The 49,069-nt window shown below is 68.5% G+C and carries 47 protein-coding genes; 23 read left to right on the top strand and 24 right to left on the bottom strand.

Going from position 1 to position 49,069, the window contains the following annotated elements:
* Positions 1-93: 93 nt before the first annotated feature.
* Genes Q0309_RS00235 through Q0309_RS00220 form a run of 4 tightly spaced genes read right to left on the bottom strand, consistent with a single transcriptional unit; the run spans position 94 to position 3,720 of the window.
* Positions 94-759 carry a membrane integrity-associated transporter subunit PqiC gene (locus tag Q0309_RS00235; RefSeq protein ID WP_299435954.1) on the bottom strand — a complete coding sequence of 222 codons (666 nt, stop codon included), beginning with the start codon at positions 757-759 and terminating at the stop codon, positions 94-96.
* Positions 760-768: 9 nt separating this feature from the next.
* Positions 769-2,484 (bottom strand): MlaD family protein, encoded by a 1,716-nt coding sequence (locus Q0309_RS00230; RefSeq protein WP_299435951.1) that lies wholly within the window; start codon positions 2,482-2,484, stop codon positions 769-771.
* Positions 2,474-3,100: a paraquat-inducible protein A gene (locus tag Q0309_RS00225; protein WP_299435949.1), complete on the bottom strand. Its 627-nt coding sequence runs from the start codon at positions 3,098-3,100 to the stop codon at positions 2,474-2,476. The genes Q0309_RS00230 and Q0309_RS00225 overlap by 11 nt, the downstream gene beginning before the upstream one ends.
* Entirely contained in the window at positions 3,097-3,720 is a 624-nt protein-coding gene (locus tag Q0309_RS00220) for a paraquat-inducible protein A (protein WP_299435947.1), read from the bottom strand. Before Q0309_RS00220 ends, Q0309_RS00225 begins: the two co-directional genes overlap by 4 nt.
* A 510-nt stretch (positions 3,721-4,230) precedes the next feature.
* Between Q0309_RS00220 and Q0309_RS00215 the strand changes: the two genes are divergently transcribed.
* On the top strand, positions 4,231-4,818 hold the full coding sequence (locus Q0309_RS00215; protein ID WP_299435945.1) for an SIS domain-containing protein: 588 nt from the start codon (positions 4,231-4,233) through the stop codon (positions 4,816-4,818).
* Between the two features lie 17 nt (positions 4,819-4,835).
* Positions 4,836-5,477, top strand: a complete 642-nt coding sequence (gene rdgB, locus Q0309_RS00210) for an RdgB/HAM1 family non-canonical purine NTP pyrophosphatase (RefSeq protein ID WP_299435943.1) — start codon at positions 4,836-4,838, stop codon at positions 5,475-5,477.
* A 4-nt stretch (positions 5,478-5,481) separates the two neighbouring features.
* Here the strand turns inward: rdgB and rlmN are convergent, their stop codons facing one another.
* Positions 5,482-6,624: a 23S rRNA (adenine(2503)-C(2))-methyltransferase RlmN gene (rlmN, locus tag Q0309_RS00205; protein ID WP_299435941.1), complete on the bottom strand. Its 1,143-nt coding sequence runs from the start codon at positions 6,622-6,624 to the stop codon at positions 5,482-5,484.
* A 312-nt stretch (positions 6,625-6,936) separates the two neighbouring features.
* Between rlmN and Q0309_RS00200 the strand changes: the two genes are divergently transcribed.
* The 3 genes from Q0309_RS00200 (at position 6,937) to Q0309_RS00190 (ending at position 8,702) form a co-directional block, all read left to right on the top strand.
* Complete coding sequence (locus Q0309_RS00200; protein WP_299435939.1) at positions 6,937-7,752, top strand: OmpA family protein; 816 nt, start codon at positions 6,937-6,939, stop codon at positions 7,750-7,752.
* Between the two features lie 139 nt (positions 7,753-7,891).
* On the top strand, positions 7,892-8,260 hold the full coding sequence (locus Q0309_RS00195) for a histidine triad nucleotide-binding protein (RefSeq protein WP_299435937.1): 369 nt from the start codon (positions 7,892-7,894) through the stop codon (positions 8,258-8,260).
* A 100-nt stretch (positions 8,261-8,360) separates the two neighbouring features.
* The gene (locus tag Q0309_RS00190) at positions 8,361-8,702 is read left to right on the top strand and encodes a cereblon family protein (RefSeq protein WP_299435935.1); all 342 of its coding nucleotides are present in this window, start codon (positions 8,361-8,363) and stop codon (positions 8,700-8,702) included.
* A 438-nt stretch (positions 8,703-9,140) separates the two neighbouring features.
* Here the strand turns inward: Q0309_RS00190 and Q0309_RS00185 are convergent, their stop codons facing one another.
* Positions 9,141-10,166: an adenosine kinase gene (locus tag Q0309_RS00185; protein WP_299435933.1), complete on the bottom strand. Its 1,026-nt coding sequence runs from the start codon at positions 10,164-10,166 to the stop codon at positions 9,141-9,143.
* Positions 10,167-10,375: 209 nt separating this feature from the next.
* Between Q0309_RS00185 and Q0309_RS00180 the strand changes: the two genes are divergently transcribed.
* From Q0309_RS00180 to Q0309_RS00160, 5 genes are all read left to right on the top strand, one after another.
* Entirely contained in the window at positions 10,376-12,208 is a 1,833-nt protein-coding gene (locus Q0309_RS00180) for an extracellular solute-binding protein (protein ID WP_299435931.1), read from the top strand.
* Between the two features lie 7 nt (positions 12,209-12,215).
* Positions 12,216-13,316, top strand: coding sequence for a microcin C ABC transporter permease YejB (locus Q0309_RS00175; RefSeq protein ID WP_299435929.1), 1,101 nt, complete (start codon positions 12,216-12,218; stop codon positions 13,314-13,316).
* A gap of 166 nt (positions 13,317-13,482) precedes the next feature.
* On the top strand, positions 13,483-14,574 hold the full coding sequence (locus Q0309_RS00170) for an ABC transporter permease (protein WP_299435927.1): 1,092 nt from the start codon (positions 13,483-13,485) through the stop codon (positions 14,572-14,574).
* A gap of 1 nt (position 14,575) precedes the next feature.
* A complete protein-coding gene (locus Q0309_RS00165) occupies positions 14,576-16,180 on the top strand; it encodes an ABC transporter ATP-binding protein (RefSeq protein ID WP_299435925.1) in 1,605 nt (534 codons plus the stop codon).
* Positions 16,181-16,320: 140 nt separating this feature from the next.
* The gene (locus tag Q0309_RS00160) at positions 16,321-17,439 is read left to right on the top strand and encodes a PAS domain S-box protein (RefSeq protein ID WP_299435923.1); all 1,119 of its coding nucleotides are present in this window, start codon (positions 16,321-16,323) and stop codon (positions 17,437-17,439) included.
* A gap of 26 nt (positions 17,440-17,465) precedes the next feature.
* Here the strand turns inward: Q0309_RS00160 and Q0309_RS00155 are convergent, their stop codons facing one another.
* The 8 genes from Q0309_RS00155 to phnG are packed head-to-tail and all read right to left on the bottom strand — an operon-like array spanning position 17,466 to position 24,052.
* Positions 17,466-18,170, bottom strand: a complete 705-nt coding sequence (locus Q0309_RS00155) for a DUF1045 domain-containing protein (protein ID WP_299435920.1) — start codon at positions 18,168-18,170, stop codon at positions 17,466-17,468.
* A 14-nt stretch (positions 18,171-18,184) separates the two neighbouring features.
* Positions 18,185-19,333 carry an alpha-D-ribose 1-methylphosphonate 5-triphosphate diphosphatase gene (locus Q0309_RS00150; protein WP_299435917.1) on the bottom strand — a complete coding sequence of 383 codons (1,149 nt, stop codon included), beginning with the start codon at positions 19,331-19,333 and terminating at the stop codon, positions 18,185-18,187.
* A 2-nt stretch (positions 19,334-19,335) separates the two neighbouring features.
* Positions 19,336-20,055: a phosphonate C-P lyase system protein PhnL gene (gene phnL, locus Q0309_RS00145; protein WP_299435914.1), complete on the bottom strand. Its 720-nt coding sequence runs from the start codon at positions 20,053-20,055 to the stop codon at positions 19,336-19,338.
* Positions 20,052-20,864 (bottom strand): phosphonate C-P lyase system protein PhnK, encoded by an 813-nt coding sequence (phnK, locus tag Q0309_RS00140; RefSeq protein ID WP_299435911.1) that lies wholly within the window; start codon positions 20,862-20,864, stop codon positions 20,052-20,054. Before phnK ends, phnL begins: the two co-directional genes overlap by 4 nt.
* Complete coding sequence (locus tag Q0309_RS00135) at positions 20,861-21,793, bottom strand: alpha-D-ribose 1-methylphosphonate 5-phosphate C-P-lyase PhnJ (RefSeq protein WP_299435908.1); 933 nt, start codon at positions 21,791-21,793, stop codon at positions 20,861-20,863. Before Q0309_RS00135 ends, phnK begins: the two co-directional genes overlap by 4 nt.
* Positions 21,790-22,908, bottom strand: a complete 1,119-nt coding sequence (locus Q0309_RS00130) for a carbon-phosphorus lyase complex subunit PhnI (RefSeq protein WP_299435905.1) — start codon at positions 22,906-22,908, stop codon at positions 21,790-21,792. Before Q0309_RS00130 ends, Q0309_RS00135 begins: the two co-directional genes overlap by 4 nt.
* Before the next feature lie 4 nt (positions 22,909-22,912).
* Positions 22,913-23,530: a phosphonate C-P lyase system protein PhnH gene (gene phnH, locus Q0309_RS00125; protein WP_299435902.1), complete on the bottom strand. Its 618-nt coding sequence runs from the start codon at positions 23,528-23,530 to the stop codon at positions 22,913-22,915.
* 3 nt (positions 23,531-23,533) lie between these two features.
* Positions 23,534-24,052, bottom strand: coding sequence for a phosphonate C-P lyase system protein PhnG (gene phnG / locus Q0309_RS00120; RefSeq protein ID WP_299435899.1), 519 nt, complete (start codon positions 24,050-24,052; stop codon positions 23,534-23,536).
* A 225-nt stretch (positions 24,053-24,277) separates the two neighbouring features.
* Here phnG and phnF point away from each other — a divergent pair, with 225 nt between their 5' ends.
* The 6 genes from phnF (at position 24,278) to Q0309_RS00090 (ending at position 30,147) form a co-directional block, all read left to right on the top strand.
* The gene (phnF, locus tag Q0309_RS00115; protein WP_299435896.1) at positions 24,278-25,000 is read left to right on the top strand and encodes a phosphonate metabolism transcriptional regulator PhnF; all 723 of its coding nucleotides are present in this window, start codon (positions 24,278-24,280) and stop codon (positions 24,998-25,000) included.
* Between the two features lie 165 nt (positions 25,001-25,165).
* Entirely contained in the window at positions 25,166-25,843 is a 678-nt protein-coding gene (gene folE, locus Q0309_RS00110) for a GTP cyclohydrolase I FolE (RefSeq protein WP_299435893.1), read from the top strand.
* Between the two features lie 134 nt (positions 25,844-25,977).
* The gene (locus Q0309_RS00105) at positions 25,978-26,400 is read left to right on the top strand and encodes a polymer-forming cytoskeletal protein (RefSeq protein ID WP_299435890.1); all 423 of its coding nucleotides are present in this window, start codon (positions 25,978-25,980) and stop codon (positions 26,398-26,400) included.
* Positions 26,401-26,572: 172 nt separating this feature from the next.
* Entirely contained in the window at positions 26,573-27,529 is a 957-nt protein-coding gene (locus Q0309_RS00100; RefSeq protein WP_299435887.1) for an acetyl-CoA carboxylase carboxyltransferase subunit alpha, read from the top strand.
* A 110-nt stretch (positions 27,530-27,639) separates the two neighbouring features.
* A complete protein-coding gene (locus Q0309_RS00095) occupies positions 27,640-28,824 on the top strand; it encodes a M20 aminoacylase family protein (RefSeq protein WP_299435884.1) in 1,185 nt (394 codons plus the stop codon).
* A 279-nt stretch (positions 28,825-29,103) separates the two neighbouring features.
* Positions 29,104-30,147, top strand: coding sequence for a porin (locus Q0309_RS00090; protein ID WP_299435881.1), 1,044 nt, complete (start codon positions 29,104-29,106; stop codon positions 30,145-30,147).
* Between the two features lie 252 nt (positions 30,148-30,399).
* On the opposite strand, the gene Q0309_RS00085 is transcribed toward Q0309_RS00090, so the two are convergent.
* The 8 genes from Q0309_RS00085 to Q0309_RS00050 form a co-directional block, all read right to left on the bottom strand.
* The gene (locus Q0309_RS00085) at positions 30,400-32,379 is read right to left on the bottom strand and encodes a 5'-nucleotidase C-terminal domain-containing protein (protein WP_299435878.1); all 1,980 of its coding nucleotides are present in this window, start codon (positions 32,377-32,379) and stop codon (positions 30,400-30,402) included.
* A 103-nt stretch (positions 32,380-32,482) separates the two neighbouring features.
* Positions 32,483-33,289 (bottom strand): carbohydrate ABC transporter permease, encoded by an 807-nt coding sequence (locus tag Q0309_RS00080; RefSeq protein WP_299435875.1) that lies wholly within the window; start codon positions 33,287-33,289, stop codon positions 32,483-32,485.
* Entirely contained in the window at positions 33,286-34,149 is an 864-nt protein-coding gene (locus tag Q0309_RS00075; protein ID WP_299435872.1) for a carbohydrate ABC transporter permease, read from the bottom strand. Before Q0309_RS00075 ends, Q0309_RS00080 begins: the two co-directional genes overlap by 4 nt.
* 77 nt (positions 34,150-34,226) lie before the next feature.
* A complete protein-coding gene (locus Q0309_RS00070) occupies positions 34,227-35,516 on the bottom strand; it encodes an ABC transporter substrate-binding protein (RefSeq protein ID WP_299435869.1) in 1,290 nt (429 codons plus the stop codon).
* 106 nt (positions 35,517-35,622) lie between these two features.
* Positions 35,623-36,615 carry an ABC transporter ATP-binding protein gene (locus tag Q0309_RS00065; RefSeq protein WP_299435866.1) on the bottom strand — a complete coding sequence of 331 codons (993 nt, stop codon included), beginning with the start codon at positions 36,613-36,615 and terminating at the stop codon, positions 35,623-35,625.
* Positions 36,612-37,388: a DeoR/GlpR family DNA-binding transcription regulator gene (locus tag Q0309_RS00060; RefSeq protein ID WP_299435863.1), complete on the bottom strand. Its 777-nt coding sequence runs from the start codon at positions 37,386-37,388 to the stop codon at positions 36,612-36,614. Before Q0309_RS00060 ends, Q0309_RS00065 begins: the two co-directional genes overlap by 4 nt.
* 270 nt (positions 37,389-37,658) lie before the next feature.
* Complete coding sequence (locus Q0309_RS00055; RefSeq protein ID WP_299435860.1) at positions 37,659-38,474, bottom strand: carbohydrate ABC transporter permease; 816 nt, start codon at positions 38,472-38,474, stop codon at positions 37,659-37,661.
* Positions 38,461-39,336, bottom strand: a complete 876-nt coding sequence (locus Q0309_RS00050) for a carbohydrate ABC transporter permease (RefSeq protein ID WP_299435857.1) — start codon at positions 39,334-39,336, stop codon at positions 38,461-38,463. Before Q0309_RS00050 ends, Q0309_RS00055 begins: the two co-directional genes overlap by 14 nt.
* Positions 39,337-39,431: 95 nt before the next feature.
* Between Q0309_RS00050 and Q0309_RS00045 the strand changes: the two genes are divergently transcribed.
* A complete protein-coding gene (locus Q0309_RS00045) occupies positions 39,432-39,710 on the top strand; it encodes a BrnA antitoxin family protein (protein WP_299435854.1) in 279 nt (92 codons plus the stop codon).
* Between the two features lie 87 nt (positions 39,711-39,797).
* Here Q0309_RS00045 and Q0309_RS00040 read toward each other — a convergent pair whose 3' ends face one another.
* Positions 39,798-41,021, bottom strand: coding sequence for an extracellular solute-binding protein (locus Q0309_RS00040; protein ID WP_299435851.1), 1,224 nt, complete (start codon positions 41,019-41,021; stop codon positions 39,798-39,800).
* 197 nt (positions 41,022-41,218) lie between these two features.
* Here Q0309_RS00040 and Q0309_RS00035 point away from each other — a divergent pair, with 197 nt between their 5' ends.
* The 3 genes from Q0309_RS00035 to Q0309_RS00025 are packed head-to-tail and all read left to right on the top strand — an operon-like array spanning position 41,219 to position 44,221.
* Entirely contained in the window at positions 41,219-42,271 is a 1,053-nt protein-coding gene (locus Q0309_RS00035) for a LacI family DNA-binding transcriptional regulator (RefSeq protein WP_299435848.1), read from the top strand.
* A gap of 4 nt (positions 42,272-42,275) precedes the next feature.
* Positions 42,276-43,055, top strand: coding sequence for a metallophosphoesterase (locus Q0309_RS00030; protein WP_299435845.1), 780 nt, complete (start codon positions 42,276-42,278; stop codon positions 43,053-43,055).
* A 50-nt stretch (positions 43,056-43,105) separates the two neighbouring features.
* Positions 43,106-44,221 carry an ABC transporter ATP-binding protein gene (locus Q0309_RS00025; RefSeq protein ID WP_299435842.1) on the top strand — a complete coding sequence of 372 codons (1,116 nt, stop codon included), beginning with the start codon at positions 43,106-43,108 and terminating at the stop codon, positions 44,219-44,221.
* Here Q0309_RS00025 and Q0309_RS00020 read toward each other — a convergent pair.
* Positions 44,154-44,714 (bottom strand): class I SAM-dependent methyltransferase, encoded by a 561-nt coding sequence (locus Q0309_RS00020; RefSeq protein WP_299435839.1) that lies wholly within the window; start codon positions 44,712-44,714, stop codon positions 44,154-44,156. The genes Q0309_RS00025 and Q0309_RS00020 overlap by 68 nt on opposite strands.
* 258 nt (positions 44,715-44,972) lie before the next feature.
* Here Q0309_RS00020 and Q0309_RS00015 point away from each other — a divergent pair, with 258 nt between their 5' ends.
* From Q0309_RS00015 to Q0309_RS00005, 3 genes are all read left to right on the top strand, one after another.
* Entirely contained in the window at positions 44,973-45,629 is a 657-nt protein-coding gene (locus Q0309_RS00015) for an ABC transporter ATP-binding protein (protein ID WP_299435836.1), read from the top strand.
* Complete coding sequence (locus tag Q0309_RS00010) at positions 45,626-48,034, top strand: FtsX-like permease family protein (RefSeq protein ID WP_299435833.1); 2,409 nt, start codon at positions 45,626-45,628, stop codon at positions 48,032-48,034. Before Q0309_RS00015 ends, Q0309_RS00010 begins: the two co-directional genes overlap by 4 nt.
* The coding region (locus tag Q0309_RS00005; RefSeq protein ID WP_299435830.1) for a lipocalin-like domain-containing protein at positions 48,024-49,069 on the top strand (1,046 nt) is incomplete at its 3' end. The genes Q0309_RS00010 and Q0309_RS00005, both read left to right, overlap by 11 nt.

The following is a 49,069-nucleotide window of genomic DNA, read 5'->3' as shown; positions in this document are numbered from 1 at the left end:
CAACAGAGCTTAATCTCCCAATCCGACTGTCTCAAAGTCGTTGACACGTTCCGCCCCGTCCGATCCGCCGCCCGCCCATTGGGGGGCCAACAGTCATGCGGGCCCCTCGCTGACCGGCGAGGAACCGACCCCGCTGCACACCTCATCGTCTCCAGCGACGGCCCGGCGGAGGCTGTCGCCGATGCGCTCGGCCAGGCGATGGCTTGCTTCGGCGAGGGCGGCGGCGGCGGCGGCCCCGTCCATGGCGTCGAGCGGCTGTGTGCCGGCCCACCGGCAGATGTGGACCGCGTCATCGGACAGCGAGCGCAGCGTCCACGATCCCTCGACCGTGGCGGCCTGGCCCGAAATGGCGTCGAACCGCTCGATCCGGACCGCCAACCGGTACTGGGGCAGTGACGTCGACTGGGCCGGCACGGGCGCCTGATAGGTATTCGTGGCCCGGGCCGCCCGCCACAGGGCGTCCGCCACGACCTGCTTCATGTCGTCGGCGACCGGGGCCAACCAGCGGTCCGTTTGCAGCACGGTCACCCGGCCGCTGGGGTCCTTCAGCACGATATTGTCCCGCGCCACACCCTCGGGCACCTCGATGGGAAGGATTTGCACCAACACGCGGGCCGCCCCCGACGTGTCCGCCGTGCCGTCGGTGGTCTCTGGGCGCGACAGCGTGTGATACCGCACCGGCGGCGAACTCGCACACGCCACAAGCAGACCCAGGCACAGGATGGACGGGAGCAATCGAGACAGACTGAACATCATCATGACACCATTCTACCCGTCCGCGGGCCGACCTGTCAGTAGGGCCTCGGGATTCCGTTCCAGGCTGTCGGTCAGGGCCTTGATCGAGCGGGCCGCCTCGGAAACGGCGCGCAAGGCGTGGCGGGCTTCCTGCTGCAAGGGCGCGTCGCCGGCCAGGCTGTCCTCGATGGACCGGAGGGTTCGGCTCAACTCGCGGCCCGCCTGGGTGAGTTCCGGCAGCACGCCACTGTTCACCGTCTGCGCCAGCGTATCCAACCGGGCGAGCGTTGAGTCCAGGCCCGTCAACACGGCCCGAACGTCCGGCAGAGCCTCGTTGTTCACGGTTTCCGCCAGCGTATCCAGCCGCTGCAGGGCGGACTCGGTCCCGATCATCACGCGATGAAGGTCCTCCGCCAGCGTGTCGAACGGGACCTGAGAGAGGTTCTGAACAATAGTCTGAACCTGCTGCTGCAATTCCTGCAAGTCCCCGGGGACGGTCGGGAGTTCCGGTGGCTCGCTGTCCGGGTCGAAGCGGACCGGCTCCGCTTTTGGAAAAAAGTCGACGGCCACATAGAGTTGGCCGGTCAGCAGGTTGCCCGACCGCAATTGCGCGCGCAGCCCCCGGTCGATCAGGTCGGCCAACTCGGCCAGGCGTTCCTGTGGCGTGGCAGCCCTCGAAAACGTCTCGATGGTCCCGCCCAGACGTTCGGGATAGACATCCACCAAGACCTGAGTGGTGAATTCGCGCCTCATCGTATCATACCGCACATCCATCGATCGGACCTGTCCGATCTCCACACCGCGAAAATCAACAGGCGCGCCCTCGGACAAGCCCCGGATGCTCTGGCGAAAGTGCATAACCAGCGTCTGGGGCGCGCCGTCCGGCACCTTCAGCGCCTCCGCCCGGTCCGCCGCCAGCAGGAAGTGGCGGCCGTCATCGGCCGGGTCCGCCTGGTTCCCGGTGGCAGGTGTCTCGAATGCCACGCCACCCAGCAGGATGGTGGCGATGGACTGGGTTTGCAGGGTCACACCCGAGGCATCCATGCGGAGATCCACGCCGCTGGCGTGCCAGAACCGGCTTCTGGCCGTGACAAAACGGTCATAGGGCGATTTCACGAAAATGCCGAGGCTGAGCCGATGCCCGTCCGGCTGCAGCGAAAACCGCTCGACCTGACCCACCTGGATACCGTGGTGGTACACGGGCGACCCGACATCGAGCGACCCGAGATCGTCCGTATGCAAGACAAAGCGACGCCCCGGCACGTCCGACGCCACGACCGGCGGGTCCTCTTCGCCGACAAAAGAGGTCACGCGCTCGTCGCCCTGTCCGGGATCGACGGCGATGTACGACCCCGATAACAGGGTTCCAATGCCGGATATGCCAGATCCCGCGAAGCGCGGGCGCACCACCCAGAACTGTGTGCCGTCCACGGCGAATGATTCGGCTTCCTTGGCCAGGTCGATGGTCGCCACGACCCGCGTACGATCCTCGGCCAGCGCGATGCCGGTGACGCTGCCGATGTCGACGTCCCTGTATTTGACCTTGGTCGTCCCCGCGTCGATCCCCTCCGCCGAGGCAAAGGACACCGTGATGGTCGGCCCCCTTTGCCACAGGTCATTCAGCACCAGGGCCAGACCAATCACGGCGGCGACAAGCGGGATGCCCCACACAAGCGACGGCCGGCCACGCCGAGGTTGCACGATATGGGGCTCGGACGGGCGGGGGGCGGAGGCCGTTTCATCGGGCATCGTCGGGGCGTCCGTGATTGTCCCACAGAAGGCGGGGATCAAAACTGTTGGCGGCCAACATGCTGAGCACGACCACGGCGCCAAACGCCGCCGCGCCAGGGCCGGCCTCGACGGTGGCCAGGGACTTGAACTGCACCATGCCGGCCATCAGGGCGACCACGAACACGTCGAGCATCGACCACCGCCCGACCAGTTCGACCCCCGAGTGCAGTCGCCCCAAAGCATGGGCATCCATGCCCGAGGGCCGGCGCGCCCAGGTGGCAAGACAGGCCAGCGCGCCCATTTTGGCCATCGGAATGACCACGCTCACGGTGAAGATAAGGATGGCGAGCCCGGGTGATCCGGAGGCCCAGAAGTAGGCCACCCCGCTGATGATCGTGTCTTCGGAGGTCCCGAACAGGCTCGATGTCCGCATCACCGGCAACAGGTTCGCCGGAATGTACATGATGGCCGCGGCGATGAGGTAGGCCCAGGTGCGCGCGAGGCTGTCGGCCTTGCGCGGATGCACGGCGGCGCCGCAGCGCGGACAGCGCACCGACTCTCGGCCGGCCGCGTCCGCCTGGCACACGGTCCGGCAGGACAGGCACATCCGCAGACCTGCGGCGAGGGCGTTCATGCCTCCGCCGTCCGCTGCTGGTCCGGCTGCCACAAGGCCCTCAAGTCGTAGGACAGGATCACCGCCAGCAAAACGGTCAGTGCGATAAAGGCGTACAAAGCAACCCCCGGCAAGACGTCGGCCATCTTGGACAGCTTGATCAGGGACACCAGGACCCCCAGCATCAGCACTTCGATCATCCCCCACGGCCGCATGGCCTGAAGTGTTCGCAGCAGCGGGGCGAAGAGCGCGGGACGCGACCCCGTCTGGATCGCCAGCAGCAGCAGGAACATGGCCAGCAGGTCGAACACGGGAAACAACCAGGCGGTGACGAACACCATGGCGGCGACCGGTTCCTGTCCCGCGCTCCAAAGGGCGGCCACGCTGCCGAGCAGGGTGGCCTCGTTGACGATCCCCTGGGCCCGCAGAACCAGGATCGGGAATGTATTGGCAAGGACGAAGGCGATCAGGGCCGCCGTCACGATGGCCAGCATCTGGTCCGGCCGGCGCCGGGGACGACGGTACAATGTTGTGCCACAGCGGGCGCACCGGGCGCGTTCCCCCGGGTGCAACACACGACGGATGTGCAGTTCGTCACACTCGGGACAGGCGGCGAGGCCCGCCTCGGCCACACTGGTCATCCGCACCTTGTCTCCAATCTGCGCCGGATGAGACTCGCCCTCATCGACGCGGGGTGCCTTGCGGACACCGCTGTTACGAAAACCGGGCCCACGAAACGGTCCGGGGTCGGCCTAGGCGCCGCTCCGCCGCCCGCCAATGCACGGGTTCTGTCGCCTCCCCCGGACCGGCCGCCAGGTCCCGCTCGCAACAGGGCACCGGCCAAGCCTGGGACGCATCGGAAAACGCCCGTTGCAGATAGGTGATCACGATAGCGGCCGCTGCCAAGCATCGCGTGCTCCCGAAACGCACCGCGAGGGGAGCCGGGTCTTGCTTGCTTTTGGTACCCGTCGGCTCTTGTCCTGACTCGTCCGAACACAGGGCGATCGCCTTTCGAGCAAACAACAAAGGTAGTTTCAGCAGTGTGCAACCTGCTCTGATAGCGACGGCTGGACCCTTGACGACGGCGGGCCGGCGAGAGACAACCGCATCGTCCTGATCGTTTCCCTTACCCTCGCTCCGGAACTTCCCGCATGGACGCCACCACGGCCGCCCGGGCCAGCCTCGCCGACTACCTCACGGACAGCCAGGATGTGCTGCGCCGGACCCGGGAGGCCGGCCTGGACGACGCCGTGGAGCGGGCCGTGGCGGCCATCGTTGCCGCGCTCGGTGCCGGCCGGCCGGTGCTGGTCGCCGGCAACGGTGGCTCCATGGCCGATGCCCTGCACATCGCCGGCGAGTTGACCGCCCGCTTCCTGCTGGAGCGGCGCGGGCTGCCGGTGATCGCGTTGGGGACCAACGCCAGCACCCTGACGGCCTGGAGCAACGATGTCGGCTATGTCAGCCATCTGGCGCGCGAGGTCGAGGCCTATGGGACGTCGGGTGGCGTGCTTCTGGCCCTCAGCACCAGCGGCAACTCGCCCAACATCGTGGCCGCTGCCGAGACCGCGCGCGACCGCGAGATGACGGTGATCGGCCTGACCGGGGACGGCGGTGGACGGCTCGCGCCCCTGTCCGACATCCTCATCGCCGTGCCGTCGCGCTTCACGCCCTTGATCCAGCAGGCGCACCAGGCCCTGTATCACTATCTCTGCCTGCGGGTGGAAGCCGCCCTCGCCTGACCTTCGGGAGACGCCCCATGCACGGCACAGACTCCAGCAGCGCGCCCGTCCGTCCGGCCCATCGCCGGTTCGACGGCGATACTTTGGTGGTGGCCAGCCACAACCCCGGCAAGGTGCGCGAGATCGCCGCCCTGCTGGCGCCGTTCGGGCTGGGCCGCGTGGTGTCGGCGAAAGAGCTTGGCCTGCCCGAACCGGAGGAGACCGGCAAGACGTTCCTGGCCAACGCCGTGCTCAAGGCCCTGGCCGCCACCCAGGCCAGCGGCCAGCCGGCCCTGGCCGATGATTCCGGACTGGAGGTCCATGCGCTGGAAGGAGCCCCCGGCATCCTCTCGGCGCGCTGGGCCGGGCCGGACAAGAACTTCGCCCGGGCCATGGAACGGGTGGCGCACGAACTGGGCGGCGGCCGCGACCGGCGCGCCAATTTCACCTGCGCGCTGGCCCTGGCCTGGCCCGACGGCCACGTCGAGACCTTCGAGGGGCGGGTGTTCGGCGACATCATCTGGCCGCCGCGCGGCGACAGGGGATTCGGCTACGATCCCATCTTTCTGCCGGACGGCCACGACCTCACCTTCGGCGAGATGGAGCCGGACGACAAGCACGCCATCAGCCACCGCGCCGAGGCCTTCCGCAAGCTGGTGGCGGCCTGTTTCGAGGGGTGAGATCTTAGGGCGCCGCCGGAGCGCGGCCGTGCGCGGCCTCTTCGGTGGCGCGCTCCTCCGGGGTCATGGTTGCGAGCCGGGCGCGGTAGTTCCGCAGGCGCTCTCGTTCGGAGGCACTCTTGAGTTGTCCGCACGCCGCCAGGATGTCGCGCCCGCGCGGCATCCGGATGGGCGCCGTCAGGCCGGCCTCGGCCAATTGATCGGCGAAGCGCTCGATGGTCTTCATCGAAGAGCATTCGAACGGCGCGCCCGGCCACGCGTTGAACGGGATCAGGTTGAACTTGCACGGCAGGCCCCGCACCAGCCGGATGAGCGCCCGCGCGTCGGCGGGGGAGTCGTTCACCCCCTTCAGCATCACGTATTCCAGCGTGATGCGGCGCGCGTTCGACACCCCGGGGTAGGCGCGCAGGGCGGCTATGAGCTGGTCCAGTGGGTACTTCTTGTTGATCGGCATGATGGCCGAGCGCACCTCGTCGGTGGCGGCGTGCAGGCTGACGGCGAGATTGACCCCCATGTCGCGGCCGCAGCGCTCGATCATCGGCACCACGCCGGCCGTGGACAGGGTGATGCGCCTGCGCGACACGGCCAGCCCGTCGCCATCCGCCAGGATCGACACCGCCTTCGCCACGGCGTCGAAATTAAACAGCGGCTCGCCCATGCCCATCAGCACAACATTGGACAGCCGCCGAGTCTCATCGGTCGGCGTGGGCCACTCCCCGTAGCTGTCCCGGGCCACCATGAATTGTCCGATGATTTCGCTAGGGTCGAGGTTGCGGACCAGCGTTTGCGTCCCGGTGTGGCAGAAACGACACGTCAGGGTGCAACCGACCTGCGAGGAGACACACACCGCCCCCCGGTCGTCCTCGGGGATGTAGACGGCCTCGGCCTCGCGGCCGTCATGGAACCGCAGCAGCCACTTGCGCGTTGCATCACCAGCGGTCTGTTCGCGGGTCACGGTGGGTCGGTCGAGGCTGTGGGTGGCCTCCAGACGCGCGCGCAAGTCCTTGGACAAGGTGGACATCTCGTCGAACCGGTGGGCGCCCCGATGGTAGATCCAGTGCCAAAGCTGCTTGGCCCGGAAGGGCTTCTCGCCCATGTCGGCGAGCACGGCCGTCAACTCGTCGCGGGTCAGGCCGATCAGGGTCATGGCGGGTGGGATCTCCTCAGGATGCGCGGTCGGGGCGGGACGAGAGGCGGCGCGCCCCCGACATGGCCTCGGCTCCTCGACCCGACAACCGATTTCCGGTACCAAAGGCGTGTGTTTTTCGCTATACCGGAAACACAGGGGTCGTGCCGTCACGTCGGTGCGGCAATATGGTCACGGCGTCACGGCATCCCATGGTCTCGTGGGCTGGCCCGTTGACGGTGTGCGGGGTATGTGTTTGTCATTTTATGGGGATCGGTCGCAACCTTGCAAATGCGGCTGACCATCTGATCAGGTGATGGAGGAGATGCCTAAATGTACAAGAAGGTGATCGTCGCGATTGCTGCGGCCGGCCTCCTGTCCGCTTGCGCCAACAAGTGGGACGTGGAAGGCGCCCAGAGCATGGAAAACATGGGCAGCCCGTTCCAGGCCGCCCTGCAGAGTGAATACGCCGAGCTTGCCGCCAACGAGCGCGGCGAAGGCGATTGGCCCGACACCGCGTACTTCGTCGCCAAGGCGAAGGCCGCCGCCATGGGCGACGCCGTGGCGCCAACCACCATGGACGAGCGGGCCATTCCCGCCAAGTACGCCGACGAGTTGACGGCCGCCCGCGCCGAGCTGATGACGGTGATGAACCAGGGCGCCGCCCAGGCCAACCCGCCGGTCGCCGCCAAGGCCCAGGCGATGTTCGACTGCTGGATGCAGGAAGCGGAAGAGGACCGTCAGCCCGACGACATCGCCGCCTGCAAGCAGAACTTCCAGATCGCCATCAACCAGCTGAAGACACCGCCGATGCCGGCGGAGCCGTACGTGGTTTACTTCGATCTGGATTCCTCGCAGCTGGACGCGGAAGCCATGGCCACCCTGGACACGGTCGCCGCCGAGTACCAGCAGGTCGTGCCGCCGCGCGTGCTGGTCGTCGGCCACACCGACACCAGCGGCCCGAGCGACTACAACGTGGTGCTGTCGCAACGGCGTGCCGAAAGCGTCTCGCGCGCCCTGGCCGCTCGCGGTATCGCCTCCGAGGTCATGCAGCTTGAAGCCTACGGTGAAGAACGCCTGATGGTTCCGACTCCGGACGGTACCGTCGAGCAGATGAACCGTCGCGTGGAGGTCATGTTCCAGAACTAAGACCCCGTCCGGGTCTGGTTCCGGGCTGCCCTGTTGCGGCGCTCAACCTGACGGATTGCGGCGCGTCGGACCCTCCGGCGCGCCGTTTTCCTGTCCGCCTCATCCCCGAACCGTTTCCGTGTGCCGGAGGTCCCCGCCCATGGCCTATGATCCGAACAATATCTTCGCCAAGATCCTGCGCGGCGAAATCCCGTGCGACAAGGTGTACGAGGACGAGCACACCCTGGCCTTCAACGACATCAATCCCCAGACACCGACCCATGTCCTGGTGGTGCCGAAAGGCCCGTACGTGAGTTGGACCGACTTCAGCGAACGCGCCAGCGACGCCGAGATCGCCGCCCTGGTGCGCGCCGTCGGCACCGTCGCCAAGCAGGCCGGGGCGGTCGAGGAGGGCTACCGCGTGCTGTCCAACGCCGGCGCCAACGCGAACCAGGAGGTGCCGCACCTGCACCTGCACGTCTTCGCCGGCCGCCCGCTCGGCCGCATGGTGGCAAAGGCGAAGGAGTAGCGGCCTGACGCTCCACCCGCACCCCGGCACGCACCTGCGCGAGGCACCGACCCCGGCACCTGGTGGCGGAGCCGCGCCGGCATCCGAGGTGGGCGAGCCGATGGCTCGCCGCCGGGTGGTCCTGTGCTGCCGGGCGTGTGGGGCCGAGGTGACCACGCCGGCGCAGGCCATTTCGGTCCGCGACGCCCACGAACACCACGTCTTCAACCCCGCCGGGGTGCTGTTTCGCATCGGCTGTTTCGCCGAAGCGCCCGGCGTGCGGCCGGTCGGACCCCGCAGCGACCAGTTCACGTGGTTTCCGGGCCACACCTGGACGGTGACGGTGTGCGCGGCCTGCGGCCGGCACCTGGGCTGGCTGTTCCGGCCGGTCAGTGGATCAGGCGCGTTCCACGCCCTGATCCTCGACCGTTTGGTGGAAACGGGCGGGGAGGACGAGGGGTGACGGCCCCGCCTCTGGGGTCATAGGGGTCGCACACATCCAACGCCGCTGTCTTCTGCCTGCCCCCCCTCCCGACCTCCCCCATGAATGGGGGAGGAATCCGAGCGGTGTGTGCCGGCCGGACTCCCTCCCCATGAAATGGCTATCCGAGTCACACTTTTTCCCGCCGAAGCGGCGGTTCTTCGCTCGCGCGACGACGTGACTCGTCATTGCGAACCCTCGTCGCAAGACGAGGGTGAAGCAATCCAGGGCACAAAACGCAATTATCCGCCCTGGATTGCTTCGTCACTTCGTTCCTCGCAATGACAAACGGAAACACAGTTGTGTGACTCAAATAGACGTTTACGGGGAGGGTTGGGGTGGGGTCTGATCCCACCCCGTCGGCTCGCGGGAACACGGGCGGAGACGTGGGAATATCATAGGCCTCAGGGAGACGGAGCCCTACGCCGCCCGGCCCATGCGCTCGCTGACCAGGTCGGCCAGGGAAGCGACCTCCGGGCGCGGGCCGAAGTGGCTGATGATCTCGGCCGCGCACACGTGCCCCATGCGGGCGCAATCGGCCAGAGCGTGGCCGCTGGTCAGGCCGCGCAGGAAGCCGGCGGCGTACAGGTCGCCCGCCCCGGTGGTGTCGACCACCTTCTCCACCGGCTCGGCCGGCACGGTGATCACCTCGTCGCCGGCCAGCACCACCGAGCCTTTTTCGCTGCGCGTGATGGCGGCGATGTCGGCGTGGCCCTTGACGCGCGCCAGCGCCTCGTCGAAGTCCTCCGTCTGATACAGCGACAGGATCTCCGCCTCGTTGGCGAACAGCAGGTTGACGAAGCCGCTGGTCAGCTCGATGAACGTCTCCCGATGCCGATCGACGCAGAAGCTGTCCGAGAGGGTCAGGGCCACCTTGCGGCCGGCCTCGCGCGCGGCTGCGGCGGCCTTGACGATGGCGTCCTTGGCGCGCGGCTCGTCCCACAGATAGCCTTCGATGTAGGTGATCAGGCCGCTGGCGAACAGCGCCTCGTCGATGTCGTCCGGCCCCAGCGCGGTGCAGGCGCCGAGGTAGGTGTTCATGGTGCGCTGGCCGTCCGGCGTCACCAGGATCAGACAGCGCGCGGTGCTTTTGTCCAGCGCGTCGTTGCCGGCCTGACCGTTCAGGGGCGCGGTGTCGTAGTGGGCGCCGATCGCCGTGATGTCGTGGCGGAAAATGCGGCCCAACTGATCGTCGGCCACCTTGCCGACAAAGGCCGCCCGGGCGCCCAGCGAGGCCAGGCCGGCCACGGTGTTGGCGGCGGAGCCCCCGGAACTCTCGATGCCCGGCCCCATCGACTCGTACAGCACGGCTGCCCGATCCTTGTCGATCAGCATCATGCCGCCCTTGTGCATGTCGTGGCGCCCCAGAAAGGCGTCGTCGGCATGGGCGATGACGTCGACGATGGCGTTGCCGATGGCGACAACGTCGTAGCGCGGCGCAGTCATGAAGCAGGTCCTTTCGGTGGTGAGTCGGTTCAGCGAAGCGAAACGGGGCCGAGTTCCCCGCCAAAACGGCGGGCATCCTAGAGGCGATCGCGCCGAATTGGAACCGCTGCATCGGCGGGCGTCGGTTTCCATCCCTTGATCGCGCCATGCCATGCCCGCAGTATCTGGGGCAACGATCCTGTTCCGTCGTCCTATCGGAGTCTCTCCCCATGCGCCGTTCCGGTTCCGTCGCCTGCTTCCTGGCCCTGTGCCTCGCGCTGTTCGTGCGGCCGGCGCTGGCCGAGCCCGCCCACGCCATCGCCATGCACGGCGCGCCCAAGTACGGGCCGGAGTTCACGCATTTCGACTACGTCAACCCGAACGCGCCGAAGGGCGGCCTCCTGCGCCTCGCCTGGGTGGGCGGGTTCGACACGCTCAACCCGTTCACCATCAAGGGGCGCTCGGCGATCGGCCTGGGCCTGATGCACGACACCCTGATGACCGCCTCATCCGACGAGCCGTTCACCCACTACGCGCTGGTGGCGGAGAGCCTGGAGACGCCCGACGACCGCTCGTGGGCGATCTTCCACCTGAACCCGGACGCGCGCTTTCATGACGGCCATCCGATCACGGCCGAGGACGTGCTGTTCAGCTTCGACGTGCTGCGCACGGACGGCGCGCCCCTCTACCGGTTCTACTACGCCGACGTGGCCGAGGCGGAGGCGCTGGACGATCACACGGTGAAGTTCACCTTCTCCACCAACATGAACCGGGAACTGCCGCTGATCCTGGGCCAGTTGCCGGTGCTGGCGAAGCACTATTGGGAGGGGCGAGATTTCGCCGATACCACCCTGGAGCCGCCGGTCGGCAGCGGCCCCTACCGCATCGGCGATTTCGAGGCCGGCCGCTTCATCCGCTACGAGCGGGTGAAGGACTACTGGGCCGCCGATCTGCCGACGCGGGCGGGGTTCCACAACTTCGATGCCATCCAGTACGACTACTACCGCGACGCCACCGTGGCCGTGGAGGCCCTGAAGGCCGGCGAGTACGATTTCCGCTCCGAGAACATCGCCAAGGTGTGGGCCACCGCTTACCAGGGCGAGGCGCTGGACGCCGGCCACCTGGTCAAGCGCGACGTGCCGCATGATCGCATCGCGCCGACCCAGGGCTTCGTGATGAACATGCGCCGTCCGCCGTTCGACGATCCGGCGGTGCGCGAGGCGGTGGCCTATGCCTTCGACTTCGCCTGGGCCAACCAGAACCTGTTCTATGGCCAGTACGTCCGCACCCGTGGCAACTTCGACAACAGCGAACTGGCCGCCACCGGCGTGCCGGAGGGTGCCGAACTGGCCCTGCTGGAGCCGTTCCGCGACCAACTGCCGCCGCGCCTGTTCACCGAGGAATACAACCCGCCCTCGGTCGAGGTGCCGGGCGAGATCCGTCCCAACCTGCGCAAGGGGCTGGGCATCCTGCGCGAGGCCGGCTGGGAGATCGTGGACGGCGTCATGACCCACAGTGAGACGGGTCAGACCTTGGATTTCGAAATCCTGTTGAGCAGCCCGTCCCTGGAGCGCCTGGCGCTGCCCTACGTGCAGAACCTGGAACGCCTGGGCGCGAAGGCCAACGTCCGGGTCGTTGACACGGCGCAGTTCACCAACCGAGCCAACACCTTCGACTTCGACATGATCTCGGCCATCTGGGCGCAGTCGGACAGCCCCGGCAACGAACAGCGCGAGTATTGGGGCAGCGAAACGGCGGACGTCGAGGGCAGCCGCAACCTGGCCGGGATCTCGAACCCCGTGGTCGACGCGCTGGTCGGCGAGATCATCGCCGCCCACAGCCGCGACGATCTGGTCGCCGCCTGCCAGGCGCTGGACCGCGTGCTGCAGTGGACCTTCTACTTGGTGCCGCATTACCATAGCGAATCCGACCGGCTGGTGTTCTGGAACCGGTTCGGCTATCCGGAGGTGGTGCCGGATGCCGGCCCGTCGGTCCTGACCTGGTGGATCGACCCGGACAAGGACGCCGCCTTGCAGGCGGCCGGGATCCTCGAGCCGCGGTGATCCGGCCATGCTCGCCTACATCGTCCGCCGCCTCTTGCTGATCCCGCTGACCCTGCTGGGGATCATCACCATCAACTTCTTCATCGTCCAGATCGCCCCTGGCGGTCCGGTCGAGCAGTTGTTGGCGGAAATCCAGGGGACGGCGGTGGACGCCACGGCGGCCATCTCCGGCAACACCGGCGGCGAGGTGGCCGGCGGCGGCGCCGGCACCGGCGGCGGCGAGAGCCAATACCAGGGCGCGCGCGGGCTGGACCCCGCCTTCATCGCCGAGATCGAGAAGCAGTTCGGCTTCGACAAGCCGATCCACGAGCGCTACCTGAAAATGGTGGTGGATTACGCCACCTTCGACCTTGGGGAGAGCTACTACCGCAGCACCGGCGTTCTGGCGTTGATCGCCGAGAAGATGCCGGTGTCGGTGTCGCTGGGCGTGTGGTCGACGTTGATCATCTACCTCGTCTCCATCCCGCTGGGCATCGCCAAGGCGGTGCGCGACGGCAGCCGCTTTGACATGGTCACCAGTTGGGCGGTGATCATCGGCTACGCCGTGCCCGGGTTCCTGTTCGCCATTCTGCTGATCGTGCTGTTCGCCGGCGGGCGCTTTCTCGACCTGTTTCCCCTGCGCGGGCTGGTCTCCGACAACTGGGAGGACCTGACGTGGTGGCAGCAGGTCGCCGACTATGCCTGGCACCTGACGCTGCCGGTCACGGCCATGGTGATCGGCGGCTTCGCCAGCCTGACCATGCTGACCAAGAACTCGTTCCTGGAGGAGATCAACAAGCAGTACGTCATCACCGCACGGGCCAAGGGCCTGACCGAGCGGCGCGTGCTGTATGGCCACGTGTTCCGCAACGCCATGCTGCTGGTGGTGGCGGGGTTCCCGGCGGCGCTGGTCTCCATGCTGTTCACCGGCTCGCTGCTGATCGAGGTGATCTTCAGCCTGGACGGGCTCGGCCTGCTGGGCTTCGAGGCGGTGATCAACCGCGACTATCCGGTGATGTTCGGCACGCTGTATGTGTTCGGCCTGCTGGGGCTGGTGCTGAACCTGATGAGCGATATCACCTATCACATCATCGACCCGCGCATCGATTTCGAAAGCCGGGAGGTGTGATGGGGGCGGGCGGTAAGAGCAACGTTGGCGCCGTCATTGCGAGGAGCGTAGCGACGAAGCAATCCAGGGCAAGAGGCGCACCATCCGCCCTGGATTGCCACGCCCGCATCTGACGATGCGGGCTCGCAATGACGAAGCGAACACCATGGAACGGGTCTGACAGCGCATGACCGACAGCGCGACGCTTTCCGCCACAGACACCGGCGCCAAGACCGGCGACGCGCCTCCCCGGCGCGGGCTCAACCCCATCTGGCGGCGCCGGCTGGCCAACTTCCGCGCCAACCGGCGCGGCTTCTGGTCGCTGTGGCTGTTCCTGGTTCTGTTCGTGCTCAGCCTGTTCGCCGAGTTCATCGCCAACGACCGGCCCGTGTTCATCTGGTACGACGGCGCGCCCTATGTCCCTGTCATGGTGGACTACCCGGAAACCACCTTCGGCGGTGATTTCCCGACGCCGGCGGCCTATCGCGACCCTTACGTGGCCGACCTGATCGAGGCGAAGGGGTTCATGGTCTGGCCGCCGGTGCGGTTCTCGTACCAGACGGTCAACCAGGACCTGCCGGTGCCGGCCCCCGCGCCGCCCAGCGCCGAGAACTGGCTGGGCACCGACGATCAGGGGCGCGATGTGCTCGCCCGACTGATCTACGGCTTCCGGCTGTCCGTGCTGTTCGGGCTGGCGCTGACGGTGCTGTCGTCGGTGATCGGCGTGGCGGCGGGGGCGGTGCAGGGCTATTTCGGCGGCCTGCTGGACCTGTTCTTTCAGCGCTTCATCGAGATCTGGTCCGGGCTGCCGCAGCTGTTCATCCTGATCATTGTCTCGTCGGTGCTGGTGCCGGGGTTCTGGACCCTGCTCATCGTGCTGATGCTGTTCTCGTGGACGGCGCTGGTGGGCGTGGTGCGGGCCGAGTTCCTGCGCGCGCGCAACTTCGATTACGTGCGGGCGGCCAAGGCGCTGGGCATGTCGGACGGCCTCGTCATGGCCAAGCATGTGCTGCCCAACGCCATGGTGGCGACACTGACCTTCCTGCCGTTCATCCTGGCCGGATCGCTGGTGGCGCTGACCTCGCTGGATTTCCTGGGGCTGGGCCTGCCGCCGGGCTCGCCGTCGCTGGGCGAACTGCTGCGTCAGGGCAAGGACAACCTCCAGGCGCCGTGGCTGGGCATCGCCAGTTTCATGGTGATCGCCGTCATGCTCACTCTTCTGGTGTTCATCGGCGAGGCGGTGCGTGACGCCTTCGACCCGCGCAAGGGGAAGGTCTGAGATGGCGGGCGAAACGGTCCTGGAGGTGAACGATCTGTCGGTGACCTTCGGCCAGCCGCCGCGCGCGGTGGAGGCCGTCAAGGGCGTGTCGTTCTCCATCCGGCGCGGCGAGACCCTGGCCCTGGTGGGTGAGAGCGGCTCCGGCAAGTCGGTCTCGGCGCTGTCGGTGCTGCGCCTGTTGCCCTATCCCGTCGCCCATCACCCGTCCGGGTCGATCCGGCTGGCGGGGACGGAGATGATGGCGGCGCCGGACGCCACCCTGCGCCGGATGCGCGGCGGCACGGCGGCCATGATCTTTCAGGAGCCCATGACCTCGCTGAACCCGCTGCATTCCATCGAAAAGCAGATCGGCGAGATCCTGGCCGTCCACAAGGGCCTGACCGGGCAGGCGGCGCGGGCGCGGATCCTGGAATTGCTGTCGCTGGTGGGGCTGCCGGAGGCGGCGGATCGCCTGGGCGCCCTGCCGCATGAGCTCTCGGGCGGGCAGCGCCAGCGGGTGATGATCGCCATGGCCCTGGCCAACGAGCCCGACCTGCTGATCGCCGACGAACCCACCACGGCGCTGGACGTGACCATCCAGGCGCAGATTCTCGACCTGCTGGCCGATCTGCGCGACCGCTTCGGCATGGCCATGCTGTTCATCACCCACGATCTGTCGATCGTGCGGCGGATCGCCGACCGTGTGTGCGTGATGCAGAACGGCCGCATCGTCGAGCACGCCCCCGTCGCCGATCTGTTCGACCGCCCGGAACATCCCTACACCCGGGCGCTGATGGCCGCCGAACCCAAGGGCGCGGCCCGGCCGCCGCCGGCCGATGCCGAAACGGTGGTCGAGACCACTGGCCTGAAGGTCCACTTCCCCATCAAGAAGGGGGTGATCCGCCGCACCGTCGGCCATGTGAAGGCCGTGGACGGCGTCACCCTGGCCGTGAAGGAGGGCCACACGGTCGGCGTGGTGGGTGAAAGCGGCTCCGGCAAGACCACGCTGGGGCTCGCGCTGCTGCGCCTGATCTCCTCCGACGGGCCGATCACCTTCGAGGCCGGCCGCATCGACGGCCTGAAGTCGCGCGCCCTGCGCCCCCTGCGGCGGCGGATGCAGGTGGTGTTCCAGGATCCGTTCGGCTCGCTCAGCCCGCGCCTGTCGATCGGCCAGATCGTCGGCGAGGGGCTGGAGGTCCACCGCGTCGGCGACAAGGCCGCGCGCGAGGCCGTGGTGATCGAGGCCCTGCGCGAGGTGGGCCTGGACCCGGACAGCCGTCATCGCTACCCGCACGAATTCTCCGGCGGGCAGCGCCAGCGCGTGGCCATCGCCCGGGCACTGGCCCTGAAGCCGCGCTTTCTGGTGCTGGACGAGCCCACGAGCGCGCTGGATGTGTCGGTGCAGGCGCAGATCGTGGACCTGCTGCGCGACATCCAGGACCGCCACCGGCTGGGCTATCTGTTCATCAGCCACGATTTGCGCGTGGTGCGGGCGCTGGCCGACGACATCCTGGTCATGAAGGACGGCGTGGTGGTCGAGGCCGGCCCGGCCGCCGAGATTCTGGACGCACCGAAGCGGGACTACACCCGGGCGCTGATGGCGGCGGCGTTGGGGGCGCCGGCCTGAACCCGCTGGCGCGCCTTAGCCCGAATGCTTGTTGCGCCGTCGGGCCAAAACCGAGACTATGGGATCCCGTTCGATTTCCGGGTGCCGGGGGGCGGGGAAACCGTCCGCCCAGGCGCTGGGCACCGTGGTGGATCGCCCACATGGCCGATGGTCCGACAAGCCTCTTCGACGCCGTGGAAGGCGTGGCCATCCAGGGTTACGACGCCGAGCGCCGAGTCTTCTACTGGAACGACGCCAGCGAGGCGCTGTACGGATTCGCCCGCGCCGAGGCCCTGGGCCGGCGCCTGGAGGATCTGATCATTCCGGAGGCGCTCCAGGACGCCGTGATCCAGGAAATCGACCGCTGGCTCGCCGGGGGACCGCCGCCAGGCGGCGGAGAAATTCACCTGAAGCACCGCGACGGCCACCTGATTGAGGTGCACTCCAACCATCTCTCCCTGCCGGACGAGTCGGGCGCGCCGCGGCTGTTCTGTGTCGATGTGCCGATCGGCGGTCAGCGCGTCCTGGAAGCCGCGTTGAGCCGGGCGCCGGGCGCGGGCGCCGGCCGGTCGCACGACATCCGTACGCCGTTCAATGCCATCCTCGGGTTCAGTGAAGGCTTGGCCGCGCGTCTGCCGCCCAGCCTGGACGGGGATGTTTTCGCGGGCGACGTCGTCGGAGATGAGACCAGCGCCCGCGAACTCAGCCGTGTCCTGTCGCAAACGGTGGCGGCCCTGGGCGACACGCACGGTGCCCTGGACCCGAAACCGCGGACGGTCGAGGCCCAGGACGTGCTGGTCGAGGTCGCCAGCGTCATGGTGGCGCTGCATCCGCACCCCGACAACGAACTGGTTCTGGCCGGTTTGCTTGGCGATGTACGTGGCCGCTTCGACCCGTTCCTGATCAAGCAGGCCGTCGCCGCGTTGACCCGGTACGCGCTGGCCAACAGCCCAAAAGGCAGCCCCGTCACCCTGTCGGTCAGCAAGCCGCAGGGGTTCCTCGACACGGTGCTGTTTGTCGTCGAGGACAGCGGGCCGCCGATGGCGGACGACCTTCGCTTGCGCCTGCTGTCGGGGCAGCCCCTGCGCGTGGAGGGAGAGGGGAGGGGGCGGCGGTCGAATAATCTCGACCAGTTGGCGGTCGCCCAGCGGATCGCCCTGGCCACCGGGTCGTTGCTGACGGTCGAACGGACCGAGGCCGGCACCAACCGGGCGGGGTTGGGCGTCCACAACCATCCGATCCAGACGGAAAGCGGGCCGTCCCAGCCCGGCGAGTCGTAACGAGGCACCGCTTCGGTCGAGCGATGTTAGCTGGGTCCTGAAAACGGTGCCCGGCGCACCATGCGGAAGGGCGTTTCCCGATCGGGCTGGTGGAACACCGCGAGGTCGACCACCGGCACCGGCGCGCCGAGGACCGGGCCGAACACGTACCGCAGGGTTTCGATCGCCGCCGCCCGTTCGCCGTCGTCCTTGATCCGGCCGGTCAGCGTCAGGTGGAACCGGAATTCCTCCATCACATAGGGATAGCCCCAGCGGTCCAGCATCGCCTGCTGTCCGGCCGTCAGGCCGGCCGCGCGGCGCCTGGTCAGGTCGTCCTCGGTGGGCGGGGCGCGGAACGGGTCGAACACCTGCACGCAGGCCTGCGCCAAGTCGTCTAGCGCGGGCGAAGACGCGGACGGCACCAGGGCGATGAACCCGCCCAGCGGCGCGACCACCAGCGGCGGCAGGGTGAAAGGGGCGCGCGTGGCGGCGAAGGCATCGACGGCGGCCAGCAGGTCGTCCGCCGTGCATCCTTCGGCCAGCGCGAACGGCGCCTTCAGGGTGCCGTGGAAGCCGTAGAAGCGCGGGCTTTCGGTCAGGGCCTCGGCCCGGGCCGGCTTGAGACCGGGGCTTTTGAGGCGCGGGACCGGTTCGCCGGTGACGGCGTCCCGTCCCAGCCAACGGCGGGCCAGATCCTCCAGCGCCGATCCCTCGGGTGGTGCGTAGTACAGGGCGTATCGCGAGGTGCTCATGATGGCCAAGGCCCTTAGCACACCCGCCGGCCGTCGCGCCAGACCTCGCGCGGCAGGGGCACGCCGTCGACCCGCGTCACCCGCACCAGATCGGCCTTCTGGCCCACGGCGATGCGGCCCCGGTCGGGCAGGCCGACCATGTCGGCGACATTGGCGCTGACCAGGGCGACGCTGGCCGGCAGGGGCATGTCGATGAGATCGGCGAGGTGGAAGGCCGCCTGCACCAGGCTGGACGGCACGTAGTCCGACGACAGGCCGTCGAGAATCCCGCCCTCGGCCAGATCGATGGCCGAGACGTTGCCGGAATGCGAACCGCCGCGCACCACATTGGGCGCGCCTAGGATGGTCTTCATGCCGGCGGCGTGGGCCTTGGCGGCGGCCGTGTAGGTGGTGGGGAACTCGGCGATGGCGGCGCCTTCCGCCAGCGCCTCGTCCACATGCGTCTCGGTCGTGTCGTCGTGGGTGGCCAGGACGATGTCGCCGCGTTCGCGTACCATGGCCAGGATATGGTCCCGGTGCTTGTGGGCGTAGCGCTCCTGATCGGCGAGGCGTTGCTGCACGCGGGCATCGAACTGGGCGTCGGTCCAGCCCTTGTCGCTGTCGAACTGGCGCAGCTTGGAGACGTCCGACCACTGCCGCTGGCCGGGCGTGTGATCCATCAGCGACACCAGCCTGACCAGCCGGTCGGCGCGGTAGGGCTCGAAGATCTCCACCACGCAGGGGTCGCACACCTCGCAGCGCAGGTGCAGCCAGTGATCGGCGCGCAGCACGCCCTCGGCGCGGGCGTGCTTCACGGCGGCGATCTGGTCGGCCAGCATCTGCCGGCGCATGGTGCCGTCCTCGTACTGGCCACAGGAAATGGCGTCGAACACGGTGGTGATGCCGGCGGTGGCGATCTGGGCGTCGTGGGCCATGACGGCGGCCAGCGGCGACGGCCACATGACCTTGGGCCTCGGCTGGAAGTGCTTTTCCATGTGGTCGGTGTGCATCTCGACCAGGCCGGGCAGCAGGTAGTCGTCCTCCAGGTCGATGGCGCCGGCGGCGGCCGAGCGGCCCGCGTCCACCGCGGCCACCTTGCCGTCGCGCACCACCACGGTGCCGCCGGACAGCACGGCGTCCGGGGTGACGACGCGGGCGTTGGTCAAAATCAGTTCGTCGGTCATGCTCAGGCGGCCTCGGTCCGGACATCGAGGGTGAACAGGCGGTCGCAGACCGCCTCGCGCACCGTGGCGTCATGAAAAATGCCGACCACGGCGGCGCCGGCGTCGCGCGCCTCCCGGATCAAGGCGACCACGACGTCCCGGTTGTCCTTGTCGAGCGAGGCCGTCGGTTCGTCAAGCAACAGAACGGGGACAGGGGCGATGAACCCCCGGGCCACGTTGACTCGTTGCTGCTCGCCGCCGGAGAACGTGGCCGGGGCCAGCGACCACAGCCGCTCGGGGATGTTCAATCGGGTCAGCAGGGCACCGGCGCGCCGGCGGGCCTGCTCCTGGCTCTCGCCCAGCACCACCAGCGGCTCGGCCACCACGTCAAGCGCCGGCACACGCGGGATGACGCGCAGGAACTGGCTCACATGGCCCATGGTGCGGCGGCGCACGTCGATCACCACCCGGGGCGGAGCGGTCACCATGTCCACCCATGTCTCGCCGTGGCGCACCCAGACGTGGCCGGCGCCGGGGCGGTAGTTGGCGTACAGCGCGCGCAGCAGCGTCGACTTGCCGGCGCCCGAGGGGCCGTGCAGGGCCACGCACTCGCCGGCATGGGCGGTCAGGTCGAGGCCGTCGAACACCGGGATGCGCGCGCCGCCTTGGGTGTGCAGGACAAAGGCCTTGGACAGGCCCTCGACACGGATCATGGGGCGGGGGGACTGGGTGGGGTCTGTCATGCCTGCAACACCGATGAGACAAGCAACTGGGTGTACGGATGGTGCGGATCGTCGAGCACCTGGTCGGTCAGGCCCTCCTCGACCACGCGGCCGTCCTTCATCACCATCAACCGGTGGGCCAGCAGCCGCGCCACGGCCAGGTCGTGGGTGACGATGACCGCCGCCAGCCCCAACCGCGCCACCAAGTCGCGCAGCAGGTCGAGCAGCCGCGCCTGCACCGAGACGTCCAGGCCGCCGGTGGGCTCGTCCATGAACACCAGACGCGGGCCGTTGACCAGCACGCGGGCGATTTGCAGGCGTTGCTGCATACCGCCGGAGAACTGGGCCGGCCGATCATCGAGCCGGGTCTGGTCGATCTCCACCTGCTTCAGCCAGTCCAGCGCCTGGGCGCGAATCCGGCCATAGTGCCGGTCGCCGACGGCCATGGGGCGCTCACCGATGTTGGCCCCGGCCGAGACCCCCATGCGCAGGCCGTCGCGCGGGTTCTGCCGCACGAAGCCCCACTCGGTGCGCATCAGCAGGCGGCGGCGGCCCTCCGGCAGAGCGTGAATGTCCACCGCCCCCCAGCGCTCGCTGTGATAGGTCACGCGGCCGGCGCTGGGCTCCAAACCACCCGAGAGGCAGCCCAGCAGGGTCGTCTTGCCGGACCCGGACTCGCCGACCACCCCCATCACCTCGCCCGGGTACAGGGTGAACGCAACGTCCCGGCATCCCAGGTGGGGACCGTACCATTTGGCCAAGCCGGAGACGTCCAGCAGCGGATGCGGGTCGGCCTGGGCGGTGGGGGCATGGGCCAGGGCCGCGGTCATGGGCGGGCCTCCCCGTCTTCGCGGCCGACCGCCGCCATGGCGTCGGACAGCGCCTCGCCCGCCGCCGTGGCGGCCATGGGACCGCGATGGCCGGCGGCCCGGCGCCCGGTGCAATAGTCGCTGTCGGAGCAGACGAACAGGCGTCCGCCCCGGTCGTCGGTGACGACCTCGTCCAGATAGCTGTCGGTGGCGCCGCACAGGTCGCAGACGCGGTCCCAGGCCTGCACCGTAAAGGGGTGGTCCTCGAAATCGAGGCTGACGACCGAGGTGTAAGGCGGCAGGGCGTAGATCCGCTTCTCGCGGCCGGCGCCGAAGAGCTGGAGGAACGGCGCGTCGTGCATCTTCGGGTTGTCGAACTTGGGGATCGGCGACGGCGCCATGACGTGGCGGCCGTTGACCCGCACCGGATAGTCATAGGACGTCGAGATGCAGCCGTGCTGGGCGATGTCCTCGTACAGCTTGACGTGCATCACGCCGTAGTCGGACAGGGCGTGCATCTTGCGGGTTTCGGTCTCGCGCGGCTCCATGCGCCGCAAGGGCTCCGGGATCGGCACCTGATAGATGAGAATCTGGCCCGCGCGCAGCGGCGTTTCCGGTACCCGGTGGCGGGTCTGGATCAACGTCGCCTCGGTCGTGTGTTCGGTGGTGGCAACACCGGTCACGCGGCGAAAGAAGCGGCGGATGGAGACGGCATTGGTGGTGTCGTCGGCGCCCTGGTCGATGACCTTGAGCACATCGTCGCCGCCGATGACGCTGGCCGTGACCTGAATGCCGCCGGTGCCCCAGCCGTAGGGCAGCGGCATCTCGCGGCCGGCGAACGGCACCTGATACCCGGGGATGGCCACGGCCTTCAGGATGGCGCGGCGGATCATGCGTTTCGTCTGTTCGTCCAGGTAGCCGAAGGTGACTCCGGGGTCGGGCGCGGTCATGTGTCCTCCTGGGGGGGCTCCCCGGCGGTCTCGTCGGAGTCGGCGGCCCGGCGCAGCCGGCGGACAAGGTCCAGTTCGGCCTGGAAATCGACGTAGTGGGGCAGCTTCAGGTGCTGGACGAAGCCGCTGGCCTCGACCACGTCGGCGTGGGACAGCACGAACTCGTCATCCTGGGCGGGGGCCGTGGCCTCCTCGTCCAGTTCGCGGTGGCGCAGGGCGCGGTCCACCAGCGCCATGGCCATGACCTTGCGCTCGTTGTAGCCGAGCGTCAGGCCGTAGCCGCGCGTGAACTGGGGCGGCACCGCCTTGCTGCCCTTGAACTGGTTGATCATCTGGCATTCCGAGACGGTGATGTCGCCAATCGAGACGGGAAAGCCCAACTCCTCCGGGACGATCTCCACCTCCACCTCGCCCATGCGGATCTCGCCGGCGAAGGGGTGATTGCCGCCGTGGCCGCGCTGGGTCGAGTAGGCCAGCGACAACAGGAACCCCTCGTCGCCCCGGGCCAGCGCCTGCAGCCGGATGTCGCGGTCGGCCGGGTAGGTGACCGGGTCGCGCGTCAGATCGCCGACCGGGCCAGCGCCGTCGTCCGCCGGCGGCTGTTCCGGCTCGATCAATCCTTCGTCGCCCAGGATGTCGGCGACGCGCGGCAGGGTCTCGTCGAGCGGTTGGTCGGCGGCCGGCGGGGCCTCGGGCTCGGTCTCTCCCTCGGCCGCCAGCGCGAAGTCCAGCAGGCGGTGGGTGTAGTCGAAGGTCGGCCCCAGCACCTGCCCGCCCGGCAGGTCCTTGAACGTGGCCGAGACGCGTCGGCGCACCACCATGCGGGTGGTGTCGATCGGCGCGGTGGTGGCCAGCCGGGGCAGTGTGGTGCGATAGGCGCGCAGCAGGAAGATCGCCTCCGGCACGTCGCCCCACGCCTGTTTGATGGCCAGGGCGGCCAGATCGGGGTCGTACAGCGAGCCCTCGGCCATCACGCGGGCGACGGCCAGCCCCATCTGTTCCCGGATCTGGGCGACGGTCAGGGCGGGCACGGCGGCATCGCCGCGCCGCAGGGCCGCCAGATCGCGGTGCGCGGCGTCGATGGCGGCTTCTCCACCTTTCACGGCCACGTACATCGGCTCAGTCCTCCACCATCACGGAGCGCGGCAGGCCCGCAAGAGCGTCGGGTGCCGCCAGGAAGACGTCCACGCCCTCCGGGTAGAGCGCGCCGTTGTCGGCCAGCGCCCGCCAGAATCCATCCGCCAGCCCGGATACCTCCAGGCGCGCTTCGTCGGCGATGCCGGGGCCGGTGAGCCGCCGGCCCGCCTGTCCCGTCGCCAGTCCGGTGACCTGGACAACGACGGTGGCCGAATAACAGGGGTATTCCGGCGGGCCGAGGGCGAAGACGGACAGGTCGGCCAGCGCGGCACCGTCCCCGACCAGGGCGAAGGCGGCTGCCTGCGGCGCGTCCACCAATCGGCAGCCGCAATGAAACCGCAGCCAGGTGCGGACGGCGGGCGTGTCCAGGGGGGCGTCCAGCCAGACCGGCGTGGAGCCGTCGATCAGGGTCAGGGCCAGCGCGCCGGCCCAGGCGTTGAGCGGGGGCGGCGCGGCGACCGGAACGGGCAGCGGCTCGATGGTCCCCGGGCGGCTGAGCGCGTTCAGCGCCGCACGGAACAGCCTCTGCGCGTCATGGACCGGATCGGCGAGACCCGGCAGCGGGATGTCGTCGGGCGCGGTGGCCGGTTTGTCGAGCATCGGCTAGTCTCCCCGCATCAGCGTGAAGAAATCGACGCGCGAGGCGGCGGCGCGTTGGCGCGTGCCGCGACGGGCGGCGGCCTGGTCCTCCAGCAGGGGAGCGATCAGCGCCGATTCGAGGGCGTCGCGGCGCGCCGGGTCCTGCATCAGGGCGTCGAAGCGGGCGGCCAGGTCGGCGTGGCGGCGATCCCGCCCGGCCACGTAGGCGTGTCCGACCAGGGGTGTTCCGTCGCGGGCCGGGACGGTCACGGAACAGCGGGTGACGGTCATTTCGCCCAGGTGGAACCGGGCGCCGGTGCCGCCGGCCCGGGCCTGGACCATGGCGGTGCCGATCTCTGCCGGCCGCAGCGGCGTCACCGGCGGCGCGGGGTCCAGCAGATCCCGCCACGCGGACTCCAGATGCGCGCGCGGCGCCCGCGCCAGCGCGGCCATCCAGCGTCGTCGCGCCTCGGTTTCGGTGGCGGTCTCGACGGCGGTTCCGCCGGGGGGCGGCGGATCGCCGGGATCCGATGTGTCCGCCATGCGCGGTTTGCCTCCGTGCCTGGGGTGGGCCATCGTCCGCGCTTTGAGCGCACCTGACGGATGACCTAGCCAATTGGTATAGACATCCAGTTCAATATTCTTTACTGTAAAATCGCCGGGACCGACCCGCAAGGGCGGCTCGGTGAAACTTTTGTTGAGCACGTTTTGAACACCGGACCGGTCCGTTTGGAATGCCGGGGCCGGGACACTGTCGGAGGTCATGTCATGGTGCTGCCGCGCCGGAGCGGCGTCGCCCTGTGGCGACAGGTCCAGATCCATCTTGAACGCCAGATTTCGGACGGGACGCTGAAGCCGGGCGACCGTCTCCCCACCGAGGCCCAACTCTCCGCGCAATTCGGAGTCAACCGCCACACCGTCCGCCGCGCCCTGGCCGGCATGGAGGAACGGGGCCAGATCCGCGTCGAGCAGGGGCGCGGCACGTTCGTGCAGGAGCAGGTGCTGGCCTATCGGGTTTCGGTTCGCACACGCTTCACCGAAAACATCGTCGGCGCGAACAGGGTGGCGCAGCGGTCCTACGTGGACAGCAGCCAGGTGGCGGCGACGGCGGCCATGGCGGAGGCCCTGGACATCGACCTGGGCGCGCCGGTCACGTGCGTGGTCATGGTCGGCGATCTGGATGGGCAGCGGATCAGCCAGAGCGAACACTTCTTCAGTGTGGAACGATTTCCGGACATCGCCGAGGCCATTCGCGCGGATGAATCGGTCACCCTTGCCCTGCGCCGCCTCGGCGTTCCGGACTACCGCAGGAAGTGGACGCGCGTGGCGGCGCGGATGCCGTCGGGGCGCGAGGCGGAGTTGCTCGGGCAGCCGCGCACGCGGCCGATCCTGGTGACCGAAGGCGTCGACGTTGATCCGGATGGCCGGCCGATCGAATACGGCGTGACGCGATTCAACAGCGATTGGGTTCAGATCGTCTTCGAGCCGTGATGGAGGCGGCGGCGCGCCTCTTGTCGGCCCCGTCGGGCGCCCATACGTGAACCAACGGCCCTGGGATTGCGGGCCTACGGGCCGGACATGAACCGCGCGCGGTGTTCGGTCGTATGACAACGGATTGCCCCTTCGGGTCCCATCACAACAGGAGGACTGACCGCCATGCCGCTCGACCGTCCCGCCTCCGTGGTCCGCGACACGGCCGGACCTCGCGGCTCCGCCGACCGGGCCTCCGCCGCGCCCGCGCGTCCGGACTCGGAACGCCCCAGCCGTGACGAGGCCGAGCAGGCCGTGCGCACGCTGCTGCAATGGGCCGGGGACGATCCCGGCCGGGAAGGGCTGCGGGACACGCCCCGGCGCGTGGCGGCGGCGTACGAGGAGTTCTTTTCCGGATACGGCGAGGACCCCGAGGACATCCTGCGCCGCACGTTTGAGGAGGTCGACGGCTACGACGAGATGGTCGTGCTGCGCGACATCCGCTTCGAGTCGTACTGCGAGCACCACATGGTGCCGATCATCGGCACGGCGCACGTGGGGTATCTTCCGGACAGCCGCGTGGTCGGCATCTCGAAGCTGGCGCGAGTCGTCGATGCCTACGCGAAACGTCTTCAGATTCAGGAGAAACTGACCGCCCAGGTCGCGAACACGATCAATGACGTGCTGCAGCCGAAAGGCGTGGCCGTCGTGATGGAGGCCGCGCACCAGTGCATGACCACGCGTGGCGTGCATAAGCCCGGGGTGACCATGGTCACCAGCCGCATGTTGGGCGCGTTCCGGTCCTGCTCCGACACGCGCCGCGAGTTCCTGTCGATGATCAGGAACGGCGGTGGATCCGCGTAATCGCTTGGTCTTGTTCCCGTTTCGTGAAATTAGGCCCATCCCCTGGGACGGTGGCGCGCCGAAGGCGGCGTGCACCCTGTTCAAGCCCCCGGCCTTTCGTTAGACTTGGCCTCACCACCACCGGCGGGATGGCCATGAAAAAATCAGTGTTTGCCGCCGACCTGCGCGTGAGCGGGGAGGTCACAAGCAAAGGTGATCTCGACGTGTTCGGACACGTCGAGGGCGCGGTCAGTGTCCGCGAGCTGGTCGTGGCGCGCGACGCCAGCATCGAAGGGCACGTACGGGCGGTCTCGGCGGGGATCGCCGGGCACATCGACGGGCATCTTGAGTCCGACCGCGTGGCGATCGAGTCGACCGGACGCATGGATGGTGACGTCGCCTACCGGACGTTGTCCATGGTCGTCGGCGGGATCCTGAACGCGCATTGCGCGCCGGTTGAAGGCGCCGCCGCGACGGCCGAGGTCCAGCCGTCGGGCTCCGGCCGGGCGCGCACCGCGCGCGCCGAAGGGCCGGTGGCGACCGTCTCGACGCGCCTGCCGGTTGGTGCCTCCGTCTGACCCACACGCCCTTTGAGCGCCTTCGCGGATTCTGGTTTCGGGGCCGGCGGCGCCCGTGCTAGACGACGCGATCGCCAGTGCCTCTCATGGCGCCCCTCACAACACGGGGACCCGCCTGCCGCGCCTCACAGGCTGATGTGCGACGGCAGAGCGTCCCCCAACGGACCCGCCCATGCGCTTCCTGGATTTCGAACGCCCCATCGCCGAGCTTGAAGGCAAGATCGCCGAACTGCGCCATCTGGGCGACGACGCCGACGGCATGAACATCGTCGAGGAAGTGGCGCGCCTGCAGCAGAAGGTGGAGCGCCAACTCCATGCCACGTATGCGAAGCTCACCCCGTGGCAGAAGACGCACGTCGCGCGCCACCCGGACCGGCCGCACTGCCGCCACTACATCGAGCGCCTGATCGACGACTTCACACCGCTGGCCGGCGATCGCGCCTTTGCCGAGGATCAGGCCATCATCGGCGGCCTGGGCCGCTTTCGCGGGCAGGCAGTGGTGGTGATCGGCCAGGAGAAGGGGCACGACACCGAAAGCCGGGTGCAGCACAATTTCGGAATGCCCCGGCCCGAGGGCTACCGCAAGGCGCAACGGCTCATGCGGCTGGCGGAGCGCTTCGGCCTGCCGGTGCTGTCGCTGGTGGACACGGCCGGCGCGTTCCCCGGCAAGGGCGCCGAGGAGCGGGGCCAGGCCGAGGCCATCGCGCGGGCCACCGAGACCTGCCTTGACCTGCGCGTGCCGTTGCTGGCGTGCATCATCGGCGAGGGTGGCTCCGGCGGCGCCATCGCCCTGGCCGCCGGCAACGTGGTGCTGATGCTGGAACACGCCATCTACTCCGTGATCTCGCCGGAGGGCTGTGCCTCCATTCTGTGGCGCAGCGGCGACAAGGCCCAGGACGCGGCCGACGCGCTCAAGCTGACGGCGCAGGACCTGGAGTCCCTGGGGGTGATCGAGGAGGTGGTGAAGGAACCCCTCGGCGGTGCCCACCGCGATCCGGAAACCGCCATCGACGCAGTTGGGGCGGCCCTGGAGCGCCATCTTGAGGCCCTGCTGTCCCTGTCCGGCGAGCAGGTGCGGGCGCGCCGCCGCGCCCGCTTCCTGGCCATCGGCCGCCAGGGCATGGCCTGACGCCCCGTTGATCGCCGCGAGTCCGGTGTGGCTCTTCTCTGCGCCGGGTCGGCGCCTCATGTGTGTTGCATGAAGCCCAACCTGAACCCGAGAGCCACGGAGAGTGTTGCATGACGTACACGGGACCGATCGACCGCATCGAGGCCTTGCGGGGCGAGATGCAGGACTGGCGGCGCGACTTCCACGCCCACCCGGAGATCGCCTACGAGGAGGTGCGCACCAGCGGCATCGTCGCCGAGAAGCTGGCCGCCTGGGGAATCGAGGTGCACACCGGGCTGGCCGGGACCGGCGTGGTCGGCACCGTGCGCGGCCGCCGGCCCGGCAACCGGGCCATCGCCCTGCGCGCCGACATGGACGCGCTGCCCATGACCGAGGCCAACACCTTCGGCCACCGCTCTCAAAACGAGGGCCGGATGCACGGCTGCGGTCACGATGGCCACACCGCCATGCTGCTGGGCGCGGCCAGGGCGTTGGCCGAGGCACCCGACTTCGCCGGCACCGTCCACCTGATCTTCCAGCCCGCCGAGGAAGGCGCGGCCGGCGCGCGCCGGATGATCGAGGACGGCCTGTTCGAGCGGTTCCCGGTCGAATCGGTGTGGGGCCTGCACAACTGGCCCGGCGTCGAAGTCGGCCGTTTCGATGTCCGGCCGGGTCCCATCCTGGCGGCCACCGATTCCTTCCAGATCACCCTGACCGGCCAGGGCACGCACGCCGCCATGCCGCACCTGGGCTCGGACGTCGTCGTCGCCGCTGGCGCGCTGGTGGGGGCGTTGCAGACCGTCGTCTCTCGCGCGCTGGATCCAGTGGACGCCGGCGTCATCTCGGTGACCACCCTGCACGGCGGCGAGGCGTTCAACGTGCTGCCGAGCACCATGGTGCTGGGCGGCACGGCCCGCGCCCTGAGCGAGACCGTGCGCGATACGCTGGAAGAGCGCATGGGCGCAGTCGTGCACCACATCGCCGCCGCGCATGGCGTGCAGGCCAATCTGGACTACGAGCGAGGCTATCCGCCCACCGTCAACAGCGCGGCGGAAACCGACCTGGCCGTCGAGGTCATGCGCTCGATCGTCGGACCGGACAGGGTCGAGGCCGACGGCCGGCCCTGTCTGGGCGGCGAGGATTTCGCCTTCATGTTGCGCGAGCGCCCCGGCTGCTACGCGCGGATCGGCGCCGGAGTCGACCGGCGGGGCCTGCACAATCCCGAATACGATTTCAACGACGAGATCCTGACCCTGGGCGCGACCTATTGGATCCGCCTCGTCGAACGCTTGCTGGGGGATGGCGCGGCGGCCTGATGCCGCGCCTCTGGCGGCTGGTCGGATCACGGAATTCCGCCGCGATTCCGGGGCGAGGACCCGTGCCCAGGCAATGTGTTGCGCTGACGCAACGCTGTGGTCAATTGCATGGTTCTCGGGCACCGGTGCGTTGACGGGCCAAGGCCCACCATGGCTTCATCAATCTGTAACCCGACGCGACAGGCGGGATTGAGTGTAACCGGTTCATCCGGTGCCGACGGCACCCTGCGGAACCGATACACGAGGTCATAACACCGGAGTCTCAAGAGAGGAGAAGTCATGAAAAAGGTCCTTTTCGGCACGACGGCCCTGATCGCCGCGGCCGCCTTCGCGGGCACCGCCCACGCGGAAAAGATCAAGCTGAGCATCGGCGGCAAGCAGGAAGTCTTCTTCGGCGCCGGCGACGTCAACGACGAGGGCGGTGAGACGTGGGCCAGCACCGGCATGGCCACCGACACCGAGCTGTACTTCACCGGCTCGACCACCCTGGACAACGGCATCACCGTCCAGGCCATCATCCAGCTTGAGGCCGAGGACCGAAATGACCGCAACGCCGACGAGCAGGCCATCATCATGTCCGGCGGCTTCGGCGCCCTGCAGCTCGGTCAGCGCCAGACCCACGTCGGCATGATGCAGTACTATGGACCGAGCGTCGGTGGTCCCTTCTACGCGAACGAGATCCGTGACTGGAACTGGCCCAACTATACGAACGCTTCCAGCCACATCAATCACTACACCGCCGACGACCTGAGCGTCTCCTACGTCACGCCGTCGTTCTTCGGCTTCACCATGGCCACAGCCTACGCCCCGGATAGCGCCAACAACGACGACAGCGCCTTTGAGGATTGGAACAACACCGCCTCCACCTACAAGGACATCTTCCACGTTGGTGCGGCCTTCGACAACGAGTTCAGCGGTGTCGGCATCCACGCCGACATGACCTATCAGTACATGTTCGGGGTCGGTGCCACCGTCGACCGCTCCCTGCTGCGCGGCGGTCTGTCGGTCAGCTACATGGGCTTCGAGGTCGGCGGCTCCTACGGCCAGTGGAATTACGATAACACCGACGACACCCTCGACTCCTGGACGGCCGGCGCCAGCTACTCGAACGGCCCGTACGCCGTGGCGTTCGAGTATCTGGGCAGCTCGGAAGATGTCGGCGCCAACACTGACGCGCACACCTTTGTCTTCTCCGGCCGTTACATCCTCGGCCCGGGCATCAACCTGGGCGCGGCCATCTACCATGGTGACGAGGAAATCGACGGCAACGACAACGACCGGAATTCGACCGGTGTCGTGATGGGCGTTGGTCTGAGCTTCTAAGCCAGAGCGGACCGTCACAGAGACGATCCGTAAGGGTCGTATCGGGTAGGAGGGGACCTTGCGGCTCCCCTCCTCCCACACTACCGTGCGTACGGTTCCGTACACGGCGGTTCATGCAGACCGCTGGACGCGGTGCCAGTGGTCGATGAGCGGGATCAGACCAAGAGATCGGAAGACGGAGGTCTCCACCTCTTTGCTCCGAAGGGAGCTTAACGGAGGTGTCCACCGTTGTGGAGCAGGGCTAGGTTCAGCCTACTCGGGGACGACGCTCAAGCGGCCGTCCAGGGCCGCGCCCAGGTCGGGGGTGATGGTGCCGGCCTCGCGGATTTCGGCCACGATCTCGTTGCGATAGACGAAGCCGGTATCGCGCTTGGGCAGGGCGGTCAGGTCATAGCCGACGATCTCGCCCGGCACGCCGCCGGAGATGGTCTTGCCGTTCCAGGCCTCCGAGAAGCCGCCGTTGCCGATGTAGCTGCCGAAGGCGACGCGGAAGGTCTCGTCCATGACCTCTTCGACCGGCGTGCCGTTGATGGTCACGTCGCGCACGGTGGCGCTCTGGGCGTCCTCGTTCAGCACCAGGGTGTAGCGCAGGCCAGACGAGAAGTGCAGGAACCCCCGGCTGACGTAGCCGGACAGATCGACCGCGCCGGACTCCAACTCCGCCGGGCGCACGATGCGCTTGGCGTTGCTGTCCAGCATGGCCAGGATGTCCGCCCCGGTGATCTCGAAAATCTGCACGCTGTCGGTGAACGGCATGACCCCGAACCAGTCGGCGAACGTCAGCGGCCCCGATGCCGGAACGCCCTGAACCAGCCCGGTGGCGTTGAAGGCGGCGATGTCCACCGCGCCGTCGGGGTAGCTTTCGGTGCGGGCCACCAGCAAATCATTCATGAGGTTGGCGATGGCCGTCTCGCCGATATAGCGATTGGCGACGGTCGCCTCGGTGCCGATGGCGTCGGTGGCGTCGATGGTCGCGATCTGCTCTTGCAGCACCAGATCCAGGCGGGCGCGCAGGGGGTCGATGACCAGCCGCTCGAACCCGGCGTCCCAGTCGCCGTCCTGTTGCAGGGTGGCGTATTTCGGGTCGTCGGCCGCCACGCGCACATCGCTTTTCTTCAGGGCGTGCAGGCGGGCCGTCATGTCCCCGGCGCTGGCGCCCGCGCCCGTGCCGGTCAGGGAAACCCGGAACTCACCCAGATGGCTGCCGTGGCCACCGGCCTGCAGCACCGGCACGCCGCCGAACACCTCTTCCAGGCCGTCGGCGTTCAGGACCGTGTGGGTATGGCCGCCCACCAGCACCACCGGGCTGTCGACCAGTGAGCCGGCCAGCTCGGCCACCGCGCTGTCGCCCTCGCCGATGCGGCGCATGGCCCCGGCCTTGCCGGAGGCATCCGACCCGGCGCCATACCCCAGGTGCGTCAGCAGGATGACCACGTCGGTCTTGTCCGCCAGGGCGGGCAGCAGCGCCTCGACCGTCTCAAGCGGGCTTTCGATCTCCAGGCCGGGGTTCTCCGGCGTGCCCAGGCGGGTGTCCTCGGCCGTGGTCAGGCCCAGGATGCCGATGCGCAGGCCCTTGGCGACGGCGATCAGGGCGGGGAAGTAGTGCCCGCCGTTGTCGACATGCGGGCTGCCGACGGTGTTGGCGGAGACCACCGGCAGCAGCGGCGCGCTTTCGATCCAGGTGGCGAGCATCTCGGTGCCGCGGTCGAATTCGTGGTTGCCCAACACGGTGGCATCGACCCCCGCGACCGTATAGGCGGTGTAGGCCGGATCGACCACGAAGTCCTCGGGCGTGAAGCCGGTCAGCTCGTCGAACACACCACCGGTGTGGTCATCGCCGGCCGACAGGAACAGCACGATGTCATCGGCCTCGGCGGTGGCGCGGGTCTCGGCCGCGATCCTGACCATCTGGGCGAACACATGCGTATCGCCCTTCTTGCCGTGCGGCTTGGTCAGGTAGTTGTGCAGGTCGTTGAAATGCAGGATGCGAAGATCGCGGGCCTCGCCTTCGCCCAGTGTCGCGGCCGGAAAGGCCAAGCCCTCTGGCGCCGTCAACGTGACCGGAGCGCCGTCCAGCACCGGCCCGGACAGGCCGTACAGCTCTTCCACCACGCCATAGGGGTTCGGCGTCAGCCGCGACAGGGTCAACTCGCCGGCGGCGGCCGGGGCCATCGCGGCGGCGCCCAGCGCGGCCAGGGTCAGGACGGTCGAGCGGACGGGCAGGCGGCTCATGGACATGTCTCCGGTCTGGGCAGAATGCCTTACTCTACCGCTCGGCCATGACCGGCGCATGACGGAGCCAAGAAAGTTCGATGACGGCCGGGCGGCGGCCCCCTCAGCGGATGCCCGCGCGCATGAACGACTGCACGAACTGGCGCTGGAACAGCAGGAAAGCCAGCATCAGCGGTGCCACGCTCAACAGGGTCGCCGCCGAGACGACGGACCAGTCCACGCCCGATTCCGGTGCCCCGAACACCCCCAGGCCGACCGTCAGGGGCCGTGTCTCGACCGAGTTCGTCACCACCAGCGGCCACAGGAAGTTGTTCCAGTGGTGACTGACCGACACCAGCCCATAGGCCAAATAGGTGGGTCGGGCCAGCGGCACATAAACGCGCCACAAGACACCCAGGGTGCCGCAGCCCTCCAGCCGAGCCGCTTCCTCCAGTTCCTTGGGCGTGGACTTGAAGGCTTGGCGCAGCAGGAAAATGCCGAACGCGCTGGCCATGTAGGGCAGGCCGATGCCCAGAATGGTGTCGACCAGCCCCAGGTGGGCCAGCGTGGCGTAGTTCTCCACGATCAGGATTTCCGGCGCGATCATCAACTGCACCAACACCAGCGCGAAGGCGATGTCGGCGCCTTTGAATCGGTAGCGCGCGAAGGCGTAGGCGGCCAGCGTGCACAGAACGAACTGCGCCGCCAGCAGCATCGTGACCAGGATGAAGGTGTTCAGCATGTAGCGCGGGAAGGGTGCCCGGGCCAGCGCCTCGCGGAAGTTCTCCAGCGTCAGCGGGGCCAGCGGATCGAACGTGACCGCGAATTCGGCCGGGTGGAACGCCGCCCACAGCGCATACAGCAGGGGCGAAATCCACAGCAACGCCAGCAGCCAGGTGGCGCCGGTCTCCAGGGCTCCGCGCGGGCTCATCGGTAGTGGATCCGCTTGTCGAGCACGCCGTATTGCACCAGCGACAGCACCGCCAGCAGGGCCAGCAGCACCACCGTCAGCGTGGCGGCATACGTCGTGTCGAAGAATGAAAACGCCGTCTCGAAGATGTAGTACAGAAGCAGGTTGCTGGCGTTGTCCGGCCCGCCCTTGGTCAGGATGAACAGGTGATCGACCAGCTTGAACGAATTCAGGATGGCGTTGATCAGCACGAACAGGGTCGTGGGCATCAACAGCGGGAACAGGATGCGCCGGAAATAGGTCCAGCGGGCCGCGCCTTCCAGGCGGGCGGCCTCCCACAGCTCGGGCGGAATGGTCTGAAGGGCGGCCAGATAGAAGATCATGAAGAAGCCGGCCTCCTTCCACACCGTCATGACGATGATCGCTCCCAGTACGGTGTCCGGATCGCCCAGCCAGTTGTGACCGGGCAGCCCGACCAGTCCGGCGATCTGGTCGATCAGGCCGATGTCGGGGGTGTAGAAGAACAGCCAGATGTTGGCGACCGCGATCATGGGCAGGATGGTCGGCGTGAAGAAGGCCATGCGCGCCAAGGCTCGGCCCGGCAGGGCGCGGTTGACCATCAGGGCCATCAGCAGGGCCAGCGTGATCGAGGCCGGAATGGTGCCCAGCGCGAACAGCGCGTTGTTCCACAGCACCTGCCAGAAGATCGGGTCGTCGGCCATCAGGGCGTAGTTCTCCAGCCCGATGAAGCGCGACGGCCGGATCGGATTGCCCCGGCTGAACAGGCTGTCGGCCACCGTCGCCCCGATGGGCCAATAGGTGAACGCGATCAGCAGGATCGCCGCAGGCGTTAGCAACAGCCAGCCGATGACGTGGCGCATGACGCCGTCCTCGCATCCCTCAACGGTACGATCCGGGGCCGGAGACGCTCCCCGCCGGCCCCGGATCGCCGGCACGCCTACCGATAGGGCTTCAGCAGGCGGTCGGCGGTGGCCTGGGCCTCGCCCAGCGCCTCGGCCGGGGTCTTGGAGCCGGTCAGCGCGGCCTGGATGGCGTCATCCAGGGCCTTGCGCACGCGGCCGGTCTGGTAGGTGGACAACTCGGCGGTGGCGAATTCAAGCTGATCGCGCGCCACGGCCGCATAGGGGAACTCTTCCACATACGCCTGAAGGACCTCGGTCTCATAGGCGGCCGGCGAGACGCCCATGTAACCGGTCTTCATGGACCACTCGGCGGCCCGCTCCGGCGCGGTCATGAAGCGGATCAGCTTCAGGGCGGCGGAGCGCTCCTCCGGGGTCGCGTCCTTGAAGATGTAGAAGTTGCCGCCGCCGGTCGGCGTGCCCCGGCGCTCGTTGGCCGGCAGCATGGCGACACCGAAGTCGAACGAGGCATTTTCCTTGACGGCGGTCAGGTTGCCGGTGGAGTGCCACATGATGGCGGTCTTGCCCTCCAGGAAGTTCTGGCGCAGCGTGCCCCATTCGATGGTGCCCTCGGGCATGACGCCATGCTCGGTGCCCAGGGAACGCCAGAAGTCCAGCGCCTCGACGGTGGGCTCGGCGTCGAAATAGGTCTCGGTGCCCTCGCCGTTCATCAGCACCTGGTCGTTCTGCATCGCCAGCGCGCCGAACATCCAGTACGGATAGCCGGTCGAGGGGATCATGACACCCCACCGCGAGCCGTCATCCTTGGTCAGCGCCTGGCCGGCCTCGACCAGCGCGTCCCAGGTCGCCGGCTGTGCCTCGGGATCCAGGCCGGCGTCACGGAAGGCGTCCTTGTTGTAATACATGACGATGGTGGAACGCTGGAACGGGATGCCCCAGGTCTTGCCGCCGGTGCGGCCGTTCTCCATCAGGGTCGGATAGAAGCTGTTGAGCCACGCCTTTTCCTCGTCGGTCTCGACGATGTCGTCAAAGGCGACGATGGCGTCCTGCTCGATCAGGTCATAGATGTCGATGGAGAACATCACCGAAAGCTGCGCCGGCTCGCCGCCCTTCAGCGCGGCCAGGGCCTTGATACGGGCGTCGTTGTAGTTGCCGGCATAGATGGCGTTGACCGTGATGTCCGGGTTCTCGGCCATGAAGTCGGCGACCATGCCGTCGACGATCTCGGTCAGCGGGCCGCCGACGGCGACCGGGTAGTACATGGTCAGTTCGGTTTCGGCCTGGGCGGTGGAGGCACCGGCCACCCCGGCCATCAACGCGGTCGCGGCGGCGGTGCCGACGACGGCCTTTTTCAGGTCATGGAACATCGTCTAGACTTCCTTTTCGTCTGGGCTGGCAAGCGACCGGACCATCCGGTCCGGCCCGGGCGGGTCCGTCGGGCGCGGCAACGCCCGGCGGACGGGGCGGGGCGGCTCAGGTCTGACCGCCGTCCCGCCTGATTCCGGTGTCCTCGAAGTGGTGCTCGGCCTCGGCCGGCCAGGCGATGCGTACCGCGTCGCCCGGTTGGGGCGCGGCGCGACCGGGGGCGCGGGCGATGATCTCCTCGCCGTCCAGCGACAGCCGCAGCAGGGTTTCGGCGCCCAGGTAGTCCAGCGCCTCGACACGCGCCGGGCGGCCGGAGCCGTTCAAAGCCACATCCTCCGGCCGTACCCCCAACAGGGTGCCCGGCGTCGGGCCGCGCAGCAGGTTCATGGGCGGCTGGCCGATGAAGCGCGCGGCGAAGGCGGTGGCCGGGCGCTCGTACAACAGCGGCGGCGGCCCCTGTTGCTCGATCCGCCCGGCGTTCAGCAGCACCACCGCGTCCGCCATCGTCATGGCCTCGGTCTGGTCGTGGGTGACGTAGACCATGGTCAGGCCGAGCGCCCGTTGCAGCCGTCGGATCTCGTCGCGCATCTCGGCGCGCAACTTGGCGTCCAGGTTGGACAGCGGCTCGTCCATCAGGCAGACGGGCTGTTCGGCGACGATGGTGCGCGCCAGTGCCACGCGCTGCCGCTGGCCGCCGGACAGGCTGGCCGGCTTGCGCTCCAACACGCTGTCCAGGCCGACCATGCGGGCCGCCGTCTCCAGCCGCCGGACGCGCTCGGCCTTGGTGACGCGGCGCACCTTCAGGCCGAACAGAATGTTCTCGGCCACGCTCAGATGCGGAAACAGGGCGTAGGACTGGAACACCATGGAAACGCCGCGCTTGGCCGGATCGAGACGCGTGACGTCGCGCCCGCCGATGGTCACGGTTCCGTCGGTCGCCGTCTCCAGGCCGGCGATCAGGCGCAGGATGGTGGACTTGCCGCAGCCCGACGGCCCCAGCAGGACGGTCAGGCTGGCTTCCGGCACGGCGAACGACACCCCGTCGACGGCGGCGTGACCGTCCCAGCGCTTGACCAGCCCCTCGACCGCGATGGCGCTCATGCTCCGGCCTCCGCGTCGGCCACCGTCAGCGCCGTGCCGGCCTGTGCCAGACACGCCGTCAGCGCGGGCGGCGGCGCCCGGTCGCAGAACACCCGGTCCACCTCGGTGATGGCGCCGCCGCGCACATGGGCGGCGCGCCCGAACTTGGTGTGATCCAGCACCAGGAACGAGGCCCGGCAGTTCTCGCGGATGGCCTGACGGGCGGCCACCTCGTCCTCGTGGAAGTCCAGCAGGGTGCCGTCCTCGTCCACGCCGGCGACGCCGAAAATCCCGATGTCCACCTTGTAGGCGGAGAAGAAGTCCACCGTGCCGGACCCCAGGATGTCGCGATCGCCGCTGCGCAGGCGCCCACCGGCGATCGTGACCTCGCACGACGGATTGGCCGACAGCGTCATGGCGACGTTGAGGTTGTTGGTGAAGACGCGCAGTGCGCGGCGATCCGCCAGCCGGCGGGCGACGACCTCCGGCGTGGTGCCGATGCTGAAGGCCAGGGTGGCGCCATCGGGCACGAAGCGGGCCACCGCGCCCGCGATCCGCTCCTTGGCCTCCAGATTCAGCACCTGACGGGTGCCGTAGGCCAGGTTGCCGCCGTTCGCCGGCCGTTCCACGCCGCCGTGGCGCCGGCGCACAAGCCCCAGGTCGCACAGGCCGGTCAGATCGCGACGGATGGTCTGGGTGGTGACGGCGAAACGCTCGGCGAGCCTGTCCACGGACAGGAACCCGCTTTCCCGCACCAGTTCGGCGATCTCGGCCTGACGCTGGCTCAAGTCCATGTGGGCTCCATGGGGGCGCCTCTCCCGCCGGCGTCGACATGAACGCGCGAACGCCGCCGGTGACCAGACCACGCGTCGAGTGAGTCATCAAATGAAAGTCTGGTGACTGTTGTGTTGCAGTTCGAGCTTTCGAATGAACAGGCACGGCCCCGAACCAGCAGAATCAGGCGTCGGCCCCCCCCCACCACGCCCCAGTCCCGTCCCGGTCCGTCACCCACGTTCGGCCATGGCTCCGCCACGGCTGGTCCGCCACGGGTGGAGGCCCCTCGTTCACTTCAGGCCGCCGGCGAAGCCGCGGGTCAGGCCCCTCTGCACGATGCCGACCAGCGCCAGGATCGGGAGCGAGGCCAGGAATCCAATCGCCGTCAACTGCCCCCAGAAGGTCTCATCCTCGGTGATCAGGGTGGCGATGTAGGTGGGCAGCGTGAACTTCGACGGGGTCTGGATGAACAGCAGGGCGTAGGCGAACTCGTTCCAGCACAGGATCATCAGGAACACGGCCGTCGCCACCAGTCCGGGCGTAATCAGCGGCAGCACGATGGTGGCCAGACGCCGCGCCAGGCCGGCGCCCTCGATCCTGGCGGCGTCCTCGTAGGCGATCGGAACATCGCGCACGAAGCCGAGCAGCATCCAGATGGCGAAGGGCAGGCAGTAGACCTGATAAACCAGGATCAGACCGGGCAGCGTGTCGAGCAGTCCGATGGTCCGCAGCACCTGATAGAGCGGAATGGCCAGTACCAGGGGTGGCGACAGCTTGACCACCAGGACGAAGATCAGGAACACCCCGTCCAGGCGACGCGGCAGGCGCAGGCGCGCCAGGGCATAGGCGGCGGGAAAGCCGGCGGCAAGGGCGATCAGGGTGGCGCCGGTGGCGACGATCAGACTGTTGAGCACCTTGCCCAGGATGTCATCGGCCCACAGGGCACGATAATGGGCCAGCGTGGGCGCGTCCGGGATCAGGTCCACGGTGGTGGACACGTACTCCAGCGGCGGCTTCAGCGACGTCCCGACCATCCAGACGATGGGCAGCAGCATCACGCCGGTGATGGCGTAGATCAGGCCAATGCGCAGGCTAGCGGCCCCCATCGGATTGCCCCCGCACGATGTGCCACGCATAGACGGCGGCCAGAAGGCCGGCGATCACGATCATCACCACGGCCGTCGCCGAGGCGAGGCCGATGTCGAAGTACTGAAATCCCAACCGGTATAGGTACATGGACAGCGTCTCGGTGGCCTGCCCCGGCCCGCCGCCGGTCAGGGCATAGACCTTGTCGAAGATCTTGAAGCTCTCGATACTGCGCAGCAGCGCGGCCAGCAGGAGATGTGGCACCAGCAGCGGCAGGGTGATGGTCCACAACCGGCGCACCGGCGAGGCGCCCTCGACCTGCGCGGCCTCGTGCAGGTCGCGCGGGATGGACTGCAGGCCGGCCAGCAGGATCAGGAACGTGAACGGGGCCGTCTGCCACAGGTCCACCAGGACCAGCGAGACCAGGGCCAGATCGGGGTCGAACAGCCATTCCACCGGCGGCAGCGCCACGGCCCGCAGGGCGTTGTTGAGAAAGCCGAAATCGTAGTGGAACCAGGCGCGCCAGACCGCCGTGACCACCATCGTCGACAGAACGAACGGCGCCACAAGGGACGGCACCACCAGCCAGCGCCCCGGGAAGCGCGCGTTGACCAGCAGGGCCAGCGCGAGCCCGAACGCGACTTCGGACAGCGTCGCCATCAGGGTGAAGGCCACCGTGTTCCAGGCCGCGCCCCGGAAGAACGGATCGCTCAGCAGGAAGGTGTAATTGTCAGCCCCCACCCAGGCGGCGTCGGCCAGTCCGTAGTCCGTGTTGACCAGCGACAACAGCAGCCCGCGCCCCAGCGGATACAGCGTCAGCAGCGCGAACAGCACCAGCGCGGGCGTCAGCAACAGCAGGGCGGTCAGGCGCGAGGTCGGCATGTCAGAAGACAGTTGGCAGATGACAGAGGACAGAAGGAAGAAGAAAGTGCAAACTACCTCCGCGCATCCAGCATCCAGTCGGGACTTCGAACACCATGCGCGACCGCAGGACGTCTGACCTCAAGCCATTTCCCCGGCACGAAAGCGACGCCGCGGCCGAGCGGTTCGTCGACGAGGCCGACTTGACCGAGTACGATTTTTCGGGTTTCCAACCCGGACAGTTCGAGTTCGCCAGGAAAGAGGCCCGTGTGAACATGCGGCTTCCCGCATCCATGCTCGAGGCTGTCAAGGCCAGCGCCGCCGCGCGCGGAATACCCTACCAACGGTTCATTCGCGAAGCCATCGCACGCGCCCTGAGCAGCAATCGCCCGTAACCAAAGCCGATGACCTTCGTTCGCCTGAACGCCAAGGCGGGCGGGCCGCGTTCCGCGACCCGCCTGCTCGTGGGTTCGCGTGAACGCCTACCGCGCCAACGCGCGGGCGATGCGCTGATTGGCGCCCTCCAGCGCGGCCTTCGGCTCCATCTCGCCGATCAAGGCGAGTTGCAGGAAGTCGCCCAGGATGGTCTCGACTTCGGCCCACTGTGTGATGCGGGCGCGCGGCTGGGCATTGTTCAGCGCGGCCACCTGCGCCGGGTACCAGCGGTAGGCGTCAACCACCTCGGCGTCCCTGTAGACGCTGGCGCGCGTCGGCGGCGTGCCGACCTCCAGGGCCAGCACCTTCTGCACCTCGGGCGAGGTCAGGAAGGCGATGAAGTCCTTGCCGCGCTCCGGGTTGGGCGCGTCGGCCGGCACGGCCACCAGCCAGGTCCCCAGCATCGGCGCCGGACCCTGCACCTGACCCGGCGCGGCCATGATCTCGATCTGCCCGACCACCTTGCTCTTTTCCGGGTCGTCCAGGTCGGGCGCCCAGGAGGGCCAAAGCTCAATGGCCATGGCGGTGGTGCCCTGCATCAGGGCGTCGCGCACCTCACCCGAGTTGTAGGTCTCGACGCCTTTCGGGGCGTACTGCGCCAGGTCCAGGTAAAGGTTCAGCGCGTCGAGGGCCGCCTCGCTGTCCAGGCCGGCGGCGCCGTCGTCGGTCACCACGCGCCCCCCGTGCGCCCACAGGATCGGCAGGAAGCCGGTGACGATGGGGTTGGCCTTCTTGCCACGGAAGACAACGCCGGACACGCCGTCTTCGGCCTCGTCGATGGTCTTGGCGGCGTTGACGACGTCGGTCCAGGACTCGGGGCGGTTCAGGCCATGCTTGTCGAACAGCGCGGTGTTGTAGGCGAACAGTTCCACGTTGCCGACGAAGGGCTTGGCGTAGAACGGACCCTCGCCGACGGGATACCGTGCCACCGCGCGGGCCGGGGCAACGAAATCCTCGTCCAGGGCGTCGAGTTCGCTTAGCCAGCCATTGGACATGAACTCCACGGCCCAGATGTCGTCCAGCATGACGACGTCATAGGCGCCGGCCTTCTCGCGCATGGCGATCGTGACCTTCTCGCGTAGCGGCCCGCCGCCGAGGGCGAGGCGCTCGACCTCCAGCCCGGGGTTGGCGGCCTTGTAGGACTCCACGGCCAGGGCGAGGGCATCGGCGTAGCCCCCATCGCGGCCGGCGATCACCAGCGTTTCGGCGTGCGCGGCGGAGGCCCCGATCAACAGGGCGCCGACCAGCGCGGCGGCGGACTTCAGAGTCATGGCATGGTCTCCCGTGGCGGCATGGCGGATTGGCGTGACGGCGCCAAGTGAATGCAAACGTTTGCATTCTTTCGCTCGCGGTGTCCGTGGTAAAGTGACTGTTTCTTGAATACTCTTGATGCTTCAGATCGATGACAGGGCCGTGACGGCGAAAGAAAACGTTTGCAAGAGCGATGGTCCGCCGGATAATGCCCGTCATGTCTCGAGTCACCATCAAGGACGTGGCGCGGGAGGCCGGTGTCTCACCCTCCGCCGTTTCGCGTGTCTTCACGACCGGCGCCAGCGCCTCGCCGCTGACGCGGGAGAGGGTCCTGGCCGCCGCCGATCGTCTGGGATACCGGCCGTCCCTGCTGGCCCGAGGCCTGGTGGGGCGGTCGACCCATCTTGTCACCGTCATCATGGGGTCCCTGAGCGATCCGTTTGACGCGCTGTTCCTGGATGCCCTGGCCCGCGCCCTGGCCGCCCGGGACACGCGTCTGATGATCGCCTCGACGGCCGGGGGCGCGCCGACCGAAAGTGGCCTGCAACAGGCCCTGGACTACAAGTCGGACGCCGTGATCGTCGCCGCCGGCACCATGTCACTCGCCGACTCGGCGCTGTGCGCGCGCGCCGGACTGCCGGTCATCCTGGCCGGGCGGGCGCTGGAGGCGCCGGGGGTCGATGGCGTCCTGGCAGACAATGCCGACGGCGGACGGCAGGCGGCGGACCTGCTGATGCGGACCGCCTGTCACCGGCCAGCCTACCTGGGATTGGGCAAGACGACGTTTTCCGACCGCGAACGCTGGCAGGGGTTCGCCGATACCCTGGCGCGGCTCGGTGCGAAGCCAGCGGAGTGGGCCTGCGAGGGGCGGGATCCGGAGGCCGCGTTCCGCGCCGCCTCAGCGGTGCTGTCGGCGCCGCATCGGCCTGACGGCCTTTTTTGCAGCAATGACGCCGTCGCCCTGCGCGCTGTCGAGGCGGCCCGCGCCCTGGGCCTGTCGGTGCCGGAGGACGTCTCGATCATCGGCTTCAACAACCTTCCGCAGGCCGCTTGGCCCAGCTTCCAGTTGAGCACCCTCGATTATCCCATCGGCTCGCTCGTCGGCGCCATCATCGACCTGCTCGACACGCGTCTGGCCGACCCCCAGAGGTCGGGCGAAGTGCGGCGCCTGCCTGTCCACTTGGTGCCCCGCGCCACCACCCGGCGGGCTGACGTTGGCGTGCCGGCATCCGCCGTTCGTCCTGTCCCGATCAATCCCGAGGCATTGTGAGGCCATGAAGCTCCTGCTGTTCAGCGACCTGCACCTGCCCGCCGACCGCCGCATGAAGGGCCGCGATCCTGTCGAGTCCTTCCAGGAAGCCCTCGCGCACGCGCACGCCCACCATGGCGACGCCGACCTTGCCGTATTGCTCGGCGATCTGGTCGACAGCGGATCCGCCGAGGAATACCGCCTCCTGGCCGAGTCCCTGAGGGGCTTTGCGCTGCCGTGGCAGGCCCTGATCGGCAATCACGATGACCGCGCCGCGTTCCGGGCGGCGTTCGGTGGAGGCGCTTCCGACCCTGTGCAGGCGGTTCGCGATGTGGAGGGATATCGGCTGGTCTTCCTCGACAGCCATGTGCCCGGGCAGAGCGGCGGCAGCCTGTCGGACGGCCGCCTTGACTGGCTGGCGGCGACGCTGGCGGCGGCCGACCGACCGTGTCTGGTGTTTCTGCACCATCCCCCGGTGCCTGTCGGGCTGCCGGCCTTCGATGCCATCGGCCTGGATGACCCGGCCGCCTTCGCCACCGTGCTCGGGGCGCACCGGGACAAGGTGCGTCAGATCGTCTTCGGGCACTGCCACATGCCGATCTCGGCTGTTGTGGCAGGGGTGCCGGCGGTAGGGATCGGGTCCACCGCCTATCGGGCCTTGCCCAATTTCAGCGAGCCCCGGTTCACGGACGCCCCCGACCTGCCGCCCGTCTACGCCGTGGTACTGGGGGATGCCGGCGGGGGCCTGGTGACCCACACCATCGAATACGGGTCCCTTGGCGCCGTGATCTCGACCGCGCCCTGACCCGTCCACGACGGTGTTTACCCATCCGTGTTGCCGCCGAGGGACACCCCATGGCCAGCCTGACCCTGGAGACCGTGACCAAGACCTTCGGCGCCACCCGCGCCGTCGATGGTGTGTCGCTGGAGGTGGCGGCCGGCGAGTTCGTCGCCCTGCTGGGGCCGTCCGGCTGCGGAAAGTCGACGCTGCTGCGCCTGCTGGCCGGGTTCGAGCGCGCCGATGCCGGCGCCATCCGCCTGGGCGGGCGGACCATGGATGGCGGCGGGGTCCATGTGCCGCCGGAGCGGCGCAGCCTGGGCATGGTGTTCCAGTCCTATGCCCTGTGGCCCCACATGACCGTGGCCCAGAACGTCGGCTATGCGCTGCGGGTCCAGAAGGTGCCGGGACCGGAGCGCCGCCGCCGGGTGGCAGCGGCGCTGGAGACGGTCGGTCTGGGCGCCCTGGCGGAGCGCCGGCCGGCGGCCCTGTCCGGTGGGCAGCGCCAGCGGGTGGCGCTGGCGCGTTGTTTGGTGAAGGCGCCGGCGGTCATGCTGCTGGACGAACCGCTCGCCAATCTGGACGTTCACCTGCGCGAGTCCATGCAGACCGAGTTCCGCCGGGTCCACCGCGAGACCGGGGCGACCATGGTCTATGTGACGCACGATCAGGCCGAGGCCATGGCCCTGGCCGACCGAGTGGCGGTCATGAATGCCGGGATGGTCCATCAGGTGGATACGCCCCGTGCCCTGTTCGAGCGCCCGGCCGACGCCATGGTGGCGACCTTCGTCGGCAAGGGCACGGTGCTGCCGGTGGAGGTGTTGGCGGTGGCGGCGCCTGACGGTGCTTCGGCGCCCTGTCGGGTGCGCCTGTGGGGCAGGGATGTCGAGGCCCGCGCCGCACCGGGAACCCGGCCCGGCCCGGCCTACCTTTGCGTCAGGCCCGATGACCTGTCCCTGGAGGCGGAGTCGTCCGGCACGATGCCTGCGCGCGTGGTGACAACGCTGTATCAGGGCGCGACCACGCTGATTACCGTGGCGCCGGAACAGGCGCCTGACACACCCCTGACGCTGCGCTATCCGGGCGCCGACGTCCCACCGGAGGGAACCCGGTCCGGCCTGAGGATCAACGCCGCCTGGGTGGTGCCGGACGGCGCCGCGCCTGACAACGATCAGGTTTATCTTCAAGGGTAAGCCGCAGCGCGATGGCCGGACACGGATCAGAGGACCCGACATAAACGTCCGATTTCAGGGGGAACAGGCCGCCTGGTTTCACCTGCCGGCGGATATGCTTCAAGACCTTCTCCAAGTCGGGGACCAGATGAAGGAAGCTGAAGGCGCAGACGGCGTCGAAGGGCGCGCCGTCGATCTCTTCCAGCGCCGAGCAGAACAGCATGGTGAGGTCGAGACAAGTCCCTTGGCCACTGTCCATGATCTGGCCGGGCAGCCGGATCTTCTGACCATACCGCTTGAAACTGGCGGGCGGCGTCGCGTAGTTGAGGCCGAGGTTGGCGACGGCCGTGTAGACGGCGGCGGCGATCTCCCAGACGGGCTCGCGCCGGCCGGACTGGTAGCCGTCGATGCCGCCCGGCCGGCCCGCGCGCCGCATCACGTCTGCCGCGTTGCCGAGAATGCGGTCCACGACCGGGTCATTGGGGACCGAGAACGCCGCCAGCAGCTCCGGCATGTAGCCGGCGCCGCCCCAGGGGCGGTCCGGTGCGGCCGAGGCCTCCGGGACCACACTGTCCGTGCCGAGGACGTGTCGAGAACCGATGACAGACCGGTCCACGGGAGGGTAGGCTCATACATCGCGGGCGCCGCTCTTTGGGCAACGGTCTTGTTGGCGTCAGCACCCGAATGATCCGCAATCCCAGGATCGTACGCGGCGTCCCCCAATCCCACCGAACACGACGGCCTGAAGCGGTGGAGGCTGTTCGGAGACGACATGCTTGTCGAGGCGAAGGGTGTTCGCAAACGTTACAGCACCGGCGGCGATCCGCTGACCGTGCTGGACGGCGTTTCGCTGCAGTTGGCCGAAGGCGAGACGCTCGCGCTGACGGGCGAGAGCGGCAGCGGAAAGTCGACGTTGCTGCATCTGCTCGCGGCGCTCGACACGCCCGACGAGGGCACGATCCGTCTCGACGGTGTACAGCTGGTCGGTCTCGACGACGCCGGTCTTGCCGCGCAGCGGCGGCAGACCGTGGGGCTGGTTTTCCAGCAGTTCAACCTCATCCCGGCGCTGGATGTGAGGGCCAATCTCGCGTTTCAGGCCCGGCTCGCCGGTCGCCACGATGCCGCGTGGCAGGGGCACCTGGCCGAACGGCTGGGCCTGACCGACTGTCTTGGCCGCTATCCGGAGCAATTGTCCGGCGGCCAGCAGCAGCGCGTCGCGATCGGCCGGGCGTTGGCGGCGCGCCCGCGCGTGTTGATGGCCGACGAGCCGACCGGCAATCTCGATGAGGCCAGCGCTGACGCCGTGATGGGCCTGATGCTCGATCTGGTCGCCGAAACCCGTGCAGGGCTCCTGATGGTCACCCATTCATCGCTTCTGGCGGGCCGGCTGTCGCGCCGGGCGCATCTGAGCGGCGGGCACCTCGCATGAGGGGCGTTGCGCTGACGGCTCTTCTGGCCCATTGGCGCCGCCGGCCCGGCCAGCTCGCGACCCTGGTGATCGGTCTGGCGCTGGCGACGGCGTTGTGGTCCGCGGTGCAGGCGATCAACGCCGAGGCGCGCGCCAGCTACGACCGGGCGTCGGGTCGCCTGGGCCAGGGGGCTTACGAAACGCTGACCGATCCATCGGGTTCGATCGCACTCGAGACGTTCGTGTCGCTGCGGCGCGCCGGCTGGCTGGTGTCTCCGGTCCTGGAAGGCCGGATGATGGCGGGCGAGATGCGCCTTCTGGTGACCGGGGTGGAGGTTCTGACCGCGCCGCCCGGCACGCTTGCGGTGACTCCCGGCGGTGCCGATGACATCGACCTGGTCGCCCTGATCTCCTCTCCGGGTCTTGGCTTCGCCGCACCGGAGACCATCGACCGGCTCGATGGCGCGGACCGGTTGCCGCCCCTGCGACCGGGCGCGCTGGTGCCGCCGGGCCAGATGGTCACCGATATCGGCACGGCCGAGCGGCTGCTGGACCGGCGCGGAGAGATCACCGCGCTGGTGGTGCTGCCGGATCAGCCCCGCAACCGGGCACCGCTGTCCGCGATTGCGCCGAACCTGGTCGTGAACCCGGCCCAACAACAAGGCGACATGGCGCGCCTGACCAACAGCTTTCACCTTAACCTGACCGCGTTCGGCCTGCTGTCCTTTGCCGTCGGCCTGTTCATTGTCCACGGCGCCATCGGACTTGCCTTCGAGCAGCGCCGGGCCACGTGCCGCACGCTGCGGGCGCTCGGTCTGCCGGCCCGCGATCTGATGGGACTGCTGCTTGTCGAACTGCTGGTCCTGGCCGTGATCGCGGGCGGGATCGGCATCGTGTTGGGGTATGCGATTGCCGGGGCGCTGCTGCCGGACGTCGCCGCCACGCTGCACGGCCTGTACGGCGCGCGCGTGCCTGGCACGTTGAGTTTCGATCCCGTCTGGGCCGTCACCGGGCTGGCCATCGCCGTGGCCGGGGCGGTGATCGCCGCCGGCCAGGCGCTCTGGCGCGTGCGGACCATGCCGCTGCTGGCCAGCGCGCAACCGCGCGCCTGGGCGACCGTTTCGGCGGTCTTGCTGCGGCGGCAGGCGATCGCCGGGGCCGGCTTGATTGCCGCCGGCTGTGCCACCGCCTGGATGGCCCAAGGGTTGATCGCCGGTTTCGCGCTGTTGGCCGGTCTGCTGCTGGGCGCCGCGCTGATGCTCCCGGCGGGTCTGGCCACCGTGCTGGCCCTTGGCGCCCGCGCGGCGCGAACCGCCGAGGGCCAGTGGTTCTGGGCCGATACGCGCCAGCAATTGCCCGGCCTGTCGCTCGCCCTGATGGCGCTGCTGCTGGCGCTGGTTGCCAACATCGGCGTGTCCACCATGGTCGGCTCGTTCCGTCTGACCTTCACGGGCTGGCTCGATCAGCGCCTGGCCGCCGAACTGTATGTGACCGTCGCCGATGCCGGAGAGAGCGCCCGGCTCGAAACGTGGCTGGACAGCAGGGCCGATGCCGTTCTGCCGGTCATCACCGTCGACAGCCCGATCGAGGGCGCCCCGGGCGAGGTGATGGGTGTCGCCGACCACGGCACCTATCGCGACACCTGGCCCCTTCTGACCGCGCGGGATGGTGCCTGGGACGAATTGGCCGCGGGACGTGCCACGCTGATCAACGAGCAACTCGCCCGCCGGGAAGGGCTCGCGCCCGGCGATCCGGTCCGCCTTGCGCCCGGGTGGACCATGCCGGTCGCCGGTATCTACTCGGACTACGGCAATCCGATGAACCAGGCGATGGTCTCGCTTGACCTTCTGGAGACACGGTACCCGGATCGGCCAAGGCTCAGTTTCGGCTTGCGCACCGACGATCCCGAGGCCCTGGCGGAGGCCCTGCGCGCGGACTTCGGGCTCGATGCCGCCGCGGTTGTCGACCAGGCCACGATCAAGCGGGTCTCCCTGGAGGTCTTTGAGCGCACCTTTACGGTCACCGGGACCCTGAACGTGTTGACGCTGGCGGTTGCCGGCTTCGCCATCCTGACGGCGCTGCTGACGCTGGCGAGCCTGCGGCTGCCGCAACTGGCGCCTGCCTGGGCGCTGGGCATCACGCGCAAGCGCCTGGCGCGGCTGGAACTGATGCGCAGTCTGGCGTTGGCGGCCTTCACATTCATCGCGGCCGTTCCGGTCGGGCTGGCCTTGGCTTGGTCGCTGCTGGCCGTTGTCAATGTCGAAGCGTTTGGCTGGCGTTTGCCCATGCACCTGTTTCCGATGCAATGGCTTGTGCTCCTTGTGTTGGCGCTGGCCGCTGCCGCCCTGGCGACAGCGCTCCCGGCGCGGCATCTCGCAAGGACAGCGCCCGCCGATTTTCTCAAGGTCTTTTCCAATGAGCGGTAGATCGGTCCGCGCTCTCGCCTCCGCGCTCGCTTTGGTGCTTGGCCTGACCGCGCCCGCGCACGGCCAGGGGTTCGCCGGGCTGGGCGCGGACGCCGAAGGCTTCTCCGTCCCCGACCCCGGTCGCGCGCTGCGCTTTCCCGAAGATCACGGCCCCCACCGGCGCTACCGGGTTGAATGGTGGTATCTCACCGCCAATCTCACCGACGCCGAGGGCCGCGACTACGGCATTCAGTGGACGTTGTTCCGCTCCGCGCTCGCCCCTGAAGAGCGTGAGGGGTGGCAAAACCCGCAGCTTTGGATGGGCCATGCCGGGCTCACGACACCGGACGCGCATTTCCACGCCGAACGGCTGGCGCGCGGCGGCATTGGCCAGGCCGGCGTGGCCGCTGACCCCTTCGAGGCGTTCATCGACGACTGGTCGCTGACCAGCCTGGGCATCGGTGATGACGCCTTCGATGGGCTTGCGGTCACCGCGACGGGTGCTGCGTTCGGCTATGCCCTCGACCTGAGGGCCAATGGCCCGCTCGTTCGCCACGGAACGGACGGCTATTCGGTCAAGTCCGCCGCCGGTCAGGCGAGCCATTACTACTCCCAGCCCTTTTTCGAGGTTTCGGGGACGCTATTCCTTCCCGAGGGAGACGTGCCGGTGACCGGCCTGGGCTGGCTGGACCGGGAATGGTCCTCCCAGCCCCTGTCGGACACCCAGACCGGCTGGGACTGGGTGTCCCTGCACTTCGATACCGGCGAGAAACTGATGGGCTTCCGCCTGCGCGACCGTCGGGCCGCACCGTTCACCTCGGCGACCTGGATCGAACCGGACGGGACGGCGACCCCGTTTACCGACGGCGCTCTGATCCTGACCCCGCTGTCGGAAACGGAGGTCGACGGCCGCCCCGTGCCCACGCGCTGGCGCATCGAACTGCCCGAGAAATCGGTCGATGTCCGGATCACGGCCGTCAATCCGCGGTCCTGGATGGCCGTGAGCGTTCCCTATTGGGAAGGCCCGGTGCGAATCACCGGCAGCCATGGCGGACG

Origin of the sequence: uncultured Rhodospira sp. (assembly GCF_937138205.1) — a bacterium.
Taxonomy (GTDB): Bacteria; Pseudomonadota; Alphaproteobacteria; order Rhodospirillales; family Rhodospirillaceae; genus Rhodospira.
The sequence above is the reverse complement of the archived record's forward strand: the minus strand, read 5'-3'. Positions and strand labels throughout refer to the sequence as shown.

Bases quoted from the DNA above. Each gene is read 5' to 3' on its own strand.
- Q0309_RS00135 (WP_299435908.1), bottom strand. From the start codon at position 21,793: ATGACCGCGCCCGACCCCGGAGTCACCTTCGGCTACCTGGACGAACAG.
- rdgB (WP_299435943.1), top strand. From the start codon at position 4,836: ATGCACGGCACAGACTCCAGCAGCGCGCCCGTCCGTCCGGCCCATCGC.
- phnF (WP_299435896.1), top strand. From the start codon at position 24,278: ATGGTGCTGCCGCGCCGGAGCGGCGTCGCCCTGTGGCGACAGGTCCAG.
- Q0309_RS00010 (WP_299435833.1), top strand. From the start codon at position 45,626: ATGAGGGGCGTTGCGCTGACGGCTCTTCTGGCCCATTGGCGCCGCCGG.
- phnH (WP_299435902.1), bottom strand. From the start codon at position 23,530: ATGCTCGACAAACCGGCCACCGCGCCCGACGACATCCCGCTGCCGGGT.
- Q0309_RS00200 (WP_299435939.1), top strand. From the start codon at position 6,937: ATGTACAAGAAGGTGATCGTCGCGATTGCTGCGGCCGGCCTCCTGTCC.
- Q0309_RS00035 (WP_299435848.1), top strand. From the start codon at position 41,219: ATGTCTCGAGTCACCATCAAGGACGTGGCGCGGGAGGCCGGTGTCTCA.
- Q0309_RS00170 (WP_299435927.1), top strand. From the start codon at position 13,483: ATGACCGACAGCGCGACGCTTTCCGCCACAGACACCGGCGCCAAGACC.
- Q0309_RS00070 (WP_299435869.1), bottom strand. From the start codon at position 35,516: ATGTTCCATGACCTGAAAAAGGCCGTCGTCGGCACCGCCGCCGCGACC.
- Q0309_RS00220 (WP_299435947.1), bottom strand. From the start codon at position 3,720: ATGACCAGTGTGGCCGAGGCGGGCCTCGCCGCCTGTCCCGAGTGTGAC.
- Q0309_RS00060 (WP_299435863.1), bottom strand. From the start codon at position 37,388: ATGGACTTGAGCCAGCGTCAGGCCGAGATCGCCGAACTGGTGCGGGAA.
- Q0309_RS00130 (WP_299435905.1), bottom strand. From the start codon at position 22,908: ATGTACGTGGCCGTGAAAGGTGGAGAAGCCGCCATCGACGCCGCGCAC.
- Q0309_RS00190 (WP_299435935.1), top strand. From the start codon at position 8,361: ATGGCTCGCCGCCGGGTGGTCCTGTGCTGCCGGGCGTGTGGGGCCGAG.
- phnL (WP_299435914.1), bottom strand. From the start codon at position 20,055: ATGACAGACCCCACCCAGTCCCCCCGCCCCATGATCCGTGTCGAGGGC.
- Q0309_RS00105 (WP_299435890.1), top strand. From the start codon at position 25,978: ATGAAAAAATCAGTGTTTGCCGCCGACCTGCGCGTGAGCGGGGAGGTC.
- Q0309_RS00185 (WP_299435933.1), bottom strand. From the start codon at position 10,166: ATGACTGCGCCGCGCTACGACGTTGTCGCCATCGGCAACGCCATCGTC.
- Q0309_RS00090 (WP_299435881.1), top strand. From the start codon at position 29,104: ATGAAAAAGGTCCTTTTCGGCACGACGGCCCTGATCGCCGCGGCCGCC.
- Q0309_RS00040 (WP_299435851.1), bottom strand. From the start codon at position 41,021: ATGACTCTGAAGTCCGCCGCCGCGCTGGTCGGCGCCCTGTTGATCGGG.
- Q0309_RS00155 (WP_299435920.1), bottom strand. From the start codon at position 18,170: ATGAGCACCTCGCGATACGCCCTGTACTACGCACCACCCGAGGGATCG.
- Q0309_RS00215 (WP_299435945.1), top strand. From the start codon at position 4,231: ATGGACGCCACCACGGCCGCCCGGGCCAGCCTCGCCGACTACCTCACG.
- Q0309_RS00085 (WP_299435878.1), bottom strand. From the start codon at position 32,379: ATGAGCCGCCTGCCCGTCCGCTCGACCGTCCTGACCCTGGCCGCGCTG.
- Q0309_RS00050 (WP_299435857.1), bottom strand. From the start codon at position 39,336: ATGCCGACCTCGCGCCTGACCGCCCTGCTGTTGCTGACGCCCGCGCTG.
- phnG (WP_299435899.1), bottom strand. From the start codon at position 24,052: ATGGCGGACACATCGGATCCCGGCGATCCGCCGCCCCCCGGCGGAACC.
- phnK (WP_299435911.1), bottom strand. From the start codon at position 20,864: ATGACCGCGGCCCTGGCCCATGCCCCCACCGCCCAGGCCGACCCGCAT.
- Q0309_RS00080 (WP_299435875.1), bottom strand. From the start codon at position 33,289: ATGAGCCCGCGCGGAGCCCTGGAGACCGGCGCCACCTGGCTGCTGGCG.
- Q0309_RS00195 (WP_299435937.1), top strand. From the start codon at position 7,892: ATGGCCTATGATCCGAACAATATCTTCGCCAAGATCCTGCGCGGCGAA.
- Q0309_RS00100 (WP_299435887.1), top strand. From the start codon at position 26,573: ATGCGCTTCCTGGATTTCGAACGCCCCATCGCCGAGCTTGAAGGCAAG.
- folE (WP_299435893.1), top strand. From the start codon at position 25,166: ATGCCGCTCGACCGTCCCGCCTCCGTGGTCCGCGACACGGCCGGACCT.
- Q0309_RS00030 (WP_299435845.1), top strand. From the start codon at position 42,276: ATGAAGCTCCTGCTGTTCAGCGACCTGCACCTGCCCGCCGACCGCCGC.
- Q0309_RS00015 (WP_299435836.1), top strand. From the start codon at position 44,973: ATGCTTGTCGAGGCGAAGGGTGTTCGCAAACGTTACAGCACCGGCGGC.
- Q0309_RS00055 (WP_299435860.1), bottom strand. From the start codon at position 38,474: ATGGGGGCCGCTAGCCTGCGCATTGGCCTGATCTACGCCATCACCGGC.
- Q0309_RS00235 (WP_299435954.1), bottom strand. From the start codon at position 759: ATGATGATGTTCAGTCTGTCTCGATTGCTCCCGTCCATCCTGTGCCTG.
- Q0309_RS00165 (WP_299435925.1), top strand. From the start codon at position 14,576: ATGGCGGGCGAAACGGTCCTGGAGGTGAACGATCTGTCGGTGACCTTC.
- Q0309_RS00020 (WP_299435839.1), bottom strand. From the start codon at position 44,714: ATGCCGGAGCTGCTGGCGGCGTTCTCGGTCCCCAATGACCCGGTCGTG.
- Q0309_RS00075 (WP_299435872.1), bottom strand. From the start codon at position 34,149: ATGCGCCACGTCATCGGCTGGCTGTTGCTAACGCCTGCGGCGATCCTG.
- Q0309_RS00095 (WP_299435884.1), top strand. From the start codon at position 27,640: ATGACGTACACGGGACCGATCGACCGCATCGAGGCCTTGCGGGGCGAG.
- rlmN (WP_299435941.1), bottom strand. From the start codon at position 6,624: ATGACCCTGATCGGCCTGACCCGCGACGAGTTGACGGCCGTGCTCGCC.
- Q0309_RS00180 (WP_299435931.1), top strand. From the start codon at position 10,376: ATGCGCCGTTCCGGTTCCGTCGCCTGCTTCCTGGCCCTGTGCCTCGCG.
- Q0309_RS00150 (WP_299435917.1), bottom strand. From the start codon at position 19,333: ATGACCGACGAACTGATTTTGACCAACGCCCGCGTCGTCACCCCGGAC.
- Q0309_RS00160 (WP_299435923.1), top strand. From the start codon at position 16,321: ATGGCCGATGGTCCGACAAGCCTCTTCGACGCCGTGGAAGGCGTGGCC.
- Q0309_RS00065 (WP_299435866.1), bottom strand. From the start codon at position 36,615: ATGAGCGCCATCGCGGTCGAGGGGCTGGTCAAGCGCTGGGACGGTCAC.
- Q0309_RS00045 (WP_299435854.1), top strand. From the start codon at position 39,432: ATGCGCGACCGCAGGACGTCTGACCTCAAGCCATTTCCCCGGCACGAA.
- Q0309_RS00230 (WP_299435951.1), bottom strand. From the start codon at position 2,484: ATGCCCGATGAAACGGCCTCCGCCCCCCGCCCGTCCGAGCCCCATATC.
- Q0309_RS00225 (WP_299435949.1), bottom strand. From the start codon at position 3,100: ATGAACGCCCTCGCCGCAGGTCTGCGGATGTGCCTGTCCTGCCGGACC.
- Q0309_RS00175 (WP_299435929.1), top strand. From the start codon at position 12,216: ATGCTCGCCTACATCGTCCGCCGCCTCTTGCTGATCCCGCTGACCCTG.
- Q0309_RS00025 (WP_299435842.1), top strand. From the start codon at position 43,106: ATGGCCAGCCTGACCCTGGAGACCGTGACCAAGACCTTCGGCGCCACC.